General features: G+C 44.9%; 38 protein-coding genes (1 of these 38 only partly in view). 21 read left to right on the top strand and 17 right to left on the bottom strand.

Annotated features, from left to right (window positions below; all coding sequences use genetic code 11):
- Positions 1-261 precede the first annotated feature (261 nt).
- Together MD535_RS07995 and MD535_RS07990 are read left to right on the top strand one after the other, a co-directional pair.
- Positions 262-1,701: a 6-phospho-beta-glucosidase gene (locus MD535_RS07995; RefSeq protein ID WP_265674349.1), complete on the top strand. Its 1,440-nt coding sequence runs from the start codon at positions 262-264 to the stop codon at positions 1,699-1,701.
- A 169-nt stretch (positions 1,702-1,870) separates the two neighbouring features.
- A complete protein-coding gene (locus MD535_RS07990) occupies positions 1,871-2,869 on the top strand; it encodes a LacI family DNA-binding transcriptional regulator (protein ID WP_265674353.1) in 999 nt (332 codons plus the stop codon).
- A 73-nt stretch (positions 2,870-2,942) separates the two neighbouring features.
- On the opposite strand, the gene MD535_RS07985 is transcribed toward MD535_RS07990, so the two are convergent.
- Together MD535_RS07985 and MD535_RS07980 are read right to left on the bottom strand one after the other, a co-directional pair.
- Positions 2,943-3,599 carry an NAD(P)H-dependent oxidoreductase gene (locus MD535_RS07985; protein WP_265674348.1) on the bottom strand — a complete coding sequence of 219 codons (657 nt, stop codon included), beginning with the start codon at positions 3,597-3,599 and terminating at the stop codon, positions 2,943-2,945.
- Positions 3,600-3,671: 72 nt separating this feature from the next.
- A complete protein-coding gene (locus MD535_RS07980; protein ID WP_265674347.1) occupies positions 3,672-3,962 on the bottom strand; it encodes a putative quinol monooxygenase in 291 nt (96 codons plus the stop codon).
- A 203-nt stretch (positions 3,963-4,165) separates the two neighbouring features.
- Between MD535_RS07980 and MD535_RS07975 the strand changes: the two genes are divergently transcribed.
- The 3 genes from MD535_RS07975 (at position 4,166) to MD535_RS07965 (ending at position 6,721) form a co-directional block, all read left to right on the top strand.
- Entirely contained in the window at positions 4,166-5,098 is a 933-nt protein-coding gene (locus tag MD535_RS07975) for a LysR family transcriptional regulator (RefSeq protein WP_265674346.1), read from the top strand.
- 24 nt (positions 5,099-5,122) lie between these two features.
- The gene (locus tag MD535_RS07970) at positions 5,123-5,920 is read left to right on the top strand and encodes a helix-turn-helix transcriptional regulator (RefSeq protein WP_265674345.1); all 798 of its coding nucleotides are present in this window, start codon (positions 5,123-5,125) and stop codon (positions 5,918-5,920) included.
- Between the two features lie 69 nt (positions 5,921-5,989).
- Positions 5,990-6,721, top strand: a complete 732-nt coding sequence (locus MD535_RS07965) for a transglutaminase-like domain-containing protein (protein ID WP_265674344.1) — start codon at positions 5,990-5,992, stop codon at positions 6,719-6,721.
- Between the two features lie 136 nt (positions 6,722-6,857).
- Here the strand turns inward: MD535_RS07965 and MD535_RS07960 are convergent, their stop codons facing one another.
- Positions 6,858-9,935, bottom strand: coding sequence for an efflux RND transporter permease subunit (locus tag MD535_RS07960; protein WP_265674343.1), 3,078 nt, complete (start codon positions 9,933-9,935; stop codon positions 6,858-6,860).
- Between the two features lie 178 nt (positions 9,936-10,113).
- Entirely contained in the window at positions 10,114-10,887 is a 774-nt protein-coding gene (locus tag MD535_RS07955; protein WP_265674342.1) for an efflux RND transporter periplasmic adaptor subunit, read from the bottom strand.
- A gap of 163 nt (positions 10,888-11,050) precedes the next feature.
- Here MD535_RS07955 and MD535_RS07950 point away from each other — a divergent pair, with 163 nt between their 5' ends.
- The gene (locus tag MD535_RS07950; RefSeq protein WP_265674341.1) at positions 11,051-11,734 is read left to right on the top strand and encodes a response regulator transcription factor; all 684 of its coding nucleotides are present in this window, start codon (positions 11,051-11,053) and stop codon (positions 11,732-11,734) included.
- A 68-nt stretch (positions 11,735-11,802) separates the two neighbouring features.
- Complete coding sequence (locus tag MD535_RS07945; RefSeq protein WP_265674340.1) at positions 11,803-13,002, top strand: sensor histidine kinase; 1,200 nt, start codon at positions 11,803-11,805, stop codon at positions 13,000-13,002.
- Between the two features lie 96 nt (positions 13,003-13,098).
- Here the strand turns inward: MD535_RS07945 and MD535_RS07940 are convergent, their stop codons facing one another.
- The gene (locus tag MD535_RS07940; RefSeq protein ID WP_265674339.1) at positions 13,099-14,439 is read right to left on the bottom strand and encodes an NCS2 family permease; all 1,341 of its coding nucleotides are present in this window, start codon (positions 14,437-14,439) and stop codon (positions 13,099-13,101) included.
- 189 nt (positions 14,440-14,628) lie between these two features.
- Positions 14,629-14,982, bottom strand: coding sequence for a hydroxyisourate hydrolase (uraH, locus tag MD535_RS07935; protein WP_265674338.1), 354 nt, complete (start codon positions 14,980-14,982; stop codon positions 14,629-14,631).
- A gap of 313 nt (positions 14,983-15,295) precedes the next feature.
- Between uraH and puuE the strand changes: the two genes are divergently transcribed.
- The 5 genes from puuE (at position 15,296) to MD535_RS07910 (ending at position 19,756) form a co-directional block, all read left to right on the top strand.
- Positions 15,296-16,219: an allantoinase PuuE gene (gene puuE, locus MD535_RS07930; protein ID WP_265674337.1), complete on the top strand. Its 924-nt coding sequence runs from the start codon at positions 15,296-15,298 to the stop codon at positions 16,217-16,219.
- 62 nt (positions 16,220-16,281) lie between these two features.
- Positions 16,282-16,797 carry a 2-oxo-4-hydroxy-4-carboxy-5-ureidoimidazoline decarboxylase gene (gene uraD / locus MD535_RS07925; RefSeq protein ID WP_265674336.1) on the top strand — a complete coding sequence of 172 codons (516 nt, stop codon included), beginning with the start codon at positions 16,282-16,284 and terminating at the stop codon, positions 16,795-16,797.
- Between the two features lie 110 nt (positions 16,798-16,907).
- Positions 16,908-17,894, top strand: coding sequence for an allantoicase (gene alc, locus MD535_RS07920; RefSeq protein ID WP_265674335.1), 987 nt, complete (start codon positions 16,908-16,910; stop codon positions 17,892-17,894).
- A 17-nt stretch (positions 17,895-17,911) separates the two neighbouring features.
- Positions 17,912-18,433, top strand: coding sequence for an ureidoglycolate lyase (locus MD535_RS07915; RefSeq protein ID WP_265674334.1), 522 nt, complete (start codon positions 17,912-17,914; stop codon positions 18,431-18,433).
- A 75-nt stretch (positions 18,434-18,508) separates the two neighbouring features.
- Positions 18,509-19,756 carry a urate hydroxylase PuuD gene (locus MD535_RS07910; RefSeq protein WP_265674333.1) on the top strand — a complete coding sequence of 416 codons (1,248 nt, stop codon included), beginning with the start codon at positions 18,509-18,511 and terminating at the stop codon, positions 19,754-19,756.
- 198 nt (positions 19,757-19,954) lie between these two features.
- Here MD535_RS07910 and MD535_RS07905 read toward each other — a convergent pair whose 3' ends face one another.
- From MD535_RS07905 to MD535_RS07870, 8 genes are all read right to left on the bottom strand, one after another.
- A complete protein-coding gene (locus MD535_RS07905; RefSeq protein ID WP_265674332.1) occupies positions 19,955-20,137 on the bottom strand; it encodes a hypothetical protein in 183 nt (60 codons plus the stop codon).
- 373 nt (positions 20,138-20,510) lie between these two features.
- Positions 20,511-20,873: a YgiW/YdeI family stress tolerance OB fold protein gene (locus MD535_RS07900; RefSeq protein ID WP_265674331.1), complete on the bottom strand. Its 363-nt coding sequence runs from the start codon at positions 20,871-20,873 to the stop codon at positions 20,511-20,513.
- A 266-nt stretch (positions 20,874-21,139) separates the two neighbouring features.
- Entirely contained in the window at positions 21,140-22,492 is a 1,353-nt protein-coding gene (guaD, locus tag MD535_RS07895) for a guanine deaminase (RefSeq protein ID WP_265674330.1), read from the bottom strand.
- A gap of 142 nt (positions 22,493-22,634) precedes the next feature.
- Positions 22,635-23,546: a xanthine dehydrogenase accessory protein XdhC gene (xdhC, locus tag MD535_RS07890; RefSeq protein ID WP_265674329.1), complete on the bottom strand. Its 912-nt coding sequence runs from the start codon at positions 23,544-23,546 to the stop codon at positions 22,635-22,637.
- Between the two features lie 71 nt (positions 23,547-23,617).
- Positions 23,618-26,017, bottom strand: a complete 2,400-nt coding sequence (gene xdhB / locus MD535_RS07885; RefSeq protein ID WP_265674328.1) for a xanthine dehydrogenase molybdopterin binding subunit — start codon at positions 26,015-26,017, stop codon at positions 23,618-23,620.
- On the bottom strand, positions 26,010-27,455 hold the full coding sequence (xdhA, locus tag MD535_RS07880; RefSeq protein WP_265674327.1) for a xanthine dehydrogenase small subunit: 1,446 nt from the start codon (positions 27,453-27,455) through the stop codon (positions 26,010-26,012). The genes xdhB and xdhA overlap by 8 nt, the downstream gene beginning before the upstream one ends.
- Positions 27,456-27,738: 283 nt before the next feature.
- A complete protein-coding gene (locus MD535_RS07875; RefSeq protein WP_265674326.1) occupies positions 27,739-28,473 on the bottom strand; it encodes a GntR family transcriptional regulator in 735 nt (244 codons plus the stop codon).
- Between the two features lie 198 nt (positions 28,474-28,671).
- Entirely contained in the window at positions 28,672-29,076 is a 405-nt protein-coding gene (locus MD535_RS07870) for a DUF413 domain-containing protein (RefSeq protein ID WP_265674325.1), read from the bottom strand.
- Positions 29,077-29,387: 311 nt separating this feature from the next.
- Between MD535_RS07870 and MD535_RS07865 the strand changes: the two genes are divergently transcribed.
- Positions 29,388-30,845: a DNA-3-methyladenine glycosylase 2 family protein gene (locus MD535_RS07865; RefSeq protein ID WP_265674324.1), complete on the top strand. Its 1,458-nt coding sequence runs from the start codon at positions 29,388-29,390 to the stop codon at positions 30,843-30,845.
- Positions 30,842-31,315, top strand: coding sequence for a methylated-DNA--[protein]-cysteine S-methyltransferase (locus tag MD535_RS07860; protein ID WP_265674323.1), 474 nt, complete (start codon positions 30,842-30,844; stop codon positions 31,313-31,315). The genes MD535_RS07865 and MD535_RS07860 overlap by 4 nt, the downstream gene beginning before the upstream one ends.
- A 419-nt stretch (positions 31,316-31,734) precedes the next feature.
- Here MD535_RS07860 and MD535_RS07855 read toward each other — a convergent pair whose 3' ends face one another.
- The gene (locus tag MD535_RS07855; RefSeq protein WP_265674322.1) at positions 31,735-33,273 is read right to left on the bottom strand and encodes a DUF3612 domain-containing protein; all 1,539 of its coding nucleotides are present in this window, start codon (positions 33,271-33,273) and stop codon (positions 31,735-31,737) included.
- A gap of 156 nt (positions 33,274-33,429) precedes the next feature.
- On the opposite strand from MD535_RS07855, the gene MD535_RS07850 reads away from it, so the two are divergent.
- The 4 genes from MD535_RS07850 (at position 33,430) to MD535_RS07835 (ending at position 41,236) form a co-directional block, all read left to right on the top strand.
- The gene (locus MD535_RS07850) at positions 33,430-34,002 is read left to right on the top strand and encodes an aldolase/citrate lyase/malate synthase family protein (RefSeq protein WP_265674321.1); all 573 of its coding nucleotides are present in this window, start codon (positions 33,430-33,432) and stop codon (positions 34,000-34,002) included.
- Between the two features lie 517 nt (positions 34,003-34,519).
- Positions 34,520-35,089 carry an aldolase/citrate lyase/malate synthase family protein gene (locus tag MD535_RS07845; protein WP_265674320.1) on the top strand — a complete coding sequence of 190 codons (570 nt, stop codon included), beginning with the start codon at positions 34,520-34,522 and terminating at the stop codon, positions 35,087-35,089.
- 289 nt (positions 35,090-35,378) lie between these two features.
- Positions 35,379-38,282, top strand: coding sequence for an HD-GYP domain-containing protein (locus MD535_RS07840; protein WP_265674319.1), 2,904 nt, complete (start codon positions 35,379-35,381; stop codon positions 38,280-38,282).
- 56 nt (positions 38,283-38,338) lie between these two features.
- Positions 38,339-41,236: an HD domain-containing phosphohydrolase gene (locus MD535_RS07835; protein WP_265674318.1), complete on the top strand. Its 2,898-nt coding sequence runs from the start codon at positions 38,339-38,341 to the stop codon at positions 41,234-41,236.
- A gap of 105 nt (positions 41,237-41,341) precedes the next feature.
- Here MD535_RS07835 and MD535_RS07830 read toward each other — a convergent pair whose 3' ends face one another.
- Positions 41,342-42,364, bottom strand: a complete 1,023-nt coding sequence (locus MD535_RS07830; protein ID WP_265674317.1) for a GGDEF domain-containing protein — start codon at positions 42,362-42,364, stop codon at positions 41,342-41,344.
- 363 nt (positions 42,365-42,727) lie between these two features.
- Between MD535_RS07830 and MD535_RS07825 the strand changes: the two genes are divergently transcribed.
- Both MD535_RS07825 and MD535_RS07820 read left to right on the top strand, forming a co-directional pair.
- Positions 42,728-44,071: a DASH family cryptochrome gene (locus MD535_RS07825; protein ID WP_265674316.1), complete on the top strand. Its 1,344-nt coding sequence runs from the start codon at positions 42,728-42,730 to the stop codon at positions 44,069-44,071.
- An 8-nt stretch (positions 44,072-44,079) separates the two neighbouring features.
- Positions 44,080-45,633, top strand: a complete 1,554-nt coding sequence (locus MD535_RS07820) for a cryptochrome/photolyase family protein (protein WP_265674315.1) — start codon at positions 44,080-44,082, stop codon at positions 45,631-45,633.
- Positions 45,634-45,702: 69 nt separating this feature from the next.
- On the opposite strand, the gene MD535_RS07815 is transcribed toward MD535_RS07820, so the two are convergent.
- The gene (locus tag MD535_RS07815) at positions 45,703-45,855 is read right to left on the bottom strand and encodes a DUF2256 domain-containing protein (RefSeq protein ID WP_265674314.1); all 153 of its coding nucleotides are present in this window, start codon (positions 45,853-45,855) and stop codon (positions 45,703-45,705) included.
- Between the two features lie 146 nt (positions 45,856-46,001).
- Between MD535_RS07815 and MD535_RS07810 the strand changes: the two genes are divergently transcribed.
- Positions 46,002-46,627 carry the 5' portion of a PhzF family phenazine biosynthesis protein gene (locus tag MD535_RS07810; protein WP_265674313.1) on the top strand. 172 nt of this gene lie beyond the right edge of the window, so the window shows 626 of its 798 coding nt (coding positions 1-626); the start codon lies at positions 46,002-46,004; the stop codon falls past the right edge of the window.

Below are 46,627 nucleotides of genomic sequence, written 5' to 3'. Positions count from 1 at the left end.
TTAAACGAGTTGTATATTGAGTATATAACCGTATGCCAAGAGTGAAGCACAAATTCGCCATCTGTTGGATCGTATAAAAATGGCGGGCATAGGAGAGAGCGAACGGTTGGTATTGTAATGTGACTCTTGTCACATTTTGCTGTTTTTTACATTGTTGAAACCGGTTTCAGAAATAATGTTGGCGTTAATGCGCAGGCGTTTATTTCGCTCCGACACAGAAGTGACGCTCGGATTAATTCAATCAATTTGGTGAGTCAAAGTATGAAAACAAGTTTTCCTAGTGATTTTTTATGGGGTGGTGCGGTTGCTGCGCATCAGCTAGAGGGCGGCTGGAACGCTAATGGTAAAGGTGTGAGCGTAGTGGATGTCTTGACTGCTGGAGAGCATGGTGTGCAGCGCCGTATTACCGACGGTGTGCTAGAAGGTGAACACTACCCGAATCAAGAAGCCGTGGATTTTTATCATCGCTATAAAGACGACATCAAGTTGTTTGCTGAGATGGGGTTTAAATGCTTTCGAACCAGTATTGCTTGGACTCGTATCTTTCCTAAAGGGGATGAATTAGAGCCGTGCGAAGCAGGATTGGCGTTTTATGATGATATGTTTGATGAGCTAATTAAGCACGGCATTGAACCGGTTATCACACTGAGCCACTTTGAAATGCCTTACCAACTAGCGAAAGAATATGGTGGTTGGATGAATCGCAAAATGATCGACTTTTTTGTTCGTTATTCTACGGTGGTCATGGAGCGTTATAAGCATAAAGTGAAGTATTGGATGACGTTTAATGAAATCAATAATCAGGTCAACGTCTCTGCAGATATTTTTGGTTGGATGTGTTCAGGTGTGAAATTTTCGGAATTTGAACGCCCGAAAGAGGCAATGTATCAAGCGGTTCATCACCAGTTTGTGGCAAGTGCGTTAGTGGTGAGCAAGGGACATGATATTAACCCTAATATGAAGATTGGTGCCATGTGTGCCATGGTGCCATTTTATCCACGTTCTTCGAAACCAGCTGATGTGATGCTAGCCCAGCAAGCGATGCGAGACCGATATTTATTCTCCGATGTGATGGTGCGAGGTCACTATCCGGCTTATGCAAAACGTGACTGGGCAATCAAAGGGTTTAATATTGATATGCACCCTGAAGATGAATTGATTCTGAAGCAGGGTAAAGCCGACTATCTTGGCTTTAGTTACTACATGTCGAATACGTTAGATTCTACGTCGCAGCAATCGACAAAAGAGAGTATGGATGGCGGACATGAAAACTCGGTTGAGAATCCATTTATCAAATCCAGTGATTGGGGGTGGTCAATTGACCCTACTGGCTTGCGTTATTGCCTGGCGTCACTTTATGAGCGCTATGAAGTGCCACTGTTTATCGTAGAAAATGGCTTTGGCATGATTGATCACGTACAGGATGATGGCAATATTGAAGATGACAGCCGCATCGATTATTTGCGTGAACATATTGCCGAAATGAAAAAAGCCGTCTGTATTGATGGTGTTGAACTGATGGGTTATACCCCGTGGGGATGCATTGATTTGGTCTCCTTTACCACTGGTGAAATGAAAAAGCGCTATGGTTTTATCTACGTTGATAAGCACAATGATGGGTCGGGCAGCTTTTCTCGAGCAAAGAAAAAGTCATTTAGCTGGTATCAGAGTGTGATAGCTTCTAATGGCGAAGTGCTTTAGGTTAATCTGAACTAATGCCGTAATCATAAACGCCCGCACCAGTGGGCGTTTATGATGTAATAGTGGTACTTGTGATGTAATAGTGGTACTTGTGATGTAATAGTGGCACTTATGATGCAATCGTGGGCGATTAGAATGTATTAAAGAGGTATGGGTGGTGAAAGTAACGATGCTGGATGTTGCCAATGAGGCGGGCGTCTCTAAAGCGACAGTATCAAGAGTATTGAACAAGAAAAATATCGTACGACCGGATGTCGTGAAGCGAGTGTTTGATGCGATTCAGAAAACTGGTTATCGGCCCAATATCCTAGCGCAAAATCTGGCTATGAGAAAAACCAATTTCATCGGTTTTGTTATGAGTAATGTCTTGTTTGATGGCCCTTATTTTTCTACCTTGATGAATCATGCCGCTTCATTTTGCGAAGAGTCGAACCACCAGTTAGTGATGACGGATGGGAAACACAGTAAAGCAGAGGAAAGGGACGCCATTAATTTTCTTTTGGATATGAAATGCGCCGGCATCATTGTTTATTCAAAATATCTAAACGAAAAAGAGCTCGCGGAAATCATTAGCCGTACCACTACCCCGATCATGGTGTTGAATCGCCCCGTCTCCGATCACCCTCAACACGCGATTACAACCAATCATTATCAAAGTGCCTGTTTAATGATGGAGCACTTAGTGCAAAACGGTCATCGCAGCATTGCTATTATTCGTGGCAACCCAAACTCAGGCACAGATCAACAGCGTTATCGCGCCTATAGGGATGTATTGGAAAAACATGGTTTACCCGTTGATAAAGAACTGGAGCAATGCGGAAACTGGGCGTTGAAAGGGGGCTATTTAGCCGCAGTACGGTTACTTGAGTGTGATCGACGACCGTCAGCAATACTGGCTTGCAATGATGATATGGCGATGGGTGCCATGCGTGCATTCAGTAATGCAGGCTTGTCATTACCTGAAGAGATCTCAATTGCAGGTTTTGACAACAGCAATATGGGCGAGTATTTATCACCAAGCTTGAGCTCGGTCAGTGTACCGTTGGGCAATATGGTTAAGGTGGCGATACTACGGATATTGGGAGAGAATGAACGAGCCCAATTAATTTCAATATCGGGCTCGCTAGTGATTAGAGAGTCAATTAAGTCACTGACAGCGCCAGAGTAGCCATCGTTTAAGGGATGGTTCGAACCATTGTTCAAATTAACTATTTTGGCGGAAGTAACGGCACTCTAAACGGTTATAAAACCGTTAATACGGCTTCGCGGCTTAAGCGCGATTTAGGCAGGGATGCATTGTAATCTTCATCCGCATGGTGATACCCCATCGCTAAGGCAACATCACACTGGTAGCCACCCAACTCCTCTCTAAACAGCTCTGTGATCATCTCGGAATCGACGCCTTCCATTGGCGTTGAATCAATACCTAAGCGGGCTAAAACATGCATGGTATTACCGAGCGCAAGGTAGGTTTGCGCTTTCGTCCATGTTGACGTATTGCCGGTCTCATCGGTGTTCAATTCAGCAAACGCAAAACCACCAAAGGCTTGCTCGCGTTGCTCGGGTGCCGTACGGCCATCTTCAATCCCTTTGTCGACCACTTTTGCGTAATCATCACGGGTGTAGTTGGGGTGGTATGCGAACAAAATAATATGTGAGGCTTCTTTGATATGAGGCTGATTAAATTGATGCTTGTTAACAAACGTATCGTGCATGCGCTGCTTGGCTTCATCGCTTTCAATGACGATAAACTTCCACGGCTGTGAGTTGATCGACGAAGCGGACAGTCGTGTTGCCTCGTAAATCACCTCTAGTTCGTCTTGAGGGATACGCTTTGTCGCATCGTAGCGTTTAGCGGTATAACGTTGCTCTAAGTCAGCAATGATGGGATGTGTCATGGTCATCTCCGAAATGAAAATAGTTAGGAATAGAAAGCGTTAGAAATAAAAGCCGTCGAACTTCTGACAGCATTACCCAATACGAGTCATCTCATTGAGTGTAAAGCTGGCGACGGCACCTTCGGTTGCCGTCTTGTATTTCGCAATGTGGGCGCTACGCAAATGCGCTTGTAACAGCTCAGGTGACGTCCAGTTTTCATAAAACGTAAAGTGCGCAGGGTTGTTATTATCTTGGTGCAAGTCGTAATTGATGCAGCCTTCTTCGGCGCGCGTTGCGTCAATAAGTGCTAACAGTTCGGATTTAACCAATTCAATTTTATCTTCATTAGCGATGATATTGGCAACAATAGTTAATGACGTCATAGTCTGTTCTCGTCTTCTTAAGGCGCAGTAATAAGCGACTTATGAGTATGGATAAAGTGTTTGTGTCGAAACATAGTAATAGTAAGATTGATAGTTATAAAGAGGCTATAATTTGAATTATTATCAAAAATTATTTGATAATAAGTGTGAAGCACGTGTTGTGGATCATCATCTAACCAAACCAAGAGAGCAGGGGTAGGTCAATGCTACTTGAAGATTTACACGTTATCTTAAAGGTGGCGGAGTTTCGCAGTATCACCGCTGCCGCAACTAATCTTGATATGAGAACTGCCACCGCCAGTGCAGCGGTAAAGCGTGTTGAAGCGTCACTGGGTGCGGAGCTATTTGTTCGCACCACCCGTCATTTACGACTTTCTGCTGCGGGTGAACGGTATCTACCACAGTGTGAGCAAGCCGTGAAAATGCTTCAACAGGCTAAGCTCAATATGCGAGAAGAGCTTGGTATCATTGACGGCGAAGTGCGAATAGCCATGTCTTCTGATTTAGGGCGTAATATCGTCGCCTCTTGGCTCGACGACTTTTTACTTGAATACCCGAAGGTGTCTCTACGCACCCATATTAGTGACAGTAATATTGATTTCTATCGCGATGCCGTGGATATGGCGTTGCGCTATGGGCCCAAATTGGACTCGAATTTATACGGATTTAAGATTAGTGATGCGCCAAGAGTGTTGTGTGCGAGCCCTGATTACTTGGCTGAGCATGGTACGCCTCAGACCCCACAAGATTTGCTGAATCACAATGCACTGTTCTACCAATTGCACGACATTATCCAAGATGAGTGGGCTTTTAATGATGGGAAGCAAGACTATAAGATTAAACTAAAAGGCAATCGGGCCTCTAATGACAGTGATTTCGTACGACGTTGGTGTGTAGAAGGTAAAGGCATCGCGTTCAAGTCATGTATCGATATGTCGAGTGATTTGCTAGCAGGGCGAGTGGTGAATTTGATGCCACAATATAAGCCCACGCCGTCAGAATTATGGTTGGTTTGCCCCAGTCGCCAATCGATAACACCCACTGTACGCCTATTGCGAGATAGGTTTAGAGATAAGAGTCAGGCGATATTAACCAAGCTTATAGAGAAAGGGGTGTTTGGTTCAAACGGAATTTGATGGGTATTGCTAAGGAGTAGAATAATGGCTGAACCAAAGGTGTGGATTAGAGCGGGGATCATGATGATGTACGGGTCATCGATAGATGCTGATTACCATCGCCATCATGCTATTCAGCTGGTTTGGCCCAAGCCCGAAAGCCGTTGTACTCTGTGTTTACGAGCCGAGACATTGTCTTCGAATGGGTTATCTCATGTTGTTAGTAAAGAGATCGCTGCGCCTATGATACTCGCCTCGAATGTAGAGCATCAATTACAGATGGAAGAAGGCTGGATTGTGTTGCTGGAGCCAAGCGGTGAGCTTGGAGCAGCAATGAATCAGCTTTTGGCGCAGCGCCCCATTGAGATGCTGCCGAAACTGCACTTCTCAAGGCCAAGGGCTTCAGATATCAAACTTGATGATGTCGCCATTCACCTCCTATCGCTGTTAGAACATTTAAAGCAACCCAGTCCTTTTTATCTCAATAACAACAGTAATATTATCGATCCTCGTATTAAAAGGTTAGTCGATGAGCTTTATCAGTGCGTCGGTGTCACTTGTTTGAAGCCGAATGCATGGCGTGCTGCGGACGTCGCGGCAACACTTGCCTTATCAGAGAGTCGATTTTTGCATTTGTTTCGTCAAGAAGTAGGAATACCGTGGCGTCCATACTTACTTTGGTGTCGAATGATCTGTGCTGTTGAAGCGGTACTTGCTGGTCAATCGGCCACAGAGGCGGCCTATATGGCGGGGTTTTCGGATAGCGCACATTTAAGTCGGACGTTTCGTCATACCTTTGGTATGACGATTCGACAAGCTAACGCAGTGTTTCGACGTTCGTAGCCAGTTTATTCAATTATTCTAAAAAGTGGTTAGTTACTCTAAGGGTAGATTCAGTGACCGGAGTAATCTATGAACGAGTTATCTCAAGCCTATTTACAACCCACACCGATGTTGGATTTTTTACATGATGACATCCAAGAATTGATTGACGAAAAACAATGGAAAACCTTGTCTCGCTATGATGCGATTGGTGCAATTTATCATTTTGTCCGAGACGATATTCGTTTTGGTTACAATAGTGACGACCGTCTTGCTGCGAGCCAAGTACTAAAAGATGGTTATGGGCAGTGCAACACCAAAGGTACGTTATTAATGGCGCTCCTTCGCTCTGTGGGTATTGAAACCAGACTGCATGGCTTTACGATTTATAATGAACTGCAGCGAGGTGCTATTCCTACGGCGATTTTTCGTGTGGCTCCAGAGCGCATCATTCATAGTTGGGTAGAAGTCTACCAAGAAGGGCGTTGGGTGAATTTAGAAGGTTACATTTTAGATAGTGGCTATCTAAGGCAGGTACAGCAGCGTTTTTCCGCGCAACAAGACGCCTTTTCAGGTTATGCAATATCGACAAAAAACTTGGCTCAGCCAGATGTCGATTGGAAGGGTGATGATACCTATATACAGAGTGAAGGTATTGCCGATGATTTTGGTGTGTATCCGCAGCCGGATGACTTTTATTCAAAATATGGTAGTAATTTGTCCGGGGTCAAAAAGGTATTATATCGTTACGTATTGCGCCACATTATGAACCTAAATGTCAGCCGTATTCGTTTACGAGGGATTGGAGAAAGGGCGTCGTAATATGTGCGTTGTTGGGTTCAAATGGTGTTTGAAACTCGCGCTTTGGCAGCGGTATGTGCAGCGCTGCTGCGGTTAAACGTTCCGAGCAGCGCGATAGGTTAGCGATATTGGTTAGGGTCGCTTTAGCGGATTTTACTTATTGGTAATTGGTAATTGGTAATTGGTTATTACTTGTTGGCTGTTGGCTATTGGTGACAGGAGAGGTGTCGCTTATGACCTTAGGTCGCGCACAAAGTGCATATAGACAAGGTATGACAATTAATACAATCGGTAATGAGAGCAGCAATCCATACCCAAGCGTTAATGACATCGGCCCCATATAGACATCGGTACCGCCAATACCGTAAGCCAATGGCAGTAAGCCTACCACGGTTGTGATTGATGTCAGGACGATAGGCCTGAAGCGGCTTGCTGCGGCTTCAACAATCGCGTGAGTGACAGAGAAACCCTCTTGTTGCAGTTCGTTAATACGGTTGACGAGGACCAGAGCGTTATTGACCACGACCCCAGCCATCCCCAATATACCAACCAAAGCAAATAACGAAATAGGCTGCATGTGGAGAAATAGCGCCATTAATGCAGAGACAATAGCAAACGGAATGACGGCCATGATCAATAGCGGCTGTAATAACGACCCAAACATAATGGCGAGCACAAAATAGATGCCAATCATTGCAGCAGGGAAAGCGACAAAGAAGCCAGACATGGTTTCGTCGGTGTTCTCTGCTTCACCACCAACATCGAGTCTTACGCTGGTTCCTACCTGCGGTGTTAACGCTTGAGTCAGTTGCTGACTGAGTGCTCCAGAGCTTAGGTTGTCATCGATAATTTGCGCGCTAACTAATATTTGGCGATCGCCGTTGTAGTGGAGAATTTCTCGTGGCGCTTGAATTTCTTGAACTTTTGCTAAACGGTTGAGTGGCACTTTTACCCCTGAAGGTGTGGTGATTTTAGTGGTGGCGAGCTTGTCGAGATTGCGATATTTTTCATCCAGTATCACGCGCAGCTTCACTTCTTCGTCGCCAATCCATGTTGATGTCACCGTATCACCATCAAACGCAATGCGCAGCGTGTTAGCAAGATCTTGCACGGTTAAATTGTAGCGCGCTAGCCACTCGTATTGTGGTAATACTTGTAATTGTGGATCGGTCAACGCTTCGTTATGAGTGACGTTATCAAGCCCACTGTGCTGGCTCATCCAATCCATGACAAGGTCCAATGCTTGTTCGCGCTCTTTCTGGTTATTGCTGATGATGCGAATTTCTACCGGCTCACCGGGAGGGGGACCACCTGCATCTACCGTAAATTTTACAAAATTTATACTGGTCGAGTTGGTCAATTCGTGGCTGAGCGAGTCGGCGATATCATTGGCGGTTCGTGTACGTTGATCAACATTTGTCAGCGTGATCAACCCACGGCTCACAGGGCTGGAGTACGTGATTTGATGCGAGACGACTTCATTGCTTGGTAATGCTGCGATAGCGTTCTCTAAGTCCGTATGGGTTTGGCGGACTTTATTGAGCGGGGTGCCCGGAGCGATCTCTGTGTAAATCTCAATGTATTTGGCCGCATCACTTGGAAAAATGTCGAGCTTTAGTGTGGTTAGTAGCGTTGAGCTGCCCACAAGGCACGTAAGTGCGAGCACTAAAATACGTTTTTTGCGAGCTAAACAGTAGCAAAGTATCGCTTTGTAGCGCTGAATGAGTGCTGTGAAGCGCGTATTGTTCGAACCATTCCTCGGGGGGCTATCGAGTGATGTAGCCAAATGTGCAGGCAGAGTAAAGGTACATTCTGCCAGTGAAAATAAAAGCGCGGTAATGACCGTGATAGGAATAACAATGATGGCTTTGCCCATGGTGCCTGGAATAAAAAACATAGGGATGAAAACCAGCGCCGTTGTTGTCAAGCTGGCAATGATGGGGCGAATGACGTTCTGAACCCCCAAGGTCGCCGCTTCAACGCCAGACTTCCCTTGTTCTTTTTGTTGATAAATACTCTCGGCGACGATGACTGAATCATCGACAATAATACCAATTACCAGAAGCAAAGCCGCAAGGGTAATACTGTCTAGATTCATGCCAAGTGCGGGTAAGACGGCCATGACCCCAAGTACACAAAATGGAATGGAGACGGATACCCAAAAGGCGACTTGGCGTTTCAATATCATACTTAGAACAATAAGAACCAGAATGAGCCCAACTCCACCATTGATGGTGACGATGGAGAATTTTTCTGCCATATCATCCGCTAGGTTTAAAGTAATCGGAAAGCTAAATTGACCTTCTAGGCGTGTATTCTCTTGATCTAAAATTGTTTTTACGCGGTCGATAGTGGCAATAATGTCCGCACTGGCATTTTTGCTGATGGAGAATACCACGGCGTTCTGCCCATCCACCATACCCAGCTCAGTGGCTTTCTCAAACCCATCGGAGACTTGAGCAACATCCCCCAATCGGATCATTTCACCGGTGGGCAAGACATCGATGATGGTGTTGGCGAGCTCTTCAACTGTGTGAATTTGCGTGAGGGTAACAATGCGTTGGTCGTTGTCCCACGACTCCACAATTCCCCCAGAAAGTGACAGGCTACGCGTATTAATCGCGGCAATGACATCATTAAAGGTTAATTGATATCGAAGTACTTTGGTTGGGTCAACCTCAATCCAAAACTCTCTCTCGGTGTAGCCGTCCAGACGCACGTTTCCGACACCGGGGACTGATCTTAACCGCTTTTCAAGTTCACGAGTGTATTGCTGTAATGCGTGATTATCGAGCGTTGTTACTACGCCGAATGTCATAACATCGAAAGAGGAGGTGTCCTTTTGGACGACTAACGGAGGGTTCGAGATATCTTTTGGTAGACCTTGAACACGATCCACGGCTTGTTGAATATCACGAACCGTCTTATTGACCTCATAACTTTCATCGAGCTCGATGTTGATATAAGACTGGCCATCAAAAGACTGAGAGTAGTAGGTTGTGAGCCCTTGAATCGACTTCAGCTCTTTCTCAATTTTGTTGGTGATGTTTAACTCAATATCTTGCGAGGATGCCCCCGGATATTGTGTCGTGATCTCGACTTCCGCAAATGCCACGTCAGGGAGCTCTTGAAGTTTGAGAATGCTGATTGCGCCAGCCCCCACTAAAAGCACCATTATGGTAATAATACGAGCGAGAAAACTGCGCCTAGCAAAGTAGGCAAGAAAAGTGTTCATTCGAGACCCCTTAAGTTGAATTAGCAATCACTAGATTGACGATGGTTGAATGAGTAGTGGTGAATCGCGAGGGCTTAATTAAGCGAACCGAGATAATTAAGTGAACCTAGTTAATTAGCTGGATTCCGTTAATTACACGGATTTAGTTAATTACACAGACTTAGCTAATTACACAGATTCAGTTACCTGACGAAAATGTTGTCGTGGCATGTAAGGACATCCCTGGTCTAAAGAGGTGTTGGCTATTCTCGATTTCAATTTCGACCGGATAAGCAAATGTCTTAGCGTCTAATTCCACACCAATACGATTGATAATTGCGGTAATTTTGTGGTTTGGGTTGGCTTCCGCCCAAAGTTGAATTGGTTGCCCAACATGAATGGACGCGAGGTCAAATTCACTGGCAAGTAGCCGTGCATTGAGTGTATCGATATTCGTTAATGTGAAGAGTTGATCACCTCGGTTCACCCAGGCACCTTCGTTGACATTTCGCTCGACGACATAGCCATCAATAGGTGAGTAGACCGTGGTGTTCTTTAGATCTAACTGCGCTTTATTGAGTTCTATTTTTGCTAATTCCACATTAGCCTCCGCTGCCGCATAGTCTGCCTTTGCAACATCAAGTTCATTTTGAGACAGGCTGTTTTTAGCGCGAAGGGCTTGGTAGCGAGAGTATGTGGATTTATTAATATGTAAATCGGCTTCAACCAGCTTCAGGCTGGCCCTCTGCTTCTGTACTGCTAACTCAAAATCTTGTCGCTTGATCTCGGCTAGGGCTGAGGAAGCGGTGATCGCATCACCAACCTGCCATGAGGTTGTTTTGATCACGCCGCTCACTTCGGAAACAATACGAACGGCATTTTTGCTGGTGGTTTTACCAATTAATTCAACCGCATATGAGTGGCTGATAAATACGGATAGGCTGAGAAAAGTAATGAGTAATGAGGTTTTCATGGCTAACTCCACAAATGGATTTTTCCATAGTGTGTCGTGCTGCGTGTCGATTTTATGTCGAATGCGCGGCGGATGTTACGATGTGGAATTTGGTCATTATTCGACATTAATTCGACATGTTTTATCTATAATAGAAGGATGTTTTAGGGGCAGAGGAAAGCGCATGCTAGCGGGGAAAAGAATACTGGTTGTTGAAGACAATGAAGAGTTGCAAGGCATCTTGGCTGATTTTTTAGAAGTGAAAGGGGCAGAAGTCGATTTTGCTGATAATGGTGAGCTGGGTTTAGAGCTTGCCCTAGAGCATGAATTTGATGCCATTATTTTGGACGTGATGATGCCGAAAAAAGATGGGATGCAAGTGGCACGTGAACTGAGAGAGCAGGGCAGCACAACTCCCGTTTTGATGCTGACAGCACTTAACGGACAAGAAGACTTACTTATGGGGTTTGAAAACGGCATCGATGACTTTATTAGTAAGCCATTCCAATTTCCAGAACTGGAAGTTCGACTATTGGCATTAATCAAGCGTTTTCGAGGTGAGGTCGCGTTATCTCGTCTTCAGTTTGGTGATCTGACGATTGATCAAAAAAACCATCAGGTGATGCGTGATTCTCAACCGTTAACGGTGACTCATGCGACGTATCAAATTTTGTTGGTGTTAACTAAGGCTCAGGGAGAAGTGGTCTCTAGAGAGACGTTGATTCATCAATTGTGGGGAGAAGATATACCGGATAAAGACGTGCTAAGAAGCCACATCTATTTATTAAGAAATGCGCTAGACAAGCCATTTGAGCACCAGATGTTGGTCACCGTACCAAAAGTGGGTTTTAAATTGGTGGCGGTATGATGGGGTTAAAGCGCAGGTTTAAAAAGTGCCAACGAAACACTATTGAAGATGTGAAAGCGCGGCTCATTATGACCTTTTCTATAATGGCACTGTCGTCCTCGTTTCTGGTGTTTTTTTCGTTCTCACTCTATCTGGTCTTCAATGAGGACAATCAAATAGAGCGTCACTTAGTGTCCTTCGAGCAGGTTGCCATCCAGCATCATGCACTAGATAACGCTAAAGTAGTGTCGATTAGTCCCAATGTCACGGCGTACTTTAGCGAGCAAGCGTTAACAGAAAGGTTAAAAGCACAAGCGCCTTACCCTCTAAATGAAGTGACTCGCTACAACCGCTTTAGTGAAGATGGGTTTCTTGTCTTTCATACTGAATTTATCGACAAAACAGGGACTTTACGCCCCCTGTATCTAAGTGTTGGTATGCGAGCTCTGGATTTTGGCGACGACAGTTGGGATAGCTTGATGCTGGTTGCTTTAGCATTAATGCTCATGCTGATTGCATTTTTACGTGTCTCTTTGCAGCGCATGCTTGGAGGATTAATGTCACCGATCGCAGATCTAAGTGAACAGCTAAAATCTGAAAAGGCACAGCGTTTTTCCGTGTCTTCGAGCTCGATTGATGAAGTAAAACAACTGGCGGATCACCTCAATAGCTACACTCAGATGAAAGATCGGCTAGTTAAACAAGAACTTATGTTTGCCAAATACGCCAGCCATGAATTAAAGACACCAATATCAATCATCCTTGGAGCGGCCAATTTGCAAGCGATGAAACAACAGAAAGACTTTCAAGCTAGGCAGCGTCAGCGCATTATTCATGCTGCGGAAGGCATGCAGGCAACCGTGGAAGTATTGCTTAACATTGTTAAACAAGAAAATACCGAGCATAAAAATACGTTAACTGAGTTTTCGTATGACGATATTGATGTGCAAAAATCGATAAGTAAGCGACACCCTGACGTGCAATTTACACTGAAAATCGCAGATAACACGCCGTTGAATTTCCCTCCTGCGGTATTAAATATGCTCTTAAAAAACCTCATTGATAATTCGGCTCGCTTTACTAAACAAGGGCATATTAATGTTGAGGTGACATCACAGGCGATTACTGTCACTGATTCTGGGTGTGGCATTAGTGGGCAGAATGAAACTGAGCATGGACTGGGGCTACTTATCGTGCAGCGATTATGTGCAAGTTATGGTTGGTCATTTACCCTGAGCAATAATGCACACCAAGCGGGCTGTACCGCACACTTAGAAAGGGAGAGTTAAGCCTACATTGTTCGGGAGGCGAATAGTTGGCGTTGTCGTAAAATACAAACGAGAGGGTATTTACCCTCTCGTTTTCTACACAGAAATGTCTATCGATTAAATGTAGATTAGCTTAGCGACGAACACTGCCGTTAATACGTACATAGAGATGGAAACATCTTTCGTTTTTCCAGTACACACTTTAAGTACGGTATAGGTAATGAACCCCAGTGCAATACCATTGGCGATAGAGAAGGTTAACGGCATCATTAATGCTGTAATGGCAGCGGGTGCACCGTTAGTGAAGTCTTTCCAATCGACATGCTGCATGCTGCTCATCATGACAAACGCTACGTAAATCAGAGCGCCAGCGGTGGCGTAAGAAGGAATCATTCCTGCTAATGGCGACAGAAAGATGGCGGCAAGAAATAGCGCTGCCACAACGATAGCGGATAAACCTGTACGAGCCCCAGCGGCGACGCCAGAGGCACTTTCTACGTAACTGGTGACGGGTGGGCAACCCACACATGCACCAGCCACACTGGCGATACTATCTGCTTTCAGGGCTTTACTGAGCCCTTCAATTTTCCCCGTTTCTTTATTGATTAGGTTAGCACGTTCGGCAACACCCATTAGTGTACCTGCCGTATCAAACATGTTTACAAACAAAAAGGCGAGGATCACACTGATCATTGATATGTTGAGTGCACCACTGATATCCATAGCAAGAAAAGTAGGGGCAATGCTCGGTGGCGCCGCAAAGAAGCCATTATATTGCACAAGACCAAGCATCATTCCGACGATAGTAACACTTAAAATACCAATTAGGACGGCGCCAAAAACTTTGCGTTCACTTAATACGGCAATGATCAAGAACGCCATCGCTGCGAGAATCGCGTCGGGCTTGGTAAAGTCGCCCAGAGATACTAATGTGGCAGGGTTTTCTACGACAATACCTGCTGTTTTAAGCCCAATTAGGCCTAAGAAAAGCCCCACACCAGCAGTCATGGCAAACCGCAAACTGTGTGGAATACTTTCAATAATCCATTGCCTAATTTTGTAGAAACTCATACCAACAAACAGCACACCGGAAATAAACACTGCGCCTAATGCTACTTCCCAGCTATAGCCCATCTCACTGACGACAGTGAATGAGAAGAAGGCGTTAAGGCCCATGCCTGGAGCCAGACCCACAGGCCAGTTAGCGAATAGCCCCATCAGCAAACAGCCAATGGCGGCGCCAATACAGGTGGCAACGAAGACAGCGCCCTGATCCATACCAGAGGCTGCCATGATGCTTGGGTTGACAAAAATGATGTAGGCCATGGTGGCAAAGGTTGTGACCCCGCCAAGCATTTCGTTTTTGACACTTGAACCGTGTTGTTTGATCTTAAACCATCGTTCGAGAAAGCTATTCTCATTGGTTTGATTAAGTGTTTCTGCTTTACTTTCGTTCATTTCAGCAAGTCCTTCTAGTATTGACTGTCCCTAAACTGCACACGACCAAGCTCATCACATCAACAGGGTGTTTGATGCTTATTGATGAGTCTTTACGACGTCGAGGTTTGCTTTCGAGAGTGTGGTGCGATCACAACTAAGTAATCGTAATAATTATTCTCTTATGTAGAACGTTTCATTGTTGGTGGATCAGCTGCCTCTGTAAGTGGAAAAGCTGTATGGAGAAACCAGCAGTGGCACATGATAGTGCGACGCTTCGTCATTAAGTCCAAAGCGGATCACTACGTCATCCAGAAATGGAACATCATCGAGTTCGACGCCCTGCTGTTGGAAGTAGGGCGCAACGTGAAAGACGAGCTGATATCGGCCGGCGACAAACGCCGCTCCTTCCAGTAGCGGTGCATTGGTTCTGCCATCGGAATTGGTGTCAGTTTGTAGAATTTGAATTGGTGTATCACCGTCCAAGCGGTATAGCACCACCTGGATGTTGGCACCTGGAACACCACTCGCGGTGTCGAGAACGTGCGTAGTTAATTTTCCCATAAGATGTGCTCGCATTTATATTCTTGATAATAATATGTACACAATATCTACAATTAGTAAAGGTTGTTGTTATGAAAATGTTGCGTTACCTAACGATTTTTTTGAGGTTATTTTCTGTTTGGATGAAATTATGGCGAGTTAAATTATCATTAAGTATTTGATTTAAAATGACTGAAATAAAAAAATTAACTTTAGAAACAAAATCTTTACATTAAAATAAAAAATTGTATACAATAAATGTATTGAGTGGATCGGCCGTTACGCATTTATACGGTGAAATTCACAGGACTTATGGACTAGCAGGAGCGATTGGATGAGTCAGGATTATTCTCGCAATCTTATCGGATATGGACCAACGCCCCCTCACCCCATGTGGCCAAATGAAGCTCGCATTGCGGTTTCTTTTGTTCTGAATTATGAGGAAGGGGGAGAGCGATGTTTACTGCATGGTGATGATGAATCAGAAGCATTCCTGTCTGAAATCCCGGGCGCTCAGGCAATTCCGGGTGAACGCCACATGAGCATGGAATCAATCTATGAATATGGCAGTCGTGCAGGGGTATGGCGGATTTTACGCTTATTCAAACAATACGATATCCCGCTGACGGTGTTTGCAGTGGCTATGGCCGTTGAACGTTACCCAGATGTCGCCATTGCGATGAAAGAAGCAGGGCACGAGATATGCAGCCACGGCTATCGCTGGATTGATTATCAATACATGGATGAATCTGAAGAGCGCGATCATATGATGAAAGCCATTGAGATTATTCAACGAGTCACCGGTGAGCGTCCACAAGGTTGGTATACGGGGAGAACGGGGCCGAATACGCGCAGACTTGTGGCCGAAGAGGGTGGTTTCGCTTATGACTCTGATGCCTATGACGATGACTTACCTTATTGGCATACAGAAGCCGGACGGCCGCAGCTTGTGATTCCCTACACTCTGGATGTCAATGATATGCGCTTTGCGACTGCGCAGGGGTTTAATTCCGGTGAGCAATTTTTTCAATACTTGAAGGATACGTTCGATACGCTTTATGCCGAAGGTGAGAGTGCGCCGAAAATGATGTCTGTCGGATTGCATTGCCGTTTAATTGGTAAGCCTGGAAGAATTGCGTCTCTTAAGCGATTCATTGAATACGTTCAGCAGCACGACAAGGTTTGGTTATGCCGACGCATAGATATCGCTAATCATTGGCATCAAACTCATCCGTATCAGGCTGAATCTAAGTCGTGAACACGGCTACCAATGCCATTCAACACCACCATACTTTTAACTCGATGTAAGGAAGCATAGATATGACACCGTTTAAATTTGGCAAACCGACGCAATTAAATAAAACCGACTTTGTCGCGCGGTTTGCCGATATCTATGAGCACAGTCCTTGGGTGGCGGAGTCGGTTTTTGAACAAGGGCTTGCTGAGCAAGATAACCACATTGAATCACTGCATGAAAAAATGGCGTCAGTATTACTGGCAGCCCCTTATGAACAACAACTCGCGCTTATTAATGCTCACCCAGACTTAGCGGGCAAAGCAGCGATAGACGGAGCACTCACGGCGGCTTCAACTTCAGAGCAAGCAGGGGCAGGTATTGACCAGTGCTCGAAGGAAGAGTTCGCACAATTTACCACTTATAACGATAGCTACAAAAGTCGCTTCACATTTCCCTTTATCATGGCGGTAAAAGGGGCCAATCGTTACCAAATTCTTGAATCGTTCGAGATGCGATTAGGCAATGATAGTGAAACTGAGTTTGCTACGGCGATTAATGAAATCAACAAGATAGCACTTTTTCGCCTCAGAGATATGTAAGTCATAGGAAGACAGCTATTTCTGCTAATGGTGAGGTGAAAACGGCCTAACACGCCATCACCTGACACTCATTTTATTATTTATTGATTAATTGAACTGGATGACCGGATATGTCCTTAGATTTTGAACAGTACATCAACTTAGCCGATGAAAAACTCGGTGCTCAAGCGCTTTTTGCCACCGATGATTTTTTTGCTGATAAGTCGCGTTTGTTACGCAGAGCAGCGCCAGAATGGAAAGATGATGTTTATGATGACAACGGCAAATGGATGGATGGCTGGGAAAGCCGTCGCAAACGCAGTGAAGGCTACGATTACTGTGTCGTGAAGCTGGGGTTAGCTGGCACCATTGCTGGATTAGATATCGATACTTCGTTTTTTACTGGTAACTTCCCGCCATCGGCCTCTGTTGATGCGATTTATAGTCCAAATGAAGATCCAACGGATTTGGATCATTGGGAAGAAATTTTACCATCACAAGCGCTATCTGGAGACCAACACCATCTCAATGACATTGCCAGTGACAAAGTGTTTACTCATGTTCGTTTAAACATTTACCCAGATGGCGGTGTTGCGCGACTACGTGTTTACGGACAACCGAGCGTTGATTGGGAAGCGATCGATTCACTGCAGCAAGTTGATCTCGCAGCGGTAGAGAATGGTGGCCGAGCTTTAGCTTGCAGTGATGAGCACTATGGTAATAAGTCTAATATTCTTGGCCCTGGACGTGGTGAAAACATGGGTGACGGTTGGGAAACGGCGCGTCGTCGGACGCCAGGTAATGACTGGGTTATTGTCGCGTTAGGTCATGCTGGCAATATCGGACGGGTTGTTGTCGATACCGCGCACTTTAAAGGTAATTTCCCAGATAGCTGCTCTATTCAAGCGGCCTATGTGAAAGGTGGTACGGACGATCAAGTCGCAACACAAAGCCTTTTCTGGCAAGAGCTACTTCCAGCACAAAAACTCAACGCTCATGACATTCAGGAGTTCGTGTCGCAAGTGAATGAGATAGGCGCGGTGACACACGTTAGGTTAAATATTTTCCCTGACGGAGGGATTAGTCGTCTTCGTTTGTTTGGTACCAAAGCAGACTGAAGAATGAGGAACGTATAATGAGTAATGGAATCCGCCGTTTAGCGATTGAGCCTCTCACCCAAGAGCGTTTTTCTGATTTTGGTGACGTTATTGAGACCGAAAATCGAGACTACTTTATGATCAATAACGGTTCGACGCGCCGCTATCATCGCCTTGCTGACACCGATGTTGATGAACAGCAAGGGCAAGCGATCATCAGTATATTTCAGGCTATGCCGTTGAAATACCCACTGACGATAGCAATGCTAGAAAGGCATCCTCTTGGTTCGCAAGCGTTTATCCCATTACTTGGTCAACCGTATCTTATTGTCGTTGCAAAGAAAGGGGACACACCGTCACTGACGGAATGTCGCGCATTCATCAGTAATGGGCGACAAGGTGTTAATTATCATAAAGGGGTGTGGCACCACCCAGTTCTGACACTGACTGAGAACGATCAGTTCTTAGTCGTTGACAGGGCAGGTGATGGGCATAACTGCGATGAAGTGTTTTTTGATGAGCACCTTGTCTCGCTTCATCTTGATGATATCCCACAATGAGTGAGCACGACGATAAGCTGAGTGTAAAGGAATGAATGCAGCGCTTAGATTGAGGCTGCTAAGAAGGAGTATGTTATGGATCCGCACATGACAGAATGGTTGAACCTATTAATTCGATGGGTTCATATGGTCGTCGGTGTCGCTTGGATTGGCGCATCGTTTTATTTTGTTTGGTTGGAAAACAACCTTAACCGCAGTAACCCAAAAGAAGGGCTTTCGGGCGATCTTTGGGCGATTCACGGTGGTGGCATCTATCACCTTGAGAAATACAAGTTGGCTCCGCCTAAAATGCCAGATAACTTACACTGGTTTAAATGGGAAGCGTACTTTACTTGGATAACAGGGGTCTGCTTACTCGGCGTGGTGTATTACCTCAACGCAGACCTTTATCTTGTTGCCCCCGGCTCTGGTATCGATTCTGCTACCGCCATCGCGATTGGCATTGGGTCTTTAGCCGTTGGTTGGTTGGTTTACAGCTTTCTTTGTGATTCATTCTTGGGGAAAACCCCGGTCATTCTGGGTGTTGTGTTGTTTCTTGGTTTGGTCGCGGCGGCGTATGGATTAACTCAGGTCTTTAGTGGACGAGGCGCTTACATTCATGTTGGTGCGATAATTGGCACTATCATGGTGGGTAACGTGTTTTTTGTTATCATGCCCGCACAGCGCAATCTGGTGAAGGCGATAGAAGAGAATACCGAGCCAGATCCACGTCTGCCAGCCAAGGGCTTATTGCGTTCTAGACACAATAACTACCTCACCTTGCCTGTGCTGTTTATTATGATCAGCAACCATTTCCCAAGTACCTATGGTTCACACTATAACTGGTTAATATTGGCGGGATTATCGGTATTTAGTATTTTGGTTCGCCATTATTTTAATACTCGACATGGTAGCCAAAAATTTGCTTGGACTATACCTGTTGCTGCATTAGGTATGATCACATTGGCCTTTGTCACCTCACCGTATGCGAATAAACCGACCTCGCCTCAGGTGGCACATACCGAGAGTCATGTTACTGTGAATGCTGATACTGAAAAGAATGCTGAACAGGATGAGGCGAGCTCTTCATTTGCTAAAATCAATCAAGTGATTCAAGTGCGTTGTACGGTGTGTCATTCGGCCACCCCTTCACATGCCGCGTTTCAAACCGCACCGGGTGGCGTTATGCTTGATACGCCTCAGGAAATTAAAATCAACGCGTCTCGTATTGTCGCTCAGTCCGTAACGACGAAAGTCATGCCGTTGGGTAATTTGACCCAAATGACTGATGAAGAGAGGGTTTTAATTGGTGAATGGGCAGAGCAGGGCGCGCAAATACAGTAATAGGCGAGTACAGCCATTGATTGGCGAGTTTGCTACAGCATCGTAACTGGGCAAATGAAATGGAAGGCATCAGAGTCGACAGGTTCTGGTGCTTTTTTTATGTTTGGGATTTAACCATTGGGTTGAGTAAAGCACGTTAGAGGGGGGAAGCAACCCGCCGCGGTTAAGCGGCGATGATTTGAAGGGAAAAACAGTGGTTTAGAAAAGGTCATTAAGTAAGTCGACTAACTCATTTTCTGTCGTTGGCATTTTCGCAAGCTCAATGCAAGCCGAGCTGCCACCTTTGAGCATATAAGCTCGAGTCGTGCAGTGGTCGTGATGAAACCATTTTCCGTTGATACAAACGTCCGTATAACACCGTGGGTCTTGTTTAAGTTCCATGCTAAATCCTTTTCGTTAACCTTAACAACATGCTATTAACATGACTGTTTTTGTGGATGATTGATTTGATCTAGATCAATAGGCATAGTGGATTAACACTATAGGGGTAATAGAATTGTGTAGATATAACACGCGATAACGGGGGTGTTTATAGTGACAAATAGTGTTTCATGGTTTTATTTTAGACGAGTGAACTGATTTGTGGGTTTGACTAGGCGAATACTGTGGCAAGAAGAAAATGAGATTTTTTGAGCGGTATCGAATTAAGTCAGGATAGTGATTATCGGTCATGGATGGGGCTTGTTAATAAACGTAACAAAGACCCCGCAATATGGAGTCTTTGTTAGTGGGTTTTTAGCGCAATCCGTGTTCGTTAGCCAGCAATGACAATGCGTTTGACGTCGATGGTTGCGTCTTCCCATGCGTCTTTATCTAAGCTACCAATAATGGTGATCGTGTCATTGGGTGTGACATCGACGCCTTGCCATACGCGGTCATCAATTTCGACCACAATGGTGTTGGTGCCATCGCTAAATTGATAGTCTTCATCGCCGAGTGCTTGAGTAATGCTGCCTGTGATTTTTACAGGGGTATCGTCATTGGCTTTTAGTGCTTGAGCAACCGTAGTTTGCATACCGGCGGTTGGGCCATTAAAGCCACCAGTCGCTGGGACGGTGTTTGCTGCTGCGAAACCAGATGTTAGGATAAGCGTTGTTGCGATAATGATTTTTTTCATGTGAACCTCAGAACGTATGTTATTCGTTATTGTGCTATTAGCCAGCAGTGTCGTTAATCGTTTTTACGACCAATTCTTAGAACGGTACGACCTTAAATCGTTAACTAATCCTATGAATCGCAGCCTTAGCGTTTCGTTGATGGTGCTACTATGCACTAGGCTTAATTAATGAGAACTGAAGTGGATATTCAGAATTCGTTCATAATGAAAAAAGTCGCCATTTAAAGGCGACTTTTTATTGAGTGAGTTCGGTCTTCATTATTTTGCTAAGCAATATTGACGACTTTTTTCTCAGGGTGCTTAGATAGAGACGGGTTGGCGTCGTACGCTTTGTCGCCGTAGATGTAGGTTTCACAGACGGTGCGGTCATCCCCTAAGCTCATTAATACGAACAGCTTCTCTTCCAGAGTGATGGTTTGTTGCATCCTAAAGCGCATGAGTTGCGTAGCATGAAGGTCGAGCACCACAAAGTCTGCTTCTTTGCCTATGGCAAGGTTACCAATCTTATCTTCTAAGTGCAGCGCTTTCGCACCACCGAGAGTGGCGAGATAAAGTGACTTAAACGGATGTAGCTTTTCTTGTTGCAGTTGCATGATTTTGTACGCTTCACTCATGGTTTGAAGTATAGAAAAGCTGGTCCCCGCTCCGACATCTGTTCCCATTCCCACACGCACGCCTTTTTCTTCAAGCTTGGTGAGTTTAAAGAGCCCTGAACCAAGAAATAGATTGGAGGTTGGGCAGAAAGCGATGGCCGATTCGCTTTCTGCAAGGCGTTCACACTCACAGTCTGATAGGTGAATGCCATGGGCAAAAACGGAGCGCTTATGCAGTAAGCCGTAGTGGTCATAGACATCTAAGTAGCTGTCACGTTCTGGGAATAGGTCAAGTACCCATTCAATTTCTTTTTTGTTTTCGGACAAGTGAGTATGTAGGTACACATCGGGGTATTCTTCTAATAACTTGCCAACGGTCGCTAGCTGCTCTGGTGTGCTTGTTGGGGCAAACCTTGGCGTGACGGCATAAAGTAACCGGCCTCGCTGATGCCATTTCTCAATCAGATCTTTTGAAGCTTGGTAGCCGGATTCTGGTGTGTCGGTTAAGTAGTCTGGTGCATTTCGGTCCATCAGGACTTTGCCAGCAATCATGCGTAAGTTTCGCTTTTCAGCCTCTGAGAAAAAGACGTCAATCGATTCTTTGTGAACGGTGCCAAATACCAGAGCAGTGGTGGTACCGTTGCTGGCAAGCTCATCTAAAAATAGTTTTGCCACCTTATGGGCATAGATAGGGTTTTTAAAGCGGCGCTCTTCCGGAAAGGTGTAGTTTTCAAGCCAATCGAGCAGTTGTTCACCGTAGGAGGCGATCATACCGGTTTGCGGGTAGTGAATATGGGTATCAATAAAGCCGGAGGTGATCAGTTTGTTTTGATAGCTTGTCACAGGCATGGATGGGCTGTGGCGTGCTAGGACTTCTGTTGCAGGGCCGATATCGATGACATGACCGTTTTCTACGACTAACACCCCATCTTCGAAATATTGGTACGACTGTTCTAACTCGACCTCTTTAGGGTCTGCGATACTATGGAGTATACTCGCGCGATAGGCGCTGCGTTGCGTTGTCATTGTGATTTCCTTTTCTACCAGCAAGCATGCTTACCAGTGTATGTGTTCTGTGTGTAACTTAAACGCCCGTTTTGAGCCTGATGCTTGTGCTAGGCATCGCACTCTCGCCACTCTCATCAATCATGATTGGGACGAGCTGGTGTTACGCGATATGTTGATGTGGCGCTTCATCGTTAGGGGCAATATTGTTGTCTTGATCTAGGATGCTGCTCTCTTTTGGGAGGCGTGCAGCCGCGCGGTTATCATCCCGACTGCCCTGAGCTGGGCGCTTTTGCTCAATACTTTGCCCTTGATAATGGGCAATTAATTCGCCAGCAACAGAAACGGCGATTTCTGCTGGGTGCTTACCTGTCACTGCGCCAATTCCGATAGGGCAAACCATGCTATTAATTTGCTCATGGTTATAGCCACGTTGCGACAATCTGAAATCGAATTTCTTGCGTTTAGTGAGGGAGCCAATCATACCAAAGTACACACTGTCATTTTTATCAATGATGGCCTTTGCCAGCTCAAAATCAAGCTGATGGTTGTGTGTCATCACTAAATAATAGCTGTTTGATGGCAGGTGTCTCACTTCACCGACGGGATCATCGGAGACAAGTTTAGTCACGCCATGAGGTAAACTATCAGGAAATTCTGCTTCTCGTTCATCGATCCAAGTAACGCGAAATGGCAGGGTAGCCACGACATGAATTAAGGCTTTCGCCACATGGCCCGCTCCGAAGATCACGAGATGTCTTTCTGCTGTGCCGATAGGTTCAAAGCTGAGAGTCGCCATTCCCCCACAACATTGCCCTAAACGGGCGCCAAGATTGAAGCGCTCAACTTTCAGCCCTTGTTCTCTTGTTTCTAGCATCTCTCTGGCCATTTTGGCGGCGACATGTTCGAGGTGACCACCACCAATGGTGGCAATAATACGATCATGCGTGACGAGCATTTTCGTTCCGGCATCGCGAGGTACCGAGCCTTTATCTTCTAGTACGGTTACCATGACGCAAGACTCATGGTCTTTCTCAAGTTGCGCCAGGGCTTGAATCCAATTGTCTTTAAACATAACGCTCTCCTTAATTGTCCCACAGTCCCTGATCTCCGGCCCTTTTTTAACAGAGCCGGACAAGGGAGGCGTTAGGCGCTGCGTTGATAACCTTTGGTTGAAGTGGACGGGTTCGTGCGCGGATGAGTAACGGCATGCACTGCCATGAGTACCCGCTCTGGTGTGGCTGGTGTATCCAATTTAGGGATTGCACCATCGACGGCAACAGACGCGATGGCATCCTTTAGCGCGCTCCACACAGACATTCCCAGCATAAATGGTGGCTCACCCACCGCTTTGGAGTTAAAGACGGTGTCTTCTGGGTTACTGCGATTTTCTAGAAGCTCGGTTCTAAAGTCGATGGGCATATCGGCAATCGCCGGAATTTTGTAACTCGCAGGCCCATTGGTCATCAGGCGACCTTGCTCATTCCACACTAATTCTTCCGTGGTTAACCAGCCAGCGCCTTGTACAAAGCCACCTTCGATTTGTCCAATATCGATGGCGGGATTTAGCGATGCGCCGACATCGTGCAAAATATCCACCCTGAGGATTTTGTACTCGCCAGTAAGCGTATCAATGATGACTTCAGAGCAGGATGCGCCGTAGGCGAAATAATAGAAGGGACGACCGCGAGCCTTTTCGTGGTCATAGTAAATCTTCGGCGTGCGATAAAATCCGGTACTCGATAGAGAGATCTGGTTCATCCATGCCAGTTCAGCAAAGTTGGCGAAGGTCATGATTTTTTCACGAATTTGCACAAAGCCATTTTTGAAAATGACCTCTTCTGGCGTGACAGAAAAGTGGGCGGAAGCAAAATCGATCAACCGCTGCTTGATGGTTATGGCTGCGTTTTGTGCGGCCTTACCGTTGAGGTCGGCGCCCGATGAGGCGGCGGTCGGCGAGGTGTTCGGCACCTTGTCGGTATTGGTTGCGGTGATTTGGATACGGTCAACATCAACTTGAAACTCCTGAGCAACGATTTGTGCAACTTTGATATTAAGACCCTGTCCCATTTCGGTACCACCGTGATTCAAGTGAATACTGCCATCGGTGTAAATATGGATTAGGGCGCCAGCTTGGTTTAGAAACGTCGCGGTAAAGGAAATACCGAATTTAACTGGGGTGATCGACAAGCCTTTCTTTAGGATAGGACTCTGTTGATTGAACTTGGCGATGGCTTTACGTCTTGCATGATAATCGCTGCTTTGTTCAAGCTGTTCGGTGATCTCAGGCATGAAGTTATCTTCTACCGTTTGGTAGTAATGTGTGACATTGCGTCCTTCGTCGCCATAGTAATTCGCTTTACGAACCTCTAATGGATCTTTGTTTAGGTACCTAGCAATTTCGTCCATGATGTGTTCAATCGTCATCATGCCTTGTGGACCACCAAAGCCTCGATAGGCGGTGTTTGACGCGGTATTGGTTTTACAGCGGTGCCCGGTAATGGTTGTGTCGCCAAGGTAGTAGGCGTTGTCAGAGTGAAACATAGCACGGTCAACAATAGAGCTAGAAAGATCAGGTGAGTAACCGCAGTTACCAGCAACAATAATTTCACTGCCTTGGATCACGCCATTGTCATCGAAGCCGACTTTATACTGGTTGTAAAAAGGGTGTCGCTTACCCGTCATCGTCATATCTTCGTTACGTAATAGACGCATTTTGGTGGGACGACCAGTCAAATGAGCAATGACAGCAGCCATACAAGCCGGTGCTGCAGCTTGGGTTTCTTTACCACCAAAGCCGCCACCCATGCGGCGCATATCAATGACGACTTTATGCATCGCGACGCCAAGCACCTCAGAAACCAGCTTTTGTACTTCGGTGGGGTTTTGTGTGGAGGTGTAAACAATCATACCGCCATCTTCGGTTGGCATGACACTGCTGACTTGAGTCTCTAGATAGAAGTGTTCTTGACCGCCAATATCAATATCACCCTCAATCACGTGGGTCGCTGCTGCGATAGCTTTAGCCGAATCGCCACGCTTTTGCTGATGACTCTCCGTGACAAAGTGTTTTTTCTCGAGCGCTTCTTTTACGTCTAGGATTGCAGGTAGGGCTTCGTATTCAACAATAGCGGCGTGGGCCGCTTTTCGAGCGACTTCTAGGCTGCTGGCAGCCACGGCGATAACCGGTTGCCCATAGTATTCTACTTTACCATCAGCCAATAATGGGTCGCCGGGAAGAATGGCGCCGATGTCGAGTTGACCAGGGATGTCTTTTGATGTGATGGCAATTTCAACGCCCTCAAATTCATAGCAAGGTGAGACATCAATACGAGTGATAGTGGCATGCGCTTGCGTACTCAGTAGCGCATAGACGTGCAACTGATTGGGAAATTCTAAACGGTCATCGATATAGACGGCTTCGCCAGTGACTTGCTTGGGCGCACTGTCATGTTTGACGCTTTTACCCACTCCCGTTTTGAGATCTTGTTTGACTAGCGCCACCATCTCTTCGTGAGTCAATGGGTTGTGATTCACATTAGACATAAGACGTTACCCTCGTTTCAATCTGATTGTTCTTGTTCGATTCTTCTATGTAGTAGCGCTTTAGCATGTTGCAAGCGGTCATTGAGCGATATTCTTGGCTGGCTCTAAAGTCGGAAAGAGGCTCAAACTCATCCGCTATAGCGGCCATGGCGTGTTCAATGGTTTGTTCGTTCCAAGGCTGACCAATAAGGCGTTGCTCACACAGGTTGGCTCGCTTGGGTATCGCAGCCATACCGCCAAAGGCAATGCGTGCATGAGTGACCGTACCGTTGTCAATTTTAAGATCAAAGGCGCCACAAACCGCTGAGATGTCGTCATCCAATCGCTTAGACAATTTGTAAGCACGGAACCCCGCTTGAGTTGGCTTGGGTATGATGATTTTTTCGATAAATTCACTTGGCTTTTGAGCCGTGACTTTGTAACTGATGAAGTATTCTTCAATCGGTAATGTGCGGGTTTCGCTGCCACAGCGGAGCTGTACTTTGGCGTCTAGGGCAATTAATAGTGGCGGTGTATCGCCAATCGGAGAAGCGTTGGCGACGTTGCCACCAATCGTACCCTGATTTCGTACTTGCAAAGAGGCAAAGCGATGCAACAATTCACCAAAATCTGGGTAGTAGCGCTGCAACAGTTGATAAGCGTCGCTGATAGGGAGGTTTGCGCCGATGATTAAATCGTTTTCCGCGTCCTCGCACACTTTCATGTCTTCGACTAAATTGACGCTGATTAGTGTCTCTATTTCTCGGTGAAATTGTGTCACTTCCAACGCTAAATCCGTTCCTCCAGCCACCAATTTTGCCGTTGGGTGCGCTTGATATAGTTTCGCTAGCTCTTCGGTGGATTTAGGAGAAAAAGCGGTAAGGTGACCTGCTCGTAAACTGGCTTCGTTTTGTTGGATTTTTTCTAGTTTTTGAATGGTGAGTCGAGAGAGTTCAGAAAACTGGTCTGTGAGCGGAGTATCATCACAAAGAGACAAGGCTGCATCAACAATTGGACGATAACCCGTACATCGGCACAGGTTACCTGCGAGTGATTCCATAACATCTTGTTTGTTGGCGTTGGGCTTGTTTTTCCCTAGCGCAAACATCGACATAATAAATCCGGGTGTGCAGTAACCACATTGTGAGCCATGAAAATCAACAATCGCTTGCTGGACAGGATGAAGCGAGCGATCTTTCGCTTGTAAGTCTTCAACGGTAATGAGTTGTTTACCATGCAGAGCTGAAATAAAGGTCAGACAGGAATTAACAGAACGGTAACGAAGCTCGCCGTCGACAAGCTCGCCCAGTACCACAGTACAAGCTCCGCAATCACCAGAACCACACCCTTCTTTGGTGCCATTTTTGTTTACCTGTGTTCTTAGGTAATTCAGTACTGTCATATTGGGAGACAGATTTTCTTCTTGTCTAATATCTTGATTGAGTAGGAAAGTAATCAAGAGACCTCCTTGTGTAAGACGTTTAGAGACTAATTATTTTTTCTGACCTTTGGGTCAATAATTAGTCAAACTGACCGCCCGGTCAACTATTTTCTTACAAAATGGCAACATCAATATAGTGGGAGTTGTAATTCCTAATGGGGTGGTCTGGGTAAGTTGCTGATATTATTTAAGTTAACACTTTTTGGGTGGTGTTAATTATTTGTTAGCGCGTGGGGCGGTAGAAAGGGGGGGGACTTAGGGGAGTCGCGCAGCGCCTCTTTTTGCTGAGGCACTGCAAGCATTAGGATTTTGCTTTAAGGAGATCGGAGAAAACGACATGCAAATCATTTGAGGTGGTGGCGTTGTCGAGGTTCAACTTAGAACGTATATGATCTAAATGCTCCTTCATTAAGTTTAGCGCTTGTTGTTCATCACCAGATTCAATCGCGTCGAGAAGCCCTGTGTGTTCATCTAGAGAGCAGTTAGAGTGACTGCCAGTTTCATATTGCGCAATCAGTAGTGATGTTTGCGACACAAGGCTACGCTGGAAGGTTAACAATGGCGCATTGTCTGCCATTTCAGCTAATTTTATGTGGAACTCGCCGGACAAACGCAGGCCCGAACCATAGTCATTCACAGCAAAGGCTTTGTTTTCTTTGGCAACGAGTTTTCGACATTCGGCGATTTGAGCTGGGGTTGCGTTGTTGACTGCTAGCTCAGTGATTGCCAGCTCCATCACTTCTCTCGCCTTAAAGATTTGTTTTGCTTCATCGACAGTAGGCGCTGAAACAATAGCACCTCGATTGGGGCGAATATCGACCACTTTTTCCAATGACAAGCGGAGTAGTGCTCGGCGTATGATCGTGCGGCTAACACCAAAAATTTCGCCTAAGGCTTCTTCGTTCAACTTCGTCGCTGGTGGTAGGCGTTGTTCTAAAATGGCATCAAAGATATGGCAATAGACCACGTCATCTTGGGTTTGCCCCGCCACCTTGGTTTTAATGTTTGTGTTTACAGAGTTTTTCAGGCTTGCCATCAGGTAACAGTACTCGTTTACAAAATATGAACTAATAGAACAATAATACTTTACTTTGTATACAAGTATCTAGCTGAAACGAAAACTGTGATGAGTCGTGCAGAATTTATGAAGAACACCGTGTTAGCAACAAATCACAAAGGCGTGCATAGAATGAAGTAATCAAGCCGTCATGAATGACGGCTGATAATTTGAGCGTTATCTATCGGCGATATCTGAGTCCTCAGTGACTAAACTGTCGTCCAACACGTCATCTTGTTGGTAGTCGTCATCGTCGTCGCGATTCGCTTCAGCTTCAACTGGCTTTTTAGCGTTTAATGTGTGAAATCGTCGTCGATCGCGAGCTAAATGAATATACTTGACCCATGCTTTTTCGAGCTTAGTTTCAGCCTGTCTTTCATCTTGCATGACCAGCAAAAAGTGTTGTTCGACTACGCTTTCAGGTGCTATCTCACCTTGTTCGAGTTGATTCATAGTCGCACCATAACGAATTAAAATCTCTTCTTCGGCTAACGTAAAGTCACCAGATTTTGCAAAGCCACGGCGAAATTTGTTGTTGTCATAAAATGGCTTATTACCAAGACGAAAATCTACATCAGACATAATAACCTCATGCAATCATGTTAACTGTTTGACACTGACCTAGTATAGAAAGTGTCGACGAAATTGCAGGTTTTTTAACCAGTATTTTCACCCCGATGAAACATAGATTTGCTAACATCTTGGCGAACCATTACTTTTCATTTTTATCGTTAAGAAAATATGATGTTGTGATGACATTTTTATGTTTGTCACGTTTCTATATTCAGTTCCGAAAATGGCGAGTGTAGATGAGAAGGTGCGTTACACTTATTGTACTGATCACGATGACAATTATTGGCATGGTCGTGCAGTACAAGGGAGTTTAACAACAAATGGCGGTATCTTTTAGCGATGTATCAACAGGTAAGTTGTCGATTGGTGAGCATGAAACGTGTGAACCAGAAACACGAGAGGGTGCCTATCATCGGCAATTGCGGTTGGAGCAGTTCCGAGCAGCTCGCTTATCTCGGGATAGTCGATTTGACGGTCAGTTTTTCGTGGCAGTGAAGACAACCGGCATATTTTGTCGCCCCATTTGTCCTGCGAATTTACCAAAAGAAAAGAACGTCGAGTATTTTGTTAATGCCCCGATGGCATTGCAGGCTGGATATCGTCCATGCCTGCGCTGTCGCCCAGATAGCGCGCCCAGTTCTTGGGCATGGCAAGGTGTTGAGACGACATTTCGACGAGCAATCCATTTGATCGAGCAAGGCGCGCTGCAACAAAGTAGTGTTGAGCAGTTGGCCGCGAGGCTTGGCATAAGTAGTCGTTATTTAAGGCAAGTATTTGAAAAGCATCTTGGCATGTCGCCAAAGCAGTATGCACAATATCAGCAGCTGATGTTTGCAAAGCAGTTACTACACTGCAGTTCTATGAGCGTAACGGATATTGGTTTTGCTTGCGGTTTCAACAGCACTCGCCGATTTAACGATGCCTTTCAAAAGCTGTTGAAGCTCAATCCGACGACTATGCGACGGCAGCAGCGTGTTGATGGTGTAAGTAACTCGTTGACACTTGCCTACCGCGGTGCTTATGACTGGCATCGGCTTCTGGCATTTTATCAATTTAGAGCCATTGATGGCATCGAGCGAGTGACTGAGCACTCTTATGAGCGTTATATCGAACTGGATGGCACGTTAGGATGGTTTAAAGTTTGGGCAGACTTCGAAAATAAGAAAACTGTTCGTGTCGAGTTCGATGTGGAAGATGCCAGACAGCTGTATTCTATGGTCAGTAATATTAAACGTATGTTCGATTTGAATGCGGATCTGTCGGCGATTGAAAGCCATCTATCAAGCGTTGACGCAAACCTCGTACGCCATAGCGGCATCCGTATCCCGGGGGTATGGTCAACATGGGAGGCAGGAGTCAGAGCGGTGCTGGGCCAGCAAGTTTCTGTGAAAGCGGCGATTGGGCAAGTTAATTTGCTTAGTGATACGGTAAATAAAACCTTATCAGGGCAGAAGGTGTTTCCTGACCCTAGCTCAATTATTCAACATGATTTGAGCTTTTTGCGAATGCCTCAGAGCCGAAAAGACACATTATCGCGGCTCGCTACTGCCCTTAACAATGATGTAAATCTCGCCCCTGATTTGTGGACTGAAATAAAAGGCATTGGCCCGTGGACGATTAACTATGCGAAGCTACGTGGCTTGTCTCAGCCTGACTTGTTACTCGCCACCGATCTTATTGTAAAAAAATACACAGACCTTCACCCATCGTGTGTCGCGAACCGAGTCTCACCGTGGGGAAGTTATGCCACTTTACATTGTTGGAGCCAACATTCATGACATTTTATGCGGTAGTAGATAGCCCATTGGGGCGAGTGACAGTTCAGGCTACGGAGCAGGGGCTCACTGGGTTGTGGTTTGAGGAGCATACCACGCAACCAGAAGAGTTGGGGGAGTTGCAAGCGGACCATCCAATTTTGTTACTTACAAAGCAACAGCTTAGTGAGTATTTTTCTGGTATTCGCAAGACCTTTGATATCCCGCTTGCGGCAAAAGGCACCCCTTTTCAGATGCAGGTTTGGCAAGCGTTATGTGATATTCCTTATGGACACTCAATGAGCTATCAAGAGTTAGCGGATTACATTGGTAACCCTAAAGCGGTGAGAGCCGTAGGTTCAGCAAATGGCAAAAACCCAATTTCAGTGATCGTGCCTTGCCATCGTGTTATTGGAAAAAGTGGTCAGTTAACGGGCTATGCCGGCGGAGTGGCACGTAAAAAGGCGTTATTGAATCTCGAAAAGAGAGTATAAAAACGTCAGTGTGCAGCATGCTATGACCTCTACAGTGTCAGCTTGTGGTTATTTTATGGTGTCTATCTGTTAGTCATAGGTAATAACGCGGAGTTGCTTGGTGATAAGTTTCATATTTATTTTGCTAATATCGCTTTTTTATCGATTTGCAATAACCAGTGTTTGCATTTTGCTAAATAAATTGCATTATGCAAAAATTATATGAGTATAGTTTATTCAGTTAATAGGAAAACTAAGCAATAACAGTAAAAAAAGGAAGGTTTAAAAGTTGGCACGCTATCTGCATATATCAAAGTGACCCTTATTAAGCCGAGGGTCACCTAGCCAACTGACGTTGTTAGTGAACACCTCTTGTTCACACATGTATATAGCCAGTCACCTTATTTTGTGGCTGGCTTTTTTTCTTTCTAAAGGCTGCGTTATTCTAAAATTATCTCGTGTTGGTCGTCCGATTTTTCATAGCAACTAGGTTTGCGTGGGCAGCCTGCCCCTCGTGAACAAATCAACCGTGCTTCATTGTCTATTCCTCGTTCAATCCAGTTGATATTAAGGATTTTTGAAATAGTGGTGAGATCCTTTTTGATGCTTCTAGGTATTGTGGCACTGCCGCCGCTACTGACGCAAAGCCCTTTTAATTCGTTGGCGATATCCAGTGCATTTCCACCTTGTGCGTCAATGGCGGGGTTGAGATCAATGCCTGCGCAAAGGACTCGATTATTGCCCGCCGGATCGGTCATATTGACAGATTCACAGCAGTAAATTCTTGGTTCACCATTGACGTTTAAAATCGAGAGTTGCGCAGAAGAGCCATTTCTCGGCTCTGAAAGGCGTCTAAATACTGCCCAGTGTTGACATGGGTCATTCACCATTCGCATGTTTCCCCATGGAAGCGGAATTCCGTTTCCGCGATATACCGCTTTTAATTTGCCCGGTCCATAAGCATCGAAGTAATGCCAATGGGGGTAGGGTGATACCACGGTCATTCTACGCATGGCCACAGACGGTGAGACACCAGCATGCTTATGGGCATCAATTTCATAGCCACATCGGTCCAAAAGTTGTCGAAATGGGACTTTTGGACACAACAGAGCGCCGGCAAAGAAGCTCGATTCAAAGTCTCGCCATGCTTGTAAAATATCTTGTGAGTTGAGCGCCGATGTAGACAGTGAATTCGTTGAATCCTCCCAACTGTTATGATGACCAACACTTAAGACACTCTTTAACCCCTCTTCGCTATGTAACACTCTATGACCAATGTAAACCGCGAGATCGTATTTGAGCCGAGTCGGGTATGCTTTTAAGATCTCATTGAGATAGATAGTGCCTGGAGGCTCAAAAAAGGAGGTCACCAATTGCTTGGCATTGATACCCAACTCGTCAACCACATCTTTTGGGGTACGGTTTACCCATTGGACTCGTAGGCCTAAATTTTTAGCAATGTCGATAAGGTCTTCGACGGAAAGATTTAGGCGCTTCAATCCAACCTCTTCTGCAGCTCGCTCTAAATCAGGAAAGTGGTTTTGCAAGCTTTCTTGATGGGCACGAATTAGAAGGTGAGCAAACTGTCGCCCTGTGATCCCAGTTTGTGAGAGCATTTCAGGAATGGCAATTTGCAAAATGTCGTTAGAGAAAAGAAAACTGGGTTCCAGCGCCATGCCGCTGATACCGCCACGGTTTCCTCTAACCGGGGTGATCTCCTCTTGTTCTGGTTCACTGTCTAGAAACCAAGCTGGATTCTTCTGAAAAACCTCTGCGATGACTTCAAGCATATCGATACTTGGCACTCGCTTGCCTCGCTCTATCATCGATAGGTAAGAGACGGATGGCGCGCACTCAGGGTTAACCCGAATACAACGTGTAGAGAGGTCTTCCATTGTTAAATGGTTACGTTTTCTGAGGTTTCGAACTTTAGTCCCCAGAAAGTGAGACTGTCTAATTAGGCTTTTTGACAACGGCATTTTGTAAAATTCACACTGTAAAATTTTTGTTGTGAAATTGTAGTCAAAAAAGCGCTAGTCTACATAGTAAGCAAGATCACAAAACGAATATTAATTTAAACACTTGTTTAGTGTATTTGCTCTATTTGAGACTAGCGGCAGTAAAAGGAAGAGATTATGAACATGCTGACATTCGATAAGACAGAACTACATAAAAACCATTCAACGTTTATCGCAGAAGCTGTGTTCGCCGTAGAAATGGTCAAAGCCGATGAGCAAATTGAAAAACAAAAGATGGCGAAACAATTACTGGATACGTTATTTCCTTTAGACAATGGGTCTCATGAGGATGTCGTCAGCTATGAAATCGACTATAGGCATGTGCAAGCTTATTTTAAAAATGGACAGCATAGCGGGCTTAAGCGAGCGAAACAGTTCGTTGCTTACACGGGTGACAAATGTTCACCAGAGTCGATCCTCTTCAGGGATGAAAGTGGTACTCATGTTGAGGTGATGATTGGGCGTAGAAAAGGGACGGGTCGTTTGGAGTTGGTCGAAATCGATGATGTGCAGTTAGAAACGTGTACGACTTTTGGCCACAGCGAACAGGATAATGCTTCGGGTATTAGGCACTGGGTTAGCTTGGTACAAGGTGATGAGGAAGGTCGTCCAAGCGCGAGCAGCGAAGACAAAGAATATACGGCTAAGAATGGCGAGGACTACACGTTAGGGTTTAGTTTTTCATTTTAGGTACGAGTTAAATAAAAGCAGCAAATAGTGGTTTATCATGAAACGCCTGTGGTGCCACCAAGCTAGGCTGTTTCTCTAAATCCATATTATTGAGAGCATACTGCCTGTCACTCAATTAATGGCCTCCCAACTTTGGTGAGGCCTTTTTATTGGGCACCGAAAGGTCAATGAACAAGCTACGTTATACGGTGAGTGAAATACTAGTATCAGCGACATAACTCTATCAGTGACATAACTCTATCGCTGCTTAACCTTACGCCTGCTCTCTCGTTTTTTTACACATCGAACCGTGAGAAGAATAGACGCTTTCTGGACGGTTTCTAGTCACCCGTCGAGCATAATTATCCATTTTTTACTGCCGTTTTGTAAAATTCACACTGTGAAATTTTTGTTGTGAAATTGTAGTAAAAAAAGAGGTAGTCTAGATAGTAAGCAAGTGAAGCGACGAATGTAAAATTGAAATAAGCGCTAGGGAATTTGCTTTAAATGGGATTTATTGCCGTAGAAGGAAAAGACTATGAACATGCAAGCATTTGATAAAAAAGAACAAAACAACCCGCTTTCCTTTATTGCTGAAGCTGTGTTTGCCGTAGAAATGGTCAAAGCTGATAAACAGTTGGAAAAACAAACAAAGGCGAAACAACTGCTGGATACGTTATTTCCTCTCGACAATGGATCTCATGAAGACGTGGTAAGTTACGAAATCGATTATCGTCATGTATTGGCTTACTTCAAAAATGGTCAACACAGTGGCTTGAAACAAGCGAAACAGTTTATTGCTTATGTGGGCGACAAGTGCGCTCCAGAGTCCATTTTATTTCGTGACGAGAGTGGTACGCATGTTGAAGTGACGATGGGATGTCGTCAAGGTACTGGGTATCTTGAGTTAGTTGAAATAGAGGATGTTCAACTCGAAACGTGTACAACGTTTGGTCAAATGGAATCAAGAATCGCGACAGGCATTCGCCATTGGGTGAGTTTAATCAAAGGTGACACTAAAGGTCGCTCTAGTGCTTGCAGCGAGGATAAAGAATATACCGCTAAAAATGGTGATGATTACCTGCTTGGTTTTAGTTATACAGGTTAAGAAAGGAAACAACGAAAAGTTACTGAGTCATGACTAGCTAAGGTTGATTATTGTGTACCACATGGTGCGGCGAGCAATACGTAGTATGTATAGCAATAGTGGACCAACCGATAGTGATGAAGAGTAAATTTGCCTCCCTGATTTAGGGGGGCTTTTTTTTATCAATAAAACATTAATAGTAATGGTGGAAGGTTTGCTGTGTTTTTTATGTCAAATATCAATTGTTCTCTTCTCCTACACTCCGTTCTCAACTAGTCTTAGCTTGTGTTAATTCAATATGTTATCCATCATGCCGAACGCTCATAAAAATCAGAAAAAATGCGCCTTACCCCTTCATGTACACATGACGGCCATGTTCGTTATTTTGGTGGTGTTGGTTTGTGGCGTTCAGATTTGGATTACACAATCTAGCCTAAATAAAGTGCTATTGAATGCGAACGAAAATTTATTTGAGCGTATTGCTAGCGAGACTCGCAGTAATATGTCTTATCACTTTGGGCCGGCTTTTAGCATTGTTGATGCCTATTCCGCTGGCGAATTGATCCGAGAGCTTGACCCCAATAAACGCTTTGCGTTTGTACCTGAATTGGTTTCTCTACTCCGAGCGCATCGTCATATTTTTTCAATGAAAGCCGGATTTCCTGATGGGGAATGGTTGGCGGTAGCTCGGGTAAAAAATGATGCTATCCGAGAGAAAATGCAGGTGAATACGAATACTGAGTTCGCCGCCTTCAACTACAGTGTTGTGACTCAAGAATTGGTGGTTAAAAGTTACAATAGCCAATTAGTACTGCTCGAAACGAAGATTATTAACGATCTAAAGCTCGATCCAAGAAAAGGGGATTGGTTTCGCACATCGGTACTGACGACGTCTCAAGTATCGAAACCCTATTTTATGCCGATCTTAGGCCGAACCGGCATAACTTTACACAGGAAAGCCACGAATGGCGCTGTCTTTGGGGTGGATATTTTGCTCGACCAAGTTTCTACGGTACTACAAGATTCGGATGAAAGTCGCGATGCGTTAAGAGTTCTATATGACAATAATTATAATGTTTATGCGTATAGCCAACCTGAACTATTTCAAGTGAGAGACGCGTTACGACAAGCGATACCACTAAAACTGACCGACATTGCCCACCCATTAATCGCAAGTACTGCTAATGTTGTCGAATTTGGTGAACAAGCAAAAGAGATCACTTATAAAGGTGAGAAATGGGTAGTAAAAATCGATCGCCTAAAAGGAACCCGTGACCAATTATTTAACTTGGCGATGGCGGTAAAATCGGATCAATTACTTAAGGACGCAAACGCGGTGGCTCAGCGCTCCATTGCAGGTTCATTTTTTGCGTTATTATTGGTGTTACCTTGCATTTATTACATGTCACAGTGGTTAGCGAAACCAATACGTCAGGCGTCAGACAAAGCCAAATCAATACAGCATTTTAAGTTTAATGAGACAACGCAGGAACAAACCCAAGTTTCTGAAATTAAAGTAATGTCAGAGTCGCTCAGTGCGATGCAATTAACGATACAACGATTCTTGTCGTTGACCAATGCAATGGCAAAAGAAGACGATCTAGAGCGAATGCTAGCGCTAGTATGCAAAGAAACCGCGGAAGCGACACTGGCGAATAGTACTTATATATATTTGATCAGCGACGATGAAACTTTACTTGAACCAAGATACATAAACGTGAAAACGCAAGGGGAAGTGGATGTGTCGCAAGCAAGCGCTTTGCCATTAAATGATCCGCGTCTAGTCGAAGAGTCATACCAATTTTTCCAGATGAAACAGCCGGTTTACGTCCCATCAGAGGATGTTTTACCTTATATCACGCGTGAAAAAGACACCGACAATGTCTTATTTATCCCCTTAATAGATAGGCACAAAAACGTGATCGGTGGGCTGGGTTTAGGGTTTGATAGTGCTAATGAGCACCTAGTGCTTGAGGATAACCTTGAATATATTCAAACGCTTGCCGCTTATGCATCGGTCACCATTGAAACTCAGACAATGCTCGCTAAGCAGCGTGAATTGTTGGATTCCTTCATTCAAGTGATGGCAGAAGCCATTGATACGAAGTCACCTTATACTGGGAATCACTGCCAGCGAGTGCCGATCTTAACTGAGATGTTAACCAAAGCCGCAGAAAAGCAAACGACAGGTCCATTTACCGCATTCACAATGACGAAAGCTCAGTGGGAAGAGCTTCATATCGCAGCATGGTTGCATGACTGCGGTAAAGTGACGACACCAGAACACGTGATTGATAAATCGAGTAAGTTGGAAACCATTTACAACCGTATTCATGAGATTCGAATGCGGTTTGAAATACTCAAACGTGATGCGGAACTTAGTGTGTACCACTCTAAGCCAGAGTTCGCCTTAAGCACCGAGGAAAGGGCGGAACTTAAGCGAAGTAAACAACAAATAGATGAGGATTTCGCGTTGGTGGCAAAAGTGAATGTCGGTGAAGGGTATTTGGATGTAGGTACGCGAGATAAATTGGCGACCATTGCCAAGCAATCTTGGATGGCAACGATTAATCCTTATCTAGGGTTGTCATGGGAAGAGCGAGCGCGCTACGGTACGACAGTGTTTACTGGCGAAAAAGCTGAGTGCATTTTGAGTGATGGTGCCCAACATTTGATAGCGTGGGGGAAAGCACCTGAAAGCGAGGAGCGCTTTGTACTTAAAGCTGGGAAATATCAGAATAATTTGGGCGAGTTGTATAACCTGTCCACCCAGAAAGGCACGCTGAATAAGGAAGAGCGTTATACGATCAATAGCCATATGATCGCGACAGTACGGATGTTAGAACGATTGCCTTTTCCTAAACATTTAAAGAATGTTCCTTTGTTGGCGGGTAGCCATCACGAGAGAATGGATGGAAAAGGATACCCGCTTGGGACAGTAGCCGAACAATTGCCAGTCGCAGCTAGGGCAATGGCGATTGCAGATGTGTTTGAGGCGCTGACGAGTCAGGACAGACCTTATAAGCAGCCTAAAACACTGTCAGAAACCTTAGCTATTATGAAGCATATGGCAAAGGGCGGACACCTAGATACGCAACTCTTTGAATTGTTTCTCACTTCGAACGTGTACCTCGATTATGCGCATCAGCATATTTTGCCTCAGCAAATGGATGTTGATGATATTCAGCCTTATTTAATTACTAACACCATGTGAAATGAGCAAAGCTAACCTATTCTTGCTATTAGCATAATAAGAAATAGGGAAGTTGAATGACGGCAAAGCGAAACAATCGCAGTTGGTTCCGATATCCTTTACATATTCATATCTCAAGTTTGTTTTTAGTTGTGGTCTTATCGGTATGTGGGGTTCAAATTTGGTTGACTCAAAATGGTTTGCATCAAGTGCTGCTTGATGCAAATGAGCATCTTTTTGACCGTATAGCGAAAGAAACCCAAGCGAATCTGACGATTCATTATCAACCTGCCTTTGCTACCGTAGAAGCGTTATCTCAAGGCGAACTCGCTAGATACCTTGATGCTGACGATCGTGTGAAAGTCATGCCTGAAATCATTAGTATGTTGTCGTCTAGCCCTTATGTTCTGTCTTATTCCATTGTCTTCCCTGATGGGGATTTTTTGATGGCTTACCAACTTTACGGCCAGAAGATGCGTGCAGCGTTAAAGGTTCGCCCCCATACTGAGTACATTGTTTTTAATTATTCTAGTCATGATGAACGTTTGGTGAGCTATGAGTTTAATCATGTGCACCACTTAACGGTGACAGAGGAGAGAGAAAAGTTACACATTGCCCCGAGAAACCAGGCGTGGTATCAAGAGGCGGCGGTTGACCAATTGTCCTTATCAAACCCATATTACCTCTCTTTAGTTGATAAAATAGGCACAACAATTTCCAAAAGGGCGTCAAACGGTGCAGTTATTGCAGCGGATTTGACGCTAGAGCAAGTTTCTTATGTATTAGCCGAATCCGTAACCCGAGAGTCTTCGTTTAGAGTGTTATTTGATGGCAATAATCGGCTGTACGCCTACAGTAATCCAGCTCTCGTTCAAGTCCAAGAAGAGGTTAGAAGAAGCGCGAATTTACATATTGATGATATTGCCAATCCCATAGTAAAAGAAGCGGTCAGTAAAATCAGTTTGGCGTTAAAACGTTCAATAGAATTTGAAGCGCTAGGGGAGCGGTGGATTGGTCGTATAGAACCATCACCTCAGGCGTCAGGACATGATCTGTATTTGTTGATGGTCGTCAAGTCGAGTGAGCTATTGGGTAAATCGCAAGCTATAGCAAAAACATCGATTTACGCGTCGTTGATTCTACTGGCGGTGGCACTGCCGTTTGTGTATGTGATTGCGCAAAGAATATCGAAACCGATAAAAAGGGCGACGGAGCGTGCGCAGCGGATCGAGCAATTTGATTTTAAAGCGGTCAATGAATCATCATCGCATATTAAAGAGATTCATGACCTTTCCCAATCGCTTTGTGCGATGCAAGTGACGATCTCTAACTTTCTGACTTTGACGCGAAATATTGCCAAAGAGTACGACCTCGATAAATTGCTAGAGTTGCTGCATGTTGAAGCGTTAGCGTCGACCGGTGCAAGTAAGGCATACATTTACTTATCTGATTCAGAGGAGACGTTAACGCCTCATTGCGCCATGTCTTCTAGTGGTGAAGCATTGTCGGTGGATGCGCTAAAAAGCATTAATTTGAATGAGTCGAATCTACAGGAATTTAGAGAAAAATTTTTGGTCGAGGACACAACACTGGTATACGGCTATCAGGACGCGGCTGAGTTTATTCAAAATATCCAGCCCGGTGAATCTTTCTTGTGCATACCATTGTTTGATAGGCGTGGTTCACTTTTAGGAGGATTTGGCTTAGCCCTAGCATCCGATCAGGTTAATGCGTTGCTTGAGCGCAAATTGCCCTATATTGAATCCCTAACGGAATACACCTCTGTGGCCATTGAAACGAGACAAATTTTGGCCGATCAGAAGGCGCTGATGCAATCTTTTATTGAGGTCATGGCTGGGGCGATTGATACCAAGTCGCCTTACACCGGCAATCATTGCCAACGTGTTCCTGTTCTCACGGAAATGCTGACGAAAGCCGCCGTGGATACAGATACAGGTGAATTTGCACAGTTTACACTGAATAATGAACAGTGGCAGGAATTGCATTTAGCGGCTTGGTTACATGATTGTGGAAAAGTCACAACACCGGAATATGTCGTCGATAAATCGACGAAACTAGAAACCATTTATAATCGAATTCATGAAATCCGCACACGTTTTGAAGTATTAAAGCGAGATGCTCATATTGACGTATTGAGTCAAGCTTTAGACAAGCCTTTAGCCGCTGAATCTATGCAACAGTTAGAAAAACAGTGGCAGCAGCTTGATGATGACTTTGCGTTTGTTGCCGAAACCAATATCGGAGGTGAATTTCTTGATGATAACGCGATTGCGCGAATCCACCTTGTCGCCCAACGACAGTGGGAACAAACGTTAGATCCGCGTTTAGGACTATCATGGGAGGAGCGTGCACGATATGACGATCATCCATTTACTGCAGGGATAAAAAATTCGGTATTAACTGACGCAGAGTCACAAAAAGTGCCGTGGCGAGCTTCACACAAGAATGATGAACGTTTTAAGTTAAAGCGCACTCAATATCAAAATAACCTGGGCGAAATTTATAACTTATCAATTCGACGGGGGACATTAAATGAAGAAGAGCGCTACATCATTAATAATCATATTGTCGAAACGATCCGTATGTTAGAGAGTCTACCTTTCCCGAGAAATATGACCGATGTACCGCGCATTGCAGGTGGGCACCATGAAAAAATGGATGGGACTGGCTATCCGTTGGGCCTAAAAGGGGAAGATATGCCGGTGACGGCGAGGGTGATGGCACTCGCGGACGTTTTTGAGGCACTAACGAGTGCAGATAGACCGTATAAATCGCCTAAAACGCTGTCTGAGTCATTACGTATCATGTCGTTTATGGTGAAAGACCATCATTTGGATGGGGATTTGTTTCGATTGTTCTTAGAGTCAGGGGTTTATCGTATTTTCGCTGAGAAGTTCTTGCTGCCAAGTCAAATTGACGAGGTTAACATCGCAGACTATTTGGTGGTGGAGTGATGTTTGTCAGTGAATGGTAATCGTACTTGAACGTAATGTTCCACTGAAGCGACACAACAGCAAGTTGTGTCAAACTTCTACGTTGTATGTATGGGGACAGGCAGTTTAGTAGGGCATTACACGATTACGCCCCGAGCGTTTGGCATCGTAGAGCTGTTTGTCAGCTTTGCCAACTAAGCTGTCATAGGTATCACCGTCAACAAACTCAGCGACACCAAATGAAGCGGTGACGTTACCCATTTTATTGCCGCTTTTACGATCTTTGATGGCCATTTTTTCAATCGATAACCTTATGGTATCGGCCATTTGACGTGCAACTCGTAGCGATTTGTTTGGGACAATTAGGGCAAATTCTTCACCACCAAATCGGTAAGCGCTAATACCACCACGACAGGCTTGCTTTAGGCGTTGTGCGATCCCTTTTAGTATGGTGTCGCCAAATAGGTGCCCTAGTTCGTCGTTAAATTTCTTGAAATGATCGATGTCGAGAAAGATGAGGCTCATTGGTTGCTTGGCGTCGCAGAACATGGTGAGGTCCGCATCGAATGCGCCGCGATTGTATATTGAGGTTAAGCTATCGAACATTGCATTACATTGTACTTTAGCCAGTTCGATTTTTAGACGACTAATCTCGTCACTGGCGCTTTTCAGCTGATTGTGAATAAAGTCGGTCGAGTGTCGAATGTCATTAGCTTCATCAACCAACTCTTGGATCAATGGCATGACCTCGTCCAAAGTTGGGTTATTGTTGCCCTCGATACTAGAACTTAATCCATCAAAACTCTTAGTGAGCACTTTCGAAAAGTCCGAGGTATCGGCTATCGCGTCTGTCATTGAGCTGGAAACCTCACTGACTAAAGCTTCCATATTTTGTTTGAGGTTGCCAAGATCCACTTCTGCCTTATTGGCAATATGCTCCCTATAAAGCGTATTCGCGTTAACAGGAGGAAGCACATCGTAGTCTTTAAGTAGTGCGTCAACTTGTTCGTTGAGCTCCGGAACGGTTTGATCGACGTACGTATACCATAGCGCATAGTTAGCAGGCGTGGCTGGAACATGATGCTTAACCATAAGAGGAACTGCTTTTTTTAGATTAGCTGCAGATTTCTGGAAATTGTTTTTTTTCATGGTTTTTGCATCCCTTGACTCTATATCAGTGAATGGCATGAACGTTGCCATCTAAGAGTATGTATTTAGTGTTCTTTAGGTCAATTATCTTATGAGTTGACCACATTGTCACTTTTGAAATCTTTGTTTTGTTCTATTGATTATTGATTAACGTGACCATGCTCCCATTTACCGTGTGTTGTATTTACTTAGTGGATGAATGGATAGAAAAAATAATAACCCATCCTTGGTTATTATTTAGCGATGAGTGGATGGTAGTCCCCTTTGTCTATTGTGAACGATCGATAAATCTTACTATGAAATAAACGATTAGGCTTAACCACTCGTACTTAAAGCTACGTTAAAAAAAACAGGAAAGTTCTTATGGCGGAGCAAATCGGACTTTATTGGTTTCACAATGACATGCGGTTGCATGATAACCGTTTGTTGTTGCAAGCGAGTATTGAGATGACGAGGATTCATTGTGTTCATGTTGATACAATACGAACCCATTTTGAATCAAGGTTCTCGCCTATTATTTGTTCTGGCCAGGCTAAAGCTCAATTTATCCATCAATCACGAGCACAATTGTCAGCTTCATTGGTCGAGATTGGTCAAGTTCTCCATTTAATTCATGATAAGGATCTTAGCCAGATTATAGGTGAATTAGTCGCGATTATTTCTCGATATCGAGTGACGACCTTGTATGTTGCATTATCTTCGAGTTGGTATGTCGAGTTCATTGTCTCTCAGATTCGCATTCATTGTACCCACATTCATATTACTCGTGACGACAACGCGACTTTATTCCAGCAAGAGTTTCTACCGTTCGAATTTAATTCTTTTCCCAGTAGTTTTTCTCGTTTTAAAAAGCAAGTAGAAACCTTAGAAGTCAATGCGCCTAGCGCGACGGTGACCTTATTACCTCCACCAGTGCAAAGTGTGTTGTCTAGCTCATTGGAAAGGTTGCCAACCTCTTGTCATAACCAACTCGGGGAGTGGGTTTATGGCGGGGAAGACAGTGGGCTTCGACATGTCCAAGCTTACTTTGGCTCGCGTGCGGCATCGTCCTACAAGCAAACGCGTAATGAGCTTGACGATTGGGCGAGTTCAACGAAATTTTCGTTATGGTTGGCTAATGGCAATGTATCACCGAGAACCATTTTGGCACAGTTGCGTGCCTATGAGGCGCGTTACACCGCAAATGAATCGACATACTGGATTTTTTTTGAGTTACTTTGGAGAGAGTATTTCTTTTGGTATAGCAAGGTATACGGTACCAAGCTTTTTGCGTTTGAAGGGGTTCAAGGTAAAAAGCCTCTTACCACTTATAACGCTAGCCTTTTTCGACAGTGGGTCCATGGCACAACCGCTTTCCCTATCGTCAATGCATGCATGAAGCAACTTAACACCACGGGTTATATGTCTAACCGTGGTCGTCAGCTAGCTGCGAGTTGTTTGGTGCATGAACTACGAATTGATTGGCGTTTTGGTGCGAGTTACTTCCAACAAGCACTGATTGACTACGACGTCGGCGCAAATTGGGGGAACTGGCAGTACATTGCAGGGGTAGGTTCTGCTGCAAGAGCTAGTCACCGATTTGATCTACACAAACAGACGCAGCGTTATGATCCAGAGCGAGCGTTTATTATGAAATGGCGAGGCGATAGCAGTCAGAATGCAACCGATGTTGTCGATGCTAGCGATTGGCCAATTGGAGAGGTATAGGGGGAGGCATGAAAAGGAAGACGACGTTACGCCTTATTTTAGGTGACCAGTTGAACCACGAACATTCTTGGTTGGCACAACCTGAAGACAATGTGGTCTACGTGATAGCAGAGCTCAAGCAAGAGTCGGAATACACGACACATCACATTCAGAAACAAGTCGCCTTTTTTTTGGCGATGATGTCTTTCGCCAAGCATTTACGCTCAGAAGGTCATCACGTCGACTATCTAGATCTCGATAGAACCGAATGCTTCGATAACCTGACAGATATGCTCACTTCGTTACTTATTCAATATGGTGCGAATGAACTTGAATATCAGCGTCCCGATGAATTTAGGCTGCGGAAGCAATTAATGGAATTTGACGTCGAGGGCGTCACGGTTACTGAGGTCGACACCGAGCACTTTTTACTGCCATTTTCAGAACTTTCAGAATATTTTCATCCAGAAAAACATGTGGTTATGGAGCACTTCTATCGGAAAATGCGAAAACGCTTTGGGGTGCTAATGGAAGATGAACGTACACCATTGGGTGGGAAATGGAATTATGATGCGGAAAATAGAAGTAAGCTTAAAAAGAAAGACGTTGAAAAAATACCCTCTCCGTTACTGTTTGCGAACCCCACAAGCAACGTTATTGCCCGAATAGACAGACATCATTTAAAACATATCGGAGAAATAGGAGATCAACTTATTTGGCCAGTGGATCGTCCACAGTCTATTTCATTACTGAACCATTTTTGTCAGGTTTGTTTGCCTTTTTTTGGACAATTTCAAGATGCAATGACGGCAGACAGTGACAGTATGTGGAGTCTTTATCATAGCCGATTGTCTTTTGCTCTCAATTGCAAATTGCTTAGTCCTCATGAAGTGATTGACTGTGCTCTGGAAACATACCATCGCTCACAAGGAGCGATATCTCTAGCGCAAATAGAGGGCTTTATCCGTCAAATACTAGGCTGGCGAGAGTATGTTCGTGGTATGTATTGGGCGAATATGCCGCATTACCGTGAAAAGAATGCGCTCAATGCTGTTCGTCCGCTTCCCAATTTTTATTGGACAGGCAAGACCAACATGCGTTGCATGCAACATGCCATTTCACAGTCATTAGAGTGGGCATACGCTCATCATATTCAACGTCTGATGGTGACCGGAAATTTTGCGTTGTTGACCGAGTTGCACCCGAGTCAGATGGATGATTGGTATCTAGGGATATACATTGATGCAATAGAATGGGTTGAAATGCCAAACACTAGAGGGATGGCACTCTACGCTGACGGCGGGTTAATCGCAACTAAGCCTTATTGTTCCAGTGGTAACTATATCAATAAAATGAGCGACTATTGTGCGGACTGCCATTACGACGTAAAAGCTCGCTCTGGAAAGCGAGCTTGCCCGTTTAACGGGTTTTATTGGCGGTTTATGCATAAACACCGTGACAGCTTGGCAACCAACCCGCGTACAGCGATGATCTATCGGACATGGGATCGTATGGCACCTGAGGTGCAGGATGAACACTTGGTGACGGCGGAGTTTAACCTTAACCGTATTGACCGGTTGTAGTTCATTTTATTCGTTTCAGTGCCTATCACATATAAAGCGTAGCGCCTGGTTAGAGCACCTGTTCCGACGCTAGTTTTGACTTATGGAAGCGGGGTTGGCAGACGCGCAGCGTCGTGAGCAATATTTAACATGCTGCCAATTGAGTCGCCACCGTTTGCGCCAAACAAAAGGTTTTTGGCAGTAGGCGCATATCTTACTGGGAAGGTGACATTTCTTATGCATGTATTTTCCTTCGAATGTACTTTGTTGTTGGCGTTGTCAATTTGATACGCCAGCAGATGAAGTAAGATCATGATTCAAAATAATTTCTCCCCTCTCGAGCTATTATTATCTATCCTATAACTAATAGCAGTCACTAAGGAGTCGTTATGCAGTTAGATATCTACCAGGTTAATGCGTTTACTAGCGAGCCTTTTAAGGGAAACCCAGCTGGTGTGTGCATCACTCAAGACCCGCTGCCTGCTTCTCTAATGCTGTCGATTGCCAAAGAAATGGCAATATCGGAAACTGCTTTTCTATCTCTCGCAGATAGGCGCTTGCGTTGGTTTACGCCGCAGGTTGAAGTTGCACTGTGCGGACATGGAACCTTGGCCACGGTAAACGTGATGGATGAACTCGGGTTGTTAGTGGATGGAAAAGGCTCTTTTCAAACGTTATCTGGGGAATTACATGCTCAAAAGAGTGGGGAGCGTATTTCGCTCGACTTTCCCTTGTATCGGGCAGAAAATTGCGATCGACCAAACCCCAAAAAATACGAAGCATTAGGTCTTAAAGAAGACGATGTAGCGTATTGGGGGGAGTTTGAAGGGGGCAAAGATTTTGTTGTATTAAAACACGAAGAAACGCTACGTCAACTGACCCCAAATTTTCATGAATTATTGGCGTGTGATGGACGAGCGATGGTCGTGACCGCGCAGTCTAGTCGCCCTGATATTGACTTTATTGCCCGCTACTTTGCTCCTTGGATTGGTGTGGATGAAGATCCTGTTACCGG

The sequence above is a fragment of the Vibrio qingdaonensis genome, from assembly GCF_026191675.1.
In the GTDB taxonomy this organism is placed as follows: Bacteria; Pseudomonadota; Gammaproteobacteria; order Enterobacterales; family Vibrionaceae; genus Vibrio; species Vibrio qingdaonensis.
This window is presented reverse-complemented; position numbering and strand designations above follow the sequence as displayed.

Coding starts and splice junctions, on each gene's coding strand:
- MD535_RS07815 (WP_265674314.1), bottom strand. CDS start 45,855: ATGCATAAGAAATGTCACCTTCCCAGTAAGATATGCGCCTACTGCCAA.
- MD535_RS07950 (WP_265674341.1), top strand. CDS start 11,051: ATGCTAGCGGGGAAAAGAATACTGGTTGTTGAAGACAATGAAGAGTTG.
- MD535_RS07820 (WP_265674315.1), top strand. CDS start 44,080: ATGAAAAGGAAGACGACGTTACGCCTTATTTTAGGTGACCAGTTGAAC.
- MD535_RS07900 (WP_265674331.1), bottom strand. CDS start 20,873: ATGAAAAAAATCATTATCGCAACAACGCTTATCCTAACATCTGGTTTC.
- MD535_RS07835 (WP_265674318.1), top strand. CDS start 38,339: ATGACGGCAAAGCGAAACAATCGCAGTTGGTTCCGATATCCTTTACAT.
- MD535_RS07905 (WP_265674332.1), bottom strand. CDS start 20,137: ATGGAACTTAAACAAGACCCACGGTGTTATACGGACGTTTGTATCAAC.
- xdhB (WP_265674328.1), bottom strand. CDS start 26,017: ATGTCTAATGTGAATCACAACCCATTGACTCACGAAGAGATGGTGGCG.
- MD535_RS07860 (WP_265674323.1), top strand. CDS start 30,842: ATGACATTTTATGCGGTAGTAGATAGCCCATTGGGGCGAGTGACAGTT.
- uraH (WP_265674338.1), bottom strand. CDS start 14,982: ATGGGAAAATTAACTACGCACGTTCTCGACACCGCGAGTGGTGTTCCA.
- alc (WP_265674335.1), top strand. CDS start 16,908: ATGTCCTTAGATTTTGAACAGTACATCAACTTAGCCGATGAAAAACTC.
- MD535_RS07825 (WP_265674316.1), top strand. CDS start 42,728: ATGGCGGAGCAAATCGGACTTTATTGGTTTCACAATGACATGCGGTTG.
- xdhC (WP_265674329.1), bottom strand. CDS start 23,546: ATGTTTAAAGACAATTGGATTCAAGCCCTGGCGCAACTTGAGAAAGAC.
- MD535_RS07875 (WP_265674326.1), bottom strand. CDS start 28,473: ATGGCAAGCCTGAAAAACTCTGTAAACACAAACATTAAAACCAAGGTG.
- MD535_RS07940 (WP_265674339.1), bottom strand. CDS start 14,439: ATGAACGAAAGTAAAGCAGAAACACTTAATCAAACCAATGAGAATAGC.
- MD535_RS07830 (WP_265674317.1), bottom strand. CDS start 42,364: ATGAAAAAAAACAATTTCCAGAAATCTGCAGCTAATCTAAAAAAAGCA.
- MD535_RS07985 (WP_265674348.1), bottom strand. CDS start 3,599: ATGACACATCCCATCATTGCTGACTTAGAGCAACGTTATACCGCTAAA.
- MD535_RS07965 (WP_265674344.1), top strand. CDS start 5,990: ATGAACGAGTTATCTCAAGCCTATTTACAACCCACACCGATGTTGGAT.
- puuE (WP_265674337.1), top strand. CDS start 15,296: ATGAGTCAGGATTATTCTCGCAATCTTATCGGATATGGACCAACGCCC.
- MD535_RS07870 (WP_265674325.1), bottom strand. CDS start 29,076: ATGTCTGATGTAGATTTTCGTCTTGGTAATAAGCCATTTTATGACAAC.
- MD535_RS07850 (WP_265674321.1), top strand. CDS start 33,430: ATGAACATGCTGACATTCGATAAGACAGAACTACATAAAAACCATTCA.
- MD535_RS07960 (WP_265674343.1), bottom strand. CDS start 9,935: ATGAACACTTTTCTTGCCTACTTTGCTAGGCGCAGTTTTCTCGCTCGT.
- MD535_RS07990 (WP_265674353.1), top strand. CDS start 1,871: ATGCTGGATGTTGCCAATGAGGCGGGCGTCTCTAAAGCGACAGTATCA.
- MD535_RS07955 (WP_265674342.1), bottom strand. CDS start 10,887: ATGAAAACCTCATTACTCATTACTTTTCTCAGCCTATCCGTATTTATC.
- MD535_RS07975 (WP_265674346.1), top strand. CDS start 4,166: ATGCTACTTGAAGATTTACACGTTATCTTAAAGGTGGCGGAGTTTCGC.
- MD535_RS07970 (WP_265674345.1), top strand. CDS start 5,123: ATGGCTGAACCAAAGGTGTGGATTAGAGCGGGGATCATGATGATGTAC.
- MD535_RS07980 (WP_265674347.1), bottom strand. CDS start 3,962: ATGACGTCATTAACTATTGTTGCCAATATCATCGCTAATGAAGATAAA.
- MD535_RS07840 (WP_265674319.1), top strand. CDS start 35,379: ATGCCGAACGCTCATAAAAATCAGAAAAAATGCGCCTTACCCCTTCAT.
- MD535_RS07995 (WP_265674349.1), top strand. CDS start 262: ATGAAAACAAGTTTTCCTAGTGATTTTTTATGGGGTGGTGCGGTTGCT.
- uraD (WP_265674336.1), top strand. CDS start 16,282: ATGACACCGTTTAAATTTGGCAAACCGACGCAATTAAATAAAACCGAC.
- MD535_RS07865 (WP_265674324.1), top strand. CDS start 29,388: ATGGCGGTATCTTTTAGCGATGTATCAACAGGTAAGTTGTCGATTGGT.
- MD535_RS07845 (WP_265674320.1), top strand. CDS start 34,520: ATGAACATGCAAGCATTTGATAAAAAAGAACAAAACAACCCGCTTTCC.
- MD535_RS07945 (WP_265674340.1), top strand. CDS start 11,803: ATGACCTTTTCTATAATGGCACTGTCGTCCTCGTTTCTGGTGTTTTTT.
- MD535_RS07915 (WP_265674334.1), top strand. CDS start 17,912: ATGAGTAATGGAATCCGCCGTTTAGCGATTGAGCCTCTCACCCAAGAG.
- MD535_RS07855 (WP_265674322.1), bottom strand. CDS start 33,273: ATGCCGTTGTCAAAAAGCCTAATTAGACAGTCTCACTTTCTGGGGACT.
- guaD (WP_265674330.1), bottom strand. CDS start 22,492: ATGACAACGCAACGCAGCGCCTATCGCGCGAGTATACTCCATAGTATC.
- MD535_RS07910 (WP_265674333.1), top strand. CDS start 18,509: ATGGATCCGCACATGACAGAATGGTTGAACCTATTAATTCGATGGGTT.